Origin of the sequence: Cupriavidus phytorum (genome assembly GCF_003254285.1) — a bacterium.
GTDB lineage: Bacteria > Pseudomonadota > Gammaproteobacteria > Burkholderiales > Burkholderiaceae > Cupriavidus > Cupriavidus phytorum.
This window is the reverse complement of record NZ_QKZN01000014.1, coordinates 1-55,309: the sequence shown is the minus strand read 5'-3', so window position 1 is coordinate 55,309 and position 55,309 is coordinate 1. Positions and strand designations below refer to the sequence as shown.

Here is a 55,309-nt window from a genome sequence, read left to right as displayed (position 1 = left end):
AACCTCAAGGATAGGCCGATCCGGCGGATCGCGCAGCCCCAGGGCGGGCCCGATACAAAATCGCCGCCCACGCGCCGGCGCCCCGGCACGGCCGCATGGCGCGCCGGGGCGAGACGATTACGGCACCCGTGCGAACTTGAGTCAGTATCTTTCCTAATTCGGCATGTCGCTTGCAGTTCGTTTATAATCCCGCCCAGCGCGGCCCCTGAACGGGTCGTGTCCCTCAAAGGGGAGTAGCTCCGGGGCTTTGCCCTTAGCACAATCGTCATTCCGGGACCGCAGTCCCCGGTTGTGCTGACAACCGGCGCGCATACCGCGCCAGTGGTCGAGCAAGACCTTTGCAACCTGGACTTCATGGTTTGCAAAGGCGCCCCCACGCTCCCGTGCACGTGAATCCAGGCGAACCCAATGCGCGCGCTTGCGCTGATTCGTACCTGAGGAGAGTTCATGGAGTGGTTTACCGATCTGTTCACGATGCAGTTCCTGACAGCGCTGCTGTCCATCGTCGTCATTGACCTGGTGCTGGCCGGGGACAATGCCATCGTGATCGCGCTGGCGGCACGGAACCTGCCGCCCCACCTGCAGAAGAAGGCCATTATCTGGGGTACCGTGGGTGCCGTGGTGGTCCGCTCGGCCATGACGATCGGCGTGGTCTGGCTGCTGAAGATTCCGGGGCTGATGCTGGTGGGCGGCCTGGCGCTGGTGTGGATTGCCTACAAGCTGCTGTCCGACGACAGCGGCGAAGAAGGGCACGGCGCAGGCGCCGCGACCCTGTGGGGCGCAATGAAGACCATCATCATCGCCGACGCGGTGATGGGCGTCGACAACGTGCTGGCCGTGGCCGGCGCCGCGCACGGCAGCTTCCTGCTGGTGGTGCTGGGCCTGCTGATCAGCATCCCCATCGTGGTGTGGGGCTCGAGCCTGGTGCTCAAGCTGATGGCCCGCTTCCCGGTCATCATCTACCTGGGCGCCGGCGTGCTGGCCTTCACCGCGGTCAAGATGATCGTGCACGAGCCGCTGATCAAGGCGTTCTTCGAAGCCAACCCGGTGGTCAACTGGGGCCTGTACGTGCTGATCGTCGGCGGCGTGCTGGGCGCCGGCTACCTGGTGCAGAAGCGCCGCGAGCAGCAGCAGCAGGAGCCGGCCGGCAGCCACTAAGCCTGCCCCCGGCGCCAGGGCCACGTGCCCTGGCCTGCCGCAAAGGACGGGCCGCCCGGAGGGGCGGCCCGTCTTGCTTTAAAATGCCAGCTTTGCGGGCCCACGCGCCCGCGCCACCTTCCATCCCGCCCCGCGCCGATGAAACAGTACCTCGACTTCATGCGCCATGTTTACGAGCATGGCACCGACAAGGCCGACCGCACCGGCACCGGCACGCGCTCGGTGTTCGGCTACCAGATGCGCTTCGACCTGCGCGAAGGCTTCCCGGTGGTAACCACCAAGAAGCTGCACCTGAAATCGATCATCTATGAACTGCTGTGGTTCCTGCAGGGCTCGACCAACGTGCGCTGGCTGCAGGAGCACGGCGTCACCATCTGGGACGAGTGGGCCGACGAGCACGGCGAACTTGGCCCGGTCTACGGCTCGCAATGGCGTTCGTGGCCGGCGCCGGACGGCCGCCATATCGACCAGATCTCCGAGCTGGTGGCGCAGATCCGCGCCAACCCGGATTCGCGCCGGCTGATCGTGTCGGCGTGGAACGTGGCCGACATCCCGCGCATGAAGCTGCCGCCCTGCCATGCGTTCTTCCAGTTCTACGTTGCCGACGGCCGGCTCTCGTGCCAGCTGTACCAGCGCAGCGCCGACATCTTCCTGGGGGTACCGTTCAATATTGCCAGCTATGCGCTGCTGACCCACATGATGGCGCAGCAGACCGGGCTGGAAGTGGGCGACTTCATCTGGACCGGCGGCGACTGCCACCTGTACAACAACCATTTCGAACAGGTGCAGACCCAGCTGGCGCGCGAGCCGATGGCGCTGCCGCGGCTGAAGATCCTGCGCCAGCCCGACAGCATCTTCGACTACCGCTACGAAGATTTCGAGCTGGCCGGCTACCAGTCGCACCCCGCGATCAAGGCACCGGTGGCCGTATGACGCTGCTGACACTGGTTGTAGCGCGCGCCCGCAACGGCACCATCGGCCGCGACAACACGCTGCCGTGGCGCCTGCCGGAAGACCTGGCGCACTTCAAGCGCACCACCATGGGCGCGCCCGTGATCATGGGGCGCAAGACCTGGGATTCGATCGGCCGCCCGCTGCCGGGGCGCCGCAATATCGTGGTCAGCCGCAACCCGGACCTGCGCATCGAGGGGGCCGAGGTGGCGCCATCGCTTGAAGAAGCCCAGCGCCTGTGCGTGGGCGCCGAGCAGATCTTTTTGATCGGCGGCGCGCAGCTGTATGCCGAGGCCATGCCGAGCGCGGACCGGCTGGTGGTGACCGAGATCGATGCGGACGTGGAGGGCGACGCCTTCTTCCCCGAGATCGATCGCACCCAATGGATCGAAACCGCGCGCGAGACCCATCATTCGGCAGCGAACGGCTTCGACTACGCTTTCGTCACGTACGAGCGGCCGCCTTCGGAAGAATCGTGACCGGCGCTTGAAATAAAAAAAGCGGGCCCTGGCCCGCTTTTTTATTGGAGTGGACGATGCCGCTCAGTTGCCTGCGATGGTCATCTGCTCGAGCAGGATCGAGCCGGTTTCCTTGGTGCCGCGCACCAGCGCGTCCGCGCCGATCGCGACGATCTGCTGGAACATCTCGGCCATATTGCCGGCGATGGTGATTTCCTCGACCGGGTACTGGATCACGCCATTCTCGACCCAGTAGCCCGACGCGCCGCGCGAATAGTCGCCGGTGACGTAGTTGACGCCCTGCCCCATCAGCTCGGTCACCAGCAGGCCGGTGTCGAGCTTGCGCAGCATGGCGGGGAAGTCGTCGCCGGGCCGGGTCAGGCTGCTCGACAGCGTCAGGTTGTGCGAGCCGCCGGCATTGCCGGTGGTCTGCATGCCGAGCTTGCGCGCCGAATAGGTCGACAGGAAATAGCCCTGCACCACCCCGTCCTTGACCACGTCGCGCTCGCGCGTGCGCACGCCCTCTTCGTCGAACGGGGCGCTGCCCATGGCGCCGGGGGTATGCGGCTGCTCATGGATCTGGATATGCGGGGCGAACACAGCCTGGCCCAGCGAATCGCACAGGAAAGTGGACTTGCGGTACAGCGCGCCGCCCGACACCGCCTGCACGAAGGCGCCCAGCAGGCCCGCGGCCAGCGGCGCCTCGAACAGCACCGGGCAGCGGCGCGTCGACAGCTTGCGCGCCTGCAGCCGCGCCAGCGCGCGTTCGGCGGCGTAGCGGCCGATGTCCTCGGGCGCGGCCAGCGCCAGCGGCGAACGCTTGGACGAATACCAGTCGTCGCGCTGCATGCCGCTGCCGCTGCCGGCGATCGGCGCGCACGAGATGAAATGGCGCGAATACGGATAGCCGCCGGTGAAGCCGCGCGTGGTCGCCAGCACGAACTGCGAATGCTGGGCCGAGACGCTGGCGCCGTCGCTGTTGCGGATGCGCGGCGATACCGCAAAGGCCGCGGCCTCGGCGCGGGTGGCGATGTCGATGGCGGCTTCGGCGTCGAGGGCCCACGGGTGGAACAGGTCCAGGTCCTGCGGCGCGCGCTCCAGCAATTCCTCTTCGGCGAGGCCGGCGCAGTCGTCCTCGGCGGTGAAGCGGGCGATGTTGTAGGCGGCCTCGGCGGTGGCGCGCAGCGCGGCCGGCGAGAAGTCCGAGGTGCTGGCGTTGCCGCGGCGCTTGCCGATCATCACCGTGACCCCGACCACCTTGTCGCGGTTCTGCTCGATGGTCTCGACCTGCCCCTTGCGCACCGACACCGACAGGCCGCTGCCTTCGGAGATCTCGGTGGCGGCGTCGGTCGCCCCCAGTTCGCGTGCCACCCGCAGCACATCGGCGGCCATCTCGCTGAGCTGGGCCTGGGTGTAGGTGAAATGCGCGGTCTGTTCGGCGATCTGGTCCATGCTGGGCGGGTGTCATCAAAAGTCCAAGCGGCAATCATAGCAAGATAAAATGCCGGGCATGACGCGAAATTCCCGTAACTCCCAAGGCGCGCGCTTTCCCGGGGGCTTTGCCCCCGAGCCGGAAGACGACGAGCCGAAAAGCAAGTCGCAGCGCAAGCGCGACATGACCGCCCTGCAGGACCTCGGCGCCGAGCTCGAGGCGCTGCCCAAGGACCGCCTGGCGCGCGTGCCGATGCCCGAGGCGCTCGCCGATGCCATCCATCAGGCGCGCCGCATCAGCAGCCACGAAGGCAAGCGCCGTCAGATGCAGTACGTCGGCAAGATCATGCGCGGCCTCGAGGACGAAGAGGTCGAGGTGATCCGGCAAGCGCTGGAGGGCTTCAAGGGCACCAGCAAGGCCGAAACCGCGCGCATGCATCTGATCGAGCGCTGGCGCGAGCTGCTGCTGGCCGACGACGCGGCGCTGACGCGCTTCCTCGGCGAGCATCCCGGCATCGACGTGCAGGCCCTGCGCAACACCATCCGCAACGCACGCAAGGAAAAGGAACTGGGCAAGCCGCCGCGCTATTTCCGCGAGCTGTTCCAGGCAATCAAGACGGCGCTGGACCTGAAGGACGGCAAGGGCCGCGCCGCCGAGGAACCCACCCCCGACCATCCGGAGCCCGAGGCATGACCCAGACCACCCAGCCGGTTGTCCGCCACCATCCCGACGAACTCGTCGTCGGCTTCGTTTCGATCTCGGACCGCGCCTCGGCCGGCACCTACCAGGACGAGGGCATCCCGGCGCTGCGCGACTGGTTCGGGCGCACGCTGACCTCGCCCTGGCAGGCGGTGGAGCGGCTGATCCCCGACGAGCAGGCGCAGATCTCGCGCACGCTGATCGAGCTGGTCGACGTGGCCGGCTGCGACCTGGTGCTGACCACCGGCGGCACCGGCCCGGCACGCCGCGACGTGACCCCCGAGGCCACGCTGGCAGTGGGCACCAAGGAAATGCCGGGATTCGGCGAGCAGATGCGCCAGGTCAGCCTGCATTTCGTGCCGACCGCGATCCTGTCGCGCCAGGTCGCGGTGATCCGCGAGACCGCCAGCCGCGCCGCGCTGATCATCAACCTGCCAGGCCAGCCGCGCGCCATCCGCGAAACGCTGGAAGGCCTGCGCGACGCCGACGGCAAGCCGGTGGTGCAAGGCATCTTTGCCGCGGTGCCGTATTGCATCGACCTGATCGGCGGGCCCTACATGGAAACCGACGAGACCATCGTCAAGGCCTGGCGCCCGAAGAACGCCGTGCGGGCCAAGCCCGCGGCCTGATTCGAACTGCCCGGCCCGCCGGCACGCGCCGCGCGGGCGCGTGCCCTCAGCGCAGGCCCAGGTACAGCCCCACCGGCACGAACACCACCGCGGCGATATTGCCGAGCAGCACGATCGACGCCACCTGGTCCGGCTCCTGCCGGAAGTGGTCCGCCACCAGGAAATTCAGCACCGCCGGCGGCAACGCCGCAAACACGAACAGCAGGCCGCGCTGCAGTTCGGTCAGCGGCACCCACTGCGCCAGCGCCAGCGCCACCGCGATGCCGGTCAGCGGACACACCGCCGCGCCGACCAGCCCCATGCCCCAGTTGCGCAGGCTCACATCCTTCATGCGCACGCCCAGCGCAAACAGCATCAGCGGCACGGTGGCATCGCCCAGCAGCTTGACCGACTGGTAGACCGGGTCCGGCAGCGTGAACCACGGCCGCGCCAGCGCCAGCGCCACGCCCGCCACGGTCGCCAGCACCATCGGGTTGCGCGCGATCTGCGCCAGCGACGCATGCCGGTTGACGATCTTCATGCCGATGGTGAAGTGCATCAGGTTCGACGCCGCGAACAGCGCCACCGCCGGCGCCAGCCCGGCCGGGCCGAAGGCGAACACGGACAGCGGCAAACCCATGTTGCCGGAGTTGTTGAACATCATCGGCGGCACGAAGGTGCGCGGATCGACCTTCATCCACCGCGCCAGCCCCCACGCCAGCACGCCCGAACCCAGCACCACCGCCACCGCGCAGCCCAGCAGCACCAGCTGGTCGGCCAGCACGAAGTCCTTGCTGACGAAGGCCGACACCACCAGCAGCGGCGCGATCACGTCCAGCGTGGCGCGGTTGATGCCCGCCATGTCCGGATGGGCCTTGCGCCCGTACAGCCACCCGACCAGGATGATCAGGATGACCGGCGTGATGATGGAGACGATGCGCTCGAACATGGGCGGGCGGACGGGCAACGCGCCGCCTGTACGGCTCGGCGCGCCGGGAATGGTGGGATGCTTGCGGGAGCCGCGCTGCGCTTACTGCGCCGGCGCGCCGGCGGCGGGGGCCTCGCCGGAGGGCGCCGTGCCAGGTGCGGCGTGGCGGATAAAGTGGGTGCGGTAGTAGCGCAGCTCTTCCACCGACTCCAGGATGTCGGCCAGCGCCGTATGCAGCTGGCGCTTGACGAAGCCCTTGTGGATGGCCGGCTCCCAGCGCTTGCACAGCTCCTTTAGCGTCGACACGTCGAGGTTGCGGTAGTGGAAGAACGCTTCCAGCTTGGGCATGTAGCGCGCCATGAAGCGACGGTCCTGGCAGATCGAGTTGCCGCACATCGGCGACTTGCCCGCCGGCACCCAGCGCTTGAGGAAGGCCAGCAGCTCGGCTTCGGCCTGCTCTTCGGTCAGGGTCGAGGCCTTGACCTTGTCGATCAGGCCCGAGCGGCCGTGGGTGCCCTTGTTCCAGTTGTCCATGCCGTCGAGCACGGCATCGCTCTGGTGGATCACCAGCACCGGGCCTTCGGCCAGGATATTCAGCTCGGAGTCGGTAATCACCACCGCCACTTCGATGATGCGGTCGGTATCCGGCTGCAGGCCGGTCATTTCCATGTCCAGCCAGATCAGGTTGTTTTCGCTTTTGACGGATTTGGCGGCGGCTTGGCTTGTCATCGGGACTGCGGGAGATAGGGATTTGGGGAAAGCGGCCGCGGCGGCGCCGGGCGCGAACAATTTATAATTCTCGCATATCCGTCCGGGATGGCTGATCGCGCACCAGTGCGGCGCCGTTTCCGGAATTCCCGGACCGCCGCCTGCCCCACCCCGCGGCGCGGTCCCCACGGGCACCCGTCGCCTGCAACGCCGGGCGCCCGCACCCACAAGGCGCTTGCCGATGTTCACGATTGTCTTTCTCGCCGCCCTGGTGCTGATGGTGCTGACCAAGCTGTGGCTGGCGGCGCGCCAGGTGCGCCATGTCGCGCAGCACCGCGCTGCCGTGCCGGCGCGCTTTGCCGACACCATCAGCCTGGCCTCGCACCAGAAGGCCGCTGACTACACCATCGCCCGCACGCGGCTGTCGATGCTGGAGGTTCTGGCCGGCGCCGCGGTGCTGATCGCCTTCACCATGCTGGGCGGGCTGCAGTGGCTCAACCAGTTCTGGCTGCAGGCCCTCGGCCCGGGCTATGCCTATGGCGTGGCGCTGGTCGCCAGCGTGGCGCTGATCGGCGGGCTGGTCGACCTGCCGTTCTCGCTGTATGGCCAGTTCGGCATCGAGCAGCGCTTCGGCTTCAACAAGATGACCTTCGGCCTGTGGCTGGCCGACCTGGTCAAGATGCTGCTGGTGGCCAGCGCGCTGGGCCTGCCGCTGCTGCTGGCGGTGCTGTGGCTGATGGATCGCGCCGGCTCGCTGTGGTGGGTGTGGACCTGGCTGGTGTGGATGGCGTTCAACCTGTTCCTGCTGGTGGTGTTCCCGACCTTTATCGCGCCGCTGTTCAACAAGTTCGAGCCGCTCGACGACGCCTCGCTGCGCCAGCGCATCGAGAGCCTGATGCAGCGCTGCGGCTTTGCCAGCAAGGGGCTGTTCGTGATGGACGGCAGCAAGCGCAGCGCGCACGGCAATGCCTACTTCACCGGCTTCGGCGCGGCCAAGCGCATCGTTTTCTTCGACACGCTGCTGTCGCGCCTGTCGGGCGACGAGATCGAGGCGGTGCTGGCGCACGAGCTGGGCCACTTCAAGCGCCGGCACGTGGCCAAGCGCATCGCCGTGACCTTCGCGCTGAGCCTGGTGTTCCTGGCGCTGCTGGGCTGGCTGGCGACGCGCAGCTGGTTCTACACCGGGCTGGGGGTGGCACCCAACCTGGGCGTTTCCAACAGCGCGCTGGCGCTGGTGCTGTTCTTCCTGACGCTGCCGGTCTTCACCTTCCTGCTGGGACCGCTGTCGAGCCAGTCGTCGCGCCGCCATGAATTCGAGGCCGATGCCTTTGCCGCCGACCAGACCGATGCCAGCCACCTGGTGTCGGCGCTGGTGAAGCTGTACAAGGACAACGCCTCGACGCTGACGCCCGACCCGCTCTACAGCGCCTTCTACTACTCGCATCCGCCCGCGGCACAGCGGATCGACCGCCTGCTGGCGCACGCATGAGCCGCGCCACGCGTCACCGCAACGCTGGCGGCGGCACCGATGCCGGCACCCGCGCCGGCAACCCGACCGAATCCGCGCTGATCATCGCCGCCCATGGCCGTCACTACGTGGTCGAGCTGGCGGACGGCGCGCGCATGCACGCCTTCCCGCGCGGCAAGAAGAGCGACTGCGCGGTGGGCGACCACGTCAGCGTCGAGCGCGCCGCCGCCGACCAGTGCGTGATCACCGGGGTTTCGCCGCGCAAGAACCTGCTGCACCGCTCCGACCAGTTCAAGTCCAAGCTGCTGGCGGCGAATATCGACCAGGTCATCATCGTGCTGGCCACCGAGCCGGGTTTCTCCGAAGACCTGCTCGGGCGCGCGCTGGTCTCGGCCGAGGCGCTCGGGATCCGGCCACTGGTGGTGCTCAACAAGACCGACCTGCCCGAACGCCTGGAAGAGGCGCGCGGCCGCCTGGCGCTGTACCGCGGGCTGGGCTATGACACGCTGGAGCTGTCGGTGCGCGCCGATCCGGCGCAGGCGCTGGCCGCACTGCGGCCGCGCGTGGCGGGGCTGGCCAGCATCCTGATCGGGCAATCGGGCATGGGCAAGTCCTCGCTGCTGAACCTGCTGATCCCGGGCGTCGACGCGCAGACGCGCGAGATCTCGGCCAAGCTGGATTCTGGCAAGCACACCACCACCTTCACCCGGCTCTACCACCTGCCGCAGGACTGGGGTACGGTCGATGGCCGCCAGGGGGCGCTGATCGATTCGCCGGGCTTCCAGGAATTCGGGCTCTACCACCTCAGCGAGGGCATGCTGGAACGCGCCTTTCCGGAATTCCGCCCGCTGCTGACCGAGTGCCGCTTCTACAACTGCCATCACGTCAACGAGCCCGGCTGCGGCGTGCTGGCCGCGGTGGCCTCGGGCGATATCTCGGAGCGCCGGCACCAGCTCTACACGCAGCTGCTGCACGAATCCAGCCAGCAGAAGCCGTGGTAAAGGCGCGAGGTGAAGACGCGTGGTGAAGGCGCGTGGTGAAGCCGTGGTAAGGTAAGCGCACCTGGGTTCACGGTGCGCTGTCATGAAACTGCTGTTGTCCGCCACGTCCCTCGTCCACGCGGCCCATTGCCAGAACGTCCTGCGCGCGGCCGGCATCCGGGCGGAGCTGCGCAATACCTGGCTGGCCGGCGCGACCGGCGAGATCCCGTTCCGCGAGAGCGCGCCGCAGGTGTGGCTGGTCGATGACGAGATGGAGGCGCAGGCGTGGGCGGTGCTCAATGCCGCGGCCAACCCGGTGCCGGGGCCCAGCTGGCAATGCGACCGTTGCGGCGAATGGCACGAGGCGCAGTTCGGCGCATGCTGGCGCTGCGGCGCGGCGCGCGGCTAACCTGACTTGCTCAACTGGCCACACTCGCTGGCCGCTTGCCGGTCAGGCGCTGCTCAACCGACCCACAGCGCCAGCGACAGCATCGCCAGCAACAGCATCCACAACACCACCGCGCGCCAGACCAGGCCCACCGCCGACTGCAGCGTGCGCACGCCGGGCTCGGTGCCGAACTCGGGCGGCGCCGGCTCCGGGCCGCCGTTGGCGCCGTCGGCGTCTTCCATGCCGGGCGCATAGTCCACCGCCGGGCCGGCCACGCTGGTGCGCAGCACCACCGTGGAATCGTCCTCGGCCAGCGGCGTGCCCAGGCGCACGCCCAGCGCGCCGCCGCCGCTCGCCAGCAGGATGCCGTTGACGGCATCGTTCCACTTGCGCGCATGGTTGCGCCAGGCGTAGACCGCGTCCTCGAAGTTGCCGACGATGGCAAAGCCGATCGAGGTCAGCCGCGACGGGATCCAGTCCAGCAGGTAGAAGGCGCGCGCGGCGAAGCGGCCCAGCGCCGGGCTGCGCTCGGTCGACGGCAGGTTCCAGTGGCGGCCCAGGTATTCGGCGGTGCGGTACAGCACCACGCCGCCGGGACCGACCGGCACCAGGAACCAGAAGAACACGCCGAACACGTGCCGGTGCACGGCGATGATCGCCGCTTCCAGCGTATGCCGCACGATTTCGGACACCGGCATCTCGACCGTGTCGAGCCCGGTCCACTCGTGCAGCAGCGTGCGCGCGGTATGGAGGTCGTCGCGGTTGAGCGCCTCGTGGATATCGGTGAAGTAGTGGCTGAACTGGCGGAAGCCCAGCGTCATGTACAGCACCAGCACATTCCACGCGAGCGTCAGCGCCACGCTGATCGACGCCAGCAGGTAGTGCACCACGATCACCGCCAGCGTCAGCGGCAGCACCACGGTCAGCCATGCCAGCGCGGCGTCGCGCGGGCGGCCGGTGTCGAAGGCGTGCTCGGCGCGGTCGCCGAGCGCGCGCACGATCTCGTAGATCGGGTTGTTGCGGCCCAGGGCGCGGAACTGCTCGGCAATCAGCGCCAGGAGAATGGAAACAAAGGTCATCTTGGTACGGGGTGCTCCAAGGGCACGCCGGCCCGTTCGGGCCGGCCGGCGCGACTGGCCAGCGATGTGCCGGCGCAGGCGCAATGCATAGCGAGAAGATAGCACAGCGCTACGCGCGGGCACCCCGGCGCGCCGCGCAAAAGCAAAAGCCCGCCATGGGGCGGGCTCTCGCATCAGGCCGCGAACGGTGTCAGGGCAAGTCGAACACCAGCACCTCGGCGCCATCGCCGGCGGACAGCGCAACCTCGGCCACGTCTTCCAGCCTGGCCGCGTCGCCGGCCTCGAGCGCCTTGCCGTTGACCGTGACGCGGCCGCGCGCCACGTGCACATAGGCGCGGCGGCCCGGCGCCAGCGCCAGCGTGGCGGCCTCGTCGCCGTCGAACAGGCCGGCGTAGAGCCGGATGTCCTGGTGCACCAGCACCGAGCCGTCGGCGCCGTCGGCACTCGCCACCAGGCGCAGCTTGCCGCGCTTGTCGGCCGCGTCGAAATGCTTTTCCTCGTAGCCGGGGTCGATGCCGTTCTCGGCCGGCACGATCCAGATCTGCAGGAAGTGGGTGGTGTCGTGCGCGGCGTGGTTGTATTCCGAATGGCGCACGCCGGTGCCGGCGCTCATGCGCTGCACGTCGCCCGGGCGGATCACGCTGCCGTTGCCCATGCTGTCCTTGTGCGCCAGCTCGCCTTCCAGCACGTAGCTGATGATTTCCATGTCGCGGTGGCCATGGGTGCCAAAGCCCATGCCCGGCGCGACGCGGTCTTCATTGATCACGCGCAGCGGCCCGAACTGCACATGCTGCGGGTCGTAGTAGTCGGCGAACGAGAACGAATGATAGGACTTCAGCCAGCCGTGATCGGCGTACCCACGCTCTGCGGACTTTCTGATTTCAATCATTTTGATGGCCCTCCTTGAGCCTTTTCGCCGACAGCACCGTCTGGAGAACCGTGCTGCGGCATGTGTTTTCGCTTTGGATGCTAGGCAGTTTAGGCCTTCAGGCGTATATTGACGGGGATCGACTTAGAAGCAGTCATTCAGAATTTCTGAACATGGCCCTCTCGCTAGAATCCCTCGAAGTCCTCGACGCCATCGAACGCAAGGGCAGCTTTGCCGCCGCCGCCCACGAGATGGGCAAGGTCCCCTCCGCGCTGACCTATGTGGTGCGCAAGCTGGAAGAAGACCTGGACGTGCTGCTGTTCGACCGGCGCCGCCATCGCGCCGAACTGACGCCCGCCGGCCGTGCCCTGCTCGACGAGGGCCGCCACCTGCTGCACGCCGCGGACGACCTTGCGCGGCGCGTCAAGCGCCTGGCCACGGGCTGGGAGGCCACCCTCACCATCGTGGTCGACGACCTGATCAACTTCCGCGCCTTGCTGCCGGTGATCCACGATTTCTATGCCGAGAACACCGCGACCCGGCTGCGCTTTTCCAAGGAAGTGCTGGGCGGCGCGTGGGACGCGCTGGTCAGCAACCGCGCCGACCTGGTGATCGGCGGCGCCTACGACGCCCCCAGCACGCAGGGCTTCCAGATCCGGCCGCTGGGATCGGTGCCCTTTGTCTTCGCCGTGGCCGCGCACCACCCGCTCGCCACCGAGGAAGGTCCGCTCACCACGATCCAGATCGCCAAGCACCGCATCGTCGCCGTGGGCGACACCTCGCGCAACCTGCCGGCCCGCACCCATGGCGTGCTGGCCGGGCAGGACGTGCTGGTGGTGCCAACCATGCGCGACAAGCTCGAAGCGCAGATCCGCGGCCTCGGCTGCGGCTGGCTGCCGGCGCCGATGGCGCAGCCGCATATCGAAAGCGGCGTGCTGCAGGCGCGCGAGACTGTCGAGGTGCGCGCACCGGGCAACTTCAAGGTGGCATGGCGCACCAGCAACCGCGGCAAGGCGCTGCAGTGGTGGGCCGGCAAGCTGGAAGACCCGCGCCTGGCGCAGGCGCTGCTGCAGCAACCCGATTTCGCCGGCTGAGGACAGGCTGATGCCAGAGACGGCTGCAACGGCAGTGCGCAAGAGCGCCGCGGGCGGCTATCGCGGCCGCTTCGCGCCGTCGCCCACCGGGCCGCTGCACATGGGCTCGCTGGTCACCGCGCTCGCCAGCTGGCTCGATGCGCGCGCGCATGGCGGGCAATGGCTGGTGCGCATCGAAGACATCGACACGCCGCGTTGCGTGCGCGACGCGGACCACGACATCCTGCGCACGCTGGAGCGCGTCGGCATGACGCCCGACGAGCCACCGGTGTGGCAAAGCCGGCGCGAGCCGCACTATGCCGAGGCGCTGCGCCGGCTCGATGCCGCGGGGCAGCTCTACCCGTGCGGCTGCTCACGCAAGGAGATCGCCGATTCGCTGGTGCACGTGCGCGAGCGCCACCAGACCCTGGGCTATCCCGGCACCTGCCGCCACGGGCTGAACGGCAAGCTGCCGCGCGCGTGGCGCGTGCGCGTACCCGACGGCCCTGCCGCCGTGGTGTGCTTCGACGACCGCTGGCAGGGACGCCAGTGCCAGAACCTGGAAACGGAGCTGGGCGACTTCGTGCTGCGCCGCGCCGACGGTCTGTGGGCCTACCAGCTGGCGGTGGTGGTCGACGACGGCCTGCAGGGCATCACGCATATCGTGCGCGGCGCCGACCTGCTCGACTCCACGCCGCGGCAGATCCACCTGCAGCACCTGCTGGGGCTGCCCACGCCGGCCTACCTGCATGTGCCGGTGGTGGTAAACCAGGCCGGCGAAAAGCTCAGCAAGCAGAGCGGCGCGCAGGCGATCGACACCGGCGCCCCGCTGGACGCGCTGCGCGAGGCCGGCGCGCACCTGGGTCTGTCGAATCCTGCCAGCACGGTCCAGGACTGGCTGGCGCGAGCCACCGACGGCTGGCGCGAGCGGCTGGCCACGCTGCCGCTGCCGGCATCGGTCTAGCCGCCGTAAAAACAAATGGCCCGCGCAGGCGGGCCATTCTCGGCAAAACGTCGATCCGTTCAGGACTTGCGCGGCGCACCGCCGAGCAAGGCCGCCACCGGCCGCTTGGGCGCCTGGCGGCCACGCGTGAGCGCGGCGGCGACTTCGTCGGCGGCCTTGGCCTGCGCCGTGCTGGCGGGGCTGGGCTCATACGGGCGCGAGAAGAACGGGTCGTCCGAGGCGCGGAAGGCCTGGCGGCTGGCGCCGTGATCGTGGCGGCGCGGACGCTCTTCGCTGTCGGCGCTGCCGCGCGCGCGGCGCACTTCGCCGCGCTCGCGGCGGCGCTCGCTGTCGGCCTGGCGGGCACGCTCGCCGGTGGGATCGAAGCCCTCCAGCTTGGCGCGTGGGATGCTGCGCTTGATCAGCTTCTCGATATCGGACAGCAGGCGCTCGTCATTGCCCGGCACGTAGATCGACAGCGCATCGCCGCTGGCGCCGGCGCGGCCGGTCCGGCCGATGCGATGCACGTAATCCTCGGCGCTGTACGGCACGTCGAAGTTGATCACGCACGGCATGTCCGGGATGTCGAGCCCGCGCGCGGCGACGTCGGTGGCGACCAGCGCATCGATGGTGCCGCTCTTGAAGCCGTCGAGCGTCTGCATGCGCTCGGTCTGGGTCTTGTCGCCATGGATCGCGGCGGCGTTGATGCCCTCGCGTTCCAGGTGGCGCGCCAGCCGCGAGCAGCCGATCTTGCTGTTGACGAAGACGATGCACTGGCGCGACATGCCCTGCGCCGCGCGCTGCTTGAGCAGGTGCACCACCGCGGCCTGCTTGTGGCCGTCCTCGACCTGGTACACCGCCTGGCGCACGTTCTCGTTGGTCGAGTTGCTGCGTGCCACTTCGATGGTGACCGGCTGCTTCAGGTAGCTGGAGGCCAGCCGCTTGATTTCCGGCGAGAACGTCGCCGAGAACAGCAGCGTCTGGCGCTGCGCCGGCAGCAGGTTGATGATGCGCTGCAGGTCCGGCAGGAAGCCCATGTCGAGCATGCGGTCGGCTTCGTCCAGCACCAGCATCTGCACCTGCGACAGGTTCACCGACTTCTGCTGCACGTGGTCGAGCAGGCGGCCGGGCGTGGCCACCAGGATCTCGACGCCGCGGCGCAGCGCGTCGGTCTGCGGGTTCATGTCGACGCCGCCGAACACCACCGTGCTGCGCAGGTCGGTGTGCTTGGCATAGCGGGCGACGTTGTCGTAGACCTGATCGGCCAGCTCGCGCGTGGGGGTCAGCATCAGCGCGCGCACCGGGTGGCGCGCCGGCGAGGCGCTGGCATTGGCCAGCGGCAGCAGGCGCTGGATGATCGGCAGCGCGAAGCCGGCGGTCTTGCCGGTGCCGGTCTGCGCGGCGCCCATCACGTCCTTGCCGAGCAGCACCACCGGAATGGCCTGCGCCTGGATCGGCGTGGGAGAGCTGTAGCCCTGCTCGGACAAAGCACGCAGGATGCGCGCGTCGAGGCCGAAGCTGTCGAAGGTCTGCACGGCGGTCGGAGCCGCGGTGGTAGGTTCTGGTGGGTTCGTAGTGGTCATGGGTATCGGTATTGGCGGGAGGCGAACCCGGCACAAACGGATACGCGTCTGGAACTCATCTCGCCCTGATCTCGCCCTGAACATTCGCCCGGCGGCAAGGTTCCGGCGCGGCCCTGCTGCCTGCAGCATTTGGCCAAGAGAATCAAAGACTTAGATTTTAGCATCTCTGCCCGCGCAGTGGGCGCTCCGGCGCCGCCGTGCGGCGGGCGCGACAAGCCGCCGCCAGCGGCGGGCCGGCGCGCGCATTGTCAAGACATTGTCATATCGGCCAAGCAAGATGCCGGCGGCGCGGCGGCCCTGCCGGACCGCGCAACTTCTTCACATCGAGACCGACATGGACTTCGAGCTGTTTCGCCAGACCTGCCAGCAATTCCTGCGCACCTCCAGCCAGTTCCTGGGACTGACCGCGGCCGGCCGCCAGCCGGCGCTGCCGCTGCCGTCGCTGCCGGCAAGCCAGCACCAGGGCCGGCAGCCCGCCTGAACCGCAGCGGGACCGCCGGCTCGTCATCCGCACGCTCAGTCGCCGCGGATGCCGTTGTCCTGGATCACCTTGCCCCACTTGCTGTAGTCGGCCTTCATGCGCGCGGCCAGCTGCTCCGGCGGCATATAGGCGGCCACGGTGCCGGCGCCCAGCATCTTCTGCTGCACGGTCGGATCGGCCAGCGCCTTCTTCAGCTCGGCCGACAACGTCGCCACCACCTCCTTGGGCGTGCCGGCCGGCGCCAGCAGGCCGCCCCATGCGGTGGCATCGAAGCCCGGGAAGCCCTGTTCCGCCACGGTCTTGACCTCCGGCGTAAAGCTGACCCGCTTGTTCGAGCCGACCGCGATCGGGCGCAGCTTGCCGGCCTTGATATGCGGCAGCGCCGCGATCATGTCCGAGAACATCATCGGCACCTGGCCGGCCAGCAGGTCGGAGATCGCCGGCGCGCTGCCCTTGTAGGGCACGTGCTGCACGTCGAAGTTGCCCAGGTTCTTCAGCAGCTCGGTCGACAGGTGGCCGAAGCTGCCGTTGCCGGCGCTGGTGTAGTTGAGCGCGCCCGGCCTGGCCTTGGCCTTGGCGATGTACTGCTGCAGGCTGGTCACGTCCGGCATCGCCTGGGGATTGACCACCATCACGATCGGCAGGTCATAGGCGGCGCCGATCGGCGCGAAATCCTTGAACAGGTCATAGCCCTTGCGGTTGATCAGGTGCGGCGCCAGCAGCGTGGGCGTGGCCAGCACCAGCAGCGTGTAGCCGTCGGCGGGGCTCTTGGCGACGTTTTCGGCGCCGATGGTGCCGGAGGCGCCGGGGCGGTTGTCCACCACCACCGGCTGCTTCAGCGTCTCGCTCATCTTCTGGCCGATGATGCGCGCGGCGGTGTCGGTCGGGCCGCCCGGCGGGAATGGCACCACCAGCCGGATCGGCTTGCTGGGGTAGGTCTCGGCGAAAGCCGGTGCGGCGGCGAGCGGCAGCGTGGCGCTCAGGAGCACGGCGCCCAGGCGGCGCTGGAAGGTACGGCGGCTGGTGTTCTGCATGGTGTGACTGTGTCCTGCGGTGAATCGCGATAAATCAGAATCGATGCGCGGCCCAGGCCGCGCCGGGATGAAGCGACTGCGGTTGCGTAACGTCATGACAGATCTGGCGTGCCTCCTTGCGAACCGGTCATGGCCGGCTCGTCCGATGGAATGGTTTTCTGGTGCGGCGGCCGTTACAGGCGCATGGTGCCGGCCTGGAACAGCCGTGCATCCATCTGGCGCAGGTCGGGCGCCACCGCCAGCGGCGTGGCGCACTGGTCGAGCACGTCGCGCTGCAGGTCGACCCCGGGGGCGATCTCGACCAGCGTGAGGCGCGCTTCGCCGCCCTCACTGCCCTCGCTGTCCTCACTGGGGCGCATCTCGAACACCGCCCGTTCGGTGATGTACACCACTGGGATGCCCAGCGACGCCACGTAGGGGCCGTTGAAGCTCAGGTGCGATACCTCCGGCACGATCTTCTTCACGCGGCCTTCGCGCACGATCCGCAGGCCGCCGTCACCGGCGCTCACTTCCAGCCCGCCCGCCGTCAGCGTGCCCATGAACACCACCGCGCGCGCGCTCTGGGTGATGTTGATGAAGCCGCCGACGCCCGCAATCAGCGCGCCCTCGCCTTCACCGAACTTGCTGACGTTGACGTTGCCCTGGCCATCGAGTTCGGCCAGGCCGAGGATCGCCAGGTCGATGCCGCCGCCTTCGTAAAAGTCGAACTGCGCGGGCTGGTCCACCACCGCCTCCGGGTAGGCCGAGGCACCGAAGCTGAGGCCATCCGCGGGCGTGCCGCCGATGGGGCCGGCCTCGACCGTCAGCGTGAAGCCGTCCAGCCCGGCCTGGTGCGCGAGCATGCCCACCGCGGCCGGCATGCCGACCCCCAGGTTGACCACGCGCGGCGCGCGCCGCGCCAGTTCCATCACCGCGCGGCGCTGCACGATGGTGCGCGCATCCAGCGGCCCGGCCTCGGGCGACGGAGCGGCGGCATCATCGGCATCGTCGGCAGCACGCTCGCCCTGCCACGGCGTGACGTAGGCCGGGTTGAAGGCCTCCGCGAACGTCATCTGGTGGTTGGCGGGGTTGTCGCAGACCACCACGTAGTCGACCAGGATGCCGGGCACGTGGATGGCCTGCAGGATCTCGTGGTGATCGACCAGGCTTTCGACCTGCGCGATGACGATGCCGCCCGAGTTGTGCGCGGCCTGCGCCAGCGCCAGCAGTTCGTGGTGGAAGGCCTCGCGATGGGTGCTGAGGTTGCCGCGCGCATCGGCGGCGGTGCAGCGGATCAGCGCGCAGTCGATCGGGAAGCTGGGGTAGAACAGGTATTCGTCGCCGCGGAACTCGACCGCATCGACCCAGCACGCCTTGCCTTCGGCGATGGCGCGGCGCGCGCGCTGGTTGACGGCGCCGCCGTGGTAGCGCGCGTCCTGCGCGGTGCGCGGGTCGACAAAGGTGTGCAGGCCGATTTTCGTCATCACGCCGGGCTTGCCGCCGGCAATGGCGCGGTAAAGGTGCGTCAGCACGCCCTGTGGCAGGTTGTAGCCCTCGCACTGCTCGGCCATCGCCAGCGTCGCCAGCCGCGTGGCCGAGCGCCAGTGGCCGCCGACCACGGTGGCAGTCATGCCGGCATTGCCGAAATGGTTCACGCCGCGCGCGCCGCGGTCGCCCTGCCCGGCCGAATACACCAGCGTCAGGTCGCGCGGCAGGCCGTGCTGCAGGAAGCGCTGCTCCAGCGCCTCGGTCACGGCTTCGGCGTGGCCGGCGCCGACAAAGCCCGCGCTGGCCACGGTCCAGCCATCCTGCACGAGCGCCGCCGCTTCACGCGCGGTGATTACCTTCATTGCTGTCTCCGGTTCTGGTCGTACCGTCCTGCATCGCTGGCGGCACGCTTTCCGTGAATTCGTTTTGCGAACATTTGTTCGGAAAACGCTATCATACGGAGATGCTGCCGATCGGCGCAAGCCCTGCGCGACAGCACCGACCCGCACGTGCCTGATCGTTCATCTCACGACCGTTCCCTGCCAGACGCCCCATGCCGCAAGCCGAAACCGCCAAGAAAGACGAACTGCTGGAATCGCTGAGCAAGGGCCTGGCGCTGCTGCGCCTATTGGGCGCGGGCGCGGAGCGCCTGACCATGCAGGAGGTCGCCGACCAGCTCGACGTGACCCGCGCCGCCGCGCGCCGGCTGCTGCTGACGCTGGAGCACAACGGCTACGTGGCCCAGGACGGCCGCCACTTTGCACTGACGCCGCGGGTGATGGAGCTGGGCTACGCCTACTTTGCCTCGATGAGCCTGCCGCAGATGGCGCGGCCCTACCTGCAGCAGCTGTGCGAGACCCTGGGCGAAAGCTGCTCGCTGGGCGTGCTCGATGCCGAATCGGTGGTGCTGGTGGCGCGCGAGGAGCCGCGCCAGCTGCTGCGCGTGGACATGGCGCTGGGGCGGCGGATGCCGGCCTATGCGCATTCGCTGGGCCGGGTACTGCTGGCGGGCCTGGACGACAATGCGCTGGAGGCCTACCTGGCAGGCGCGACGCTGCGCAAGCTGACGCCGTTCACGGTCAGCTCGCGCACCACGCTGGCGCGCACGCTGCGCCAGGTGCGCGCCGATGGCTACTGCGTGCTGGTCAGCGAACTGGTCGACGGCTACGCCGGGATCTCGGTGCCGCTGCGCGACCAGGCCGGCAAGGTGGTGGCCGGGCTGGGCTTCAGCATGGTGCTGGGCAGCCGCGACCGGGCCCACCTGGAAGCGCGCTTCCTGGCGCCGCTGCGCGAGGCCGCCGCCCGCATCGAGGCCATCCTGCAGGCGCGCTGAACCGCGGCCCGGCCCCAAGTAGAAAAGCCCCGCGTGCCGGGGAGGCAGCGGGGCTCAAGCGGTAGCGGGGCAATCTGTTCGACCACCCACGCCGTCGATCTTGGCGCATCGCGCCGACTCGGGCATCCCCCAAATGTGGGCCAATGCAAGCGCCGTGGCTGGCAGGCTGCAACCGCGCCCTGCAAAGCCAGTCAATCATGGCCCTGTCACACGCTGGTAGGAATCCGGGTTTTCTCCGAGCGGGTTTTCGCCAGCTTCCGGCCGGCGGCCAGATGCGGTCTACTGGTCTCACATCGACGCCCCTGGCACCGCCCCACGCCGGATTGCCACCGCCGATGGTGCTGTAAAACTAGTCCAATGACCGGGAGACAGACCATGGTGACGAAGAAAGAAGAGGCTTTCGTACTGAAGAACCTCCTCGCCCTTGCCGCAGTGGAAACCCTGGGCGGCGCGATCGCCCTGGGAATGGTCTTCCACCTGATCTGAACCGCCGGGCCGGGCGCGGCGGCAGCGGCGCCCGGCCCGATCAAGCCTCGACAATCACCTCGAAGCCGCCAAAGATCATCCGCTGCCCGTCGAACGGCATCGGGTCCATGCCTTCCTTCAGCCGCGGGTCTGCCATCGCCGCCTTCATGCCGGTGTCGCGCTGTTCGCGCGACGGCCACAGGATCCACGAAAACACCACCGCTTCATCGTCCTTGCGTTGCACCGCCATCGAAAAGGACGTGACCTTGCCTTCCGGCACATCGTCGCCCCAGCATTCCACCACCTGCAGCGCGCCATGTTCCTTGAACACGGCGGCGGCCTTTTGCGCCACCTCGCGATAGCGGTCGCGGTTGGCCTGGGAAACTGCGAGCACAAATCCATCGATATAGGACATGGGCATCCCTCCTGGTCAAGGTGATCGGTCGCGCCCGCCCGGACGCGAACACGTCTGACTACCATAGGCGATCCCCGCGGCCTCGGCGCGCGGTGTGCTGCGCGCGCTCCGCCTCGCATACCATGGAGTCGCGCAAGCGCCGCGCTGCCACTGCCCGGGGCGGCTCTGCGCCGTAACCTTGGAGACCCCGCATGACCCGAATCACCGATCCGTCCGGCGCCGCACTGTCGCCGCTCGACCTCGCGCTGCTGCGCCGGTCGATTGCGCTGTCCGATGAATCCAGGGCCCGCGGCCGCCACCCGTTCGCGGCGCTGGTGGCCGACGCGGCCGGCAATATCGTCGCCAGCGCCGGCAACAATTCGATGCCGCCCGAAGGCGATCCGACCCAGCATGCCGAACTGGCCGCCGCCGCGCAGGCCGCGCGCGTGCTGCCGCCCGAACAGCTTGCCGGTTGCACGCTCTACACCAGCGCGGAGCCGTGCTGCATGTGCGCGGGCGCGGTCTACTGGACCGGCATCGGGCGCGTGGTCTACGCGCTGTCGGAACACAAGCTGCTGGGCCTGACCGGCGACCACCCGGAGAACCCGACCTTCTCGCTGCCGTGCCGCGAAGTGTTTGCGCGCGGCCAGCGCAGGGTCGAGGTGGTCGGGCCGGTGCTGGAAGACGAAGCCTTGGCACCGCACGCCGGCTTCTGGCAGTAGCGCGGTATCTGCCGTCCGCCGTCCGCCGTCCGCCTCTCCGGCGGACGGGATCGGGAAGGCATCGGAGCCTGTCATCGCCACTACACGCAGCGACGCCGACCAGCTGCGTCGCGTGGGTCAACCGTCCTGCGCCGCGCGCTGCGCCGCCGTCCCCGCGACGGCACGCGACGCGCCAGGCTCGGCCAGCGCCGACTGCAGCCACTGCGTCCACGCCGGCATCATCGCGGCACTCATTGCCGCGACTTGCGCCGCGCAGGTCTTGCCGGCCTCCTGGCAGTCGGTCAGCGCACGCAGCAGCGCCAGGCCGATGTCGTTGCCGTCGCGCGCCTCGCCCACGTCTTCGAGGCAGCGCGCCAGCGCTTCGCGCACGGCATCGCTGTAGCCGGCCCTGGCCTGCGACGCGCGCGCGGCCAGGTCGGCCTCGATGGCATCGAGGCCGCGCCACGCATGCGCGACGCCGGCGAGGTCGAGGCGGTCGCGCTGCCCGCGCCACCATTGCGCTTGCTGCGCGGCGCGTTCTTCGGCATATCGGTTCAGCACGGCCAGCGCCTGGCGCGCCGGCGCGCGGGCCGCGGCAGGATCGGCGGCGCTGAAGGGTGACTGCGCCAGCACGGTGGCGGCTTCCAACTGGCACAGGGTCAAGTCCAGCGCCGCGCGGCTGGCGCTTGCCCATTGGGATTGCAGGATCGAAAGCATGGCGGATCTCCTTGCGGATCGGAGCAGTGGATCGGACGGGACGGAAGCGGCAGCGCTCACTGCGGCGCGGCGCCGAGACGACGGATCATGCGCATGACCGCGGCCATCTGCGGCGCCTCGCGCGAGAAGAAGTCCGGCTGGGCCGGGTCGTCGCTGGTATAGCCCCAGAAGTCCCAGCACCCGAGCGGGTTATGGCGCGACGCGACGACCTGCGGGAACAGCACCACGATGCGGTTGGCCTCGGCACTCTCCAGGTAGCCGGCGCCGCGTACGAAGCGCTCTCCGATGGTGCCCGCGCCCTGCAGGCAGCCATGGAAGGCCACGTGCACGCGGCAAGCCGCGGCATTGCCCTCGGCGCCCGCGCCGCACTCGCGCGGCACGTAGGCATAGCCGCTGTCGGCCAGCAGCGCCTTGCCGCCCGCATCGAACGCGCGCTGGTCAAAGCGCAGCAGTTCGCCCGACGGCCGCGCCGCCGGCTTGAGCGCGCCATAGATCCACTGCAGGATCTGCCGCGCCTGCTCGAGCCCGCAGTTGTTGATGTAGGGCGATGCGCTGACCGCACACGCGGCGTCGCCTGCCTGGCTGGTGATGAAGGCATGTCCGGCCGCGACATCGGCCACGTATTGCAGCTGCGACGCCGGCATACCGGCCAGCGTATAGAACCGCCCCACCTGCGCGGCGACGCGCGGCAGCACGGTCTGGTCGCGCGTGCCGGAAAACACGTAGACGCGCTGCCGCGCGAGGTTCTGCACCGGGTCGATGCGGCCGTCGCGGGCAAAGGTGCGTGCCGCGTCCAGCGCCGCCTGCGCATCGGGGCCGGTATCGCCGACCGGCTGCATGCACTGGGTCGCGGCGGCGGTCGCGGGCGGCGTGGGCGCGAACAGGCCGGCGCAGTAGAACGGTCCGCCCGCGACCACGCCGGCGCCGACCATGGTGCCGGAATACGCAACGTGGAACTGCGTGGCCATGAACGCACCGGACGACAGCCCCGACACCGAGGTCTGCGCCAGGTCCGCGCCGAGCGCGGGCAGCGCCTGCGCGGCGACGCCCCCGCTGGCGCCGAGCGCGCACGCCGCGGCAAGTGCCCGGTAGCGGGCGGTTGGCTTGCATCGAATCATGATGGCTCCAGCACGGCGACAGGAATCGGAGCGCCGCACGGATCGCGGCCGGCAGCGCGCTGGTCGCCATGCGGCGGCTGCATGGGCCATTGTCGGGAGCCACCGCCACGCCGGGCCATTGGGCAAATGCGGTAGCGCGCCACAGTCGTCCGCACCGTCTAGGCATCGCAGGCCTGGTGCTGCGGCAGCTCCAGCCATCCCTGCTGCGCGCACACGAACAGCAAGGCGCAGACATTGCCTGCGCCCGCCTTCTGCAGCAGCCGGGCCCGATGCGTGCGCGCGGTCTGGTCGCTGATGCCGAGCACGCGCGCGATTTCCTTGTCGCTCAGGCCGCGCCCGAGCCATTCCAGATATTCGCGCTCGCGTTGCGAGAATGGATTATCCGCGGCCGGCGGCCCGCTTTTTTAAACAGCTCATGCTGGCGCGCGAGATAGTACATGGTCAATTGCGATGATTTTCGCAATTGCATTTTCGCGAGCAGATGCTCACGGTGCTTGCGCGCCGTGGATACGGAAAATGCGAGACGTGCGGCGATCTCGCGATCGCTCATGCCGCGGGCAATAAAGGCGAGCACCGTCTCTTCCCGAGTGGTGAGGTTCATGCGGAGGACTCCATGCGATGGAACGAGTGGTTCCGTCGCAGGAGCGGCAGCCGCGCGTCAATCTGTGCATCAGTGCATCACAGGACCCTTCGTGCAAGGCTAGTGCGGACCTACGAGCGGAACCGGGGACAGCCCGGCCGGGCTCCAGATCACTGCTTTTGTTTTCGATCTCTTGCGCTGTTGCGCCGGCATGGGATTGCGCACTACCCGACGGTGCGGTCCGGAATTTCCGGATGCCGGCAGCAGAGGCGAATTCTAGGTGCTGGTTTTTATATTTAAAAGCCAATTCATGCTGCGCGATATTTAATTCTGATTGTTGCCAGGCATTATCCACTGCCTATACCGCATTTGCCCAATGGCGGCGGTGCGGGGCGAAATCCAAGAATGATTCCACCTGTCCCGGTGCCGCACGATGCGCGGCGCCGCGGCAGGCGCGGACACCGGGCCAGCATGCGCGGCCCGCCGCCCTAGCTTCCTCAATCCACGCAGTCTTTCAAAAGGAGTCGTCATGACCTACCCCATCCACGCCGCCGTCCTGGCGCCGCAAGGTGTGCTCGGCAATCTCGTCAGCGGTATCGGCAGCCTGCTGCCGTTCGCCGCGCAGCCGATGCTGGTGCCCCAGAGCGCGATGACCGACGCGGTCGCTCCGGCGGTGCGAGACGGCGTGCAGGCCGTGCTCACGCACTATGTGCACCCGGTGGTCGGCCATGTTGCCGGCGCCGCCGCCGGCGCCCTGGCCCAGCATCTGCCGTTCCCCGAGCCCGGGCATACCGGCCCGATCGGCAACGCGATCTCCACGCATGCACCGGGATTCATCCAGGCGGCCGGCACCGCCGCGGGCTATCCGACCGTCGCCATCCATGGCGCCAACATCGTTCGCGAAGGCGCGCGCTACCTGCCGTTCTCGGCCATGCCCGCGGTCACGCTGGCACCGCAGGGCGTGTTCGGCTCGCTGATCGGCGCCGTGGCGCCGACCCTGGGCCATGCCGTCGGCGGCCTGCTGGGCAATGCCAGCGTGGGCCAGCAGATCGGCACCGTGGCAGGCCACCTCGGCGGCCTGCTGCCGTTCTCGGCGCAACCCCAGGCTACGCTGGCCCCGCAGGGCGTGTTCGGCTCGCTGATCGGCGCGGTGGCGCCGACCCTGGGCCATGCCGTCGGCGGCCTGCTGGGCAATGCCAGCGTGGGCCAGCAGATCGGCACCGTGGCCGGCCACCTCGGCGGCCTGCTGCCGTTCTCGGCGCAGCCGCAAGTGGTCTATGCCTGAAGTCGCATGACGTCCCGGGCATGACCGTGGCGCCAGACGGCGCCGCCGCGGGCCGGCGTACGCGCCGGCCCGCCCGAATCGATGCGCGCGCCGCCTGGCGCCGCGGTGGAGATAGCAAATGGAACGAGACAAGAAAGGCGAGGCCACGCGCGCCGGCGCGGACCGTGCCACCACTACCGGTGCGGGCAACCGCGAGGCCGTGGCGCTGGACGCCGGCCGCAAGCAATACCTGATCGCGCCGCGGCGCCACGCACTGGCCCGGCAGGCGGGCGTGGCGCCGATGTCGGCCAGCGAACTGCACAGCACGGTGACGCAGCTGCCCGGCGTTGAAGTGGTGCATGTGGTCGAGGGCCACAAGAACACGCACCTGCATTCGGTACGGCCCGACGAGGCCGCCCACACCTATGTGGTCAAGCTCGATGCCGCGCACGCGCAGATGCTGCAGGCCACCGCGCCGCCGCACATGATCGTCGAGGAAGACCATCCGCTCGGCTATGGCCGCAAGGCCGAACTCGAGACCTCCGACCGGCTGCATCCGCAGTCGGCGTTCGACGGCCCGGTGTCGCGCGAAGTGCTGGTGCGGGTGCTGGGCACCGGCGACACGCCGCTGCCGGGCGTGGCGATCACGCTGGCGGGCGATGGCTTTCCGGCAACCGCCACCACCGACGCCAGCGGCGAAGCGACGCTGACGCTGGTGCAGCAGCAGCCCGGGCCGGCGCGCTCGCTGTTCGTGCGGCCGCTGAGCGGCTACTGGAACAAGTATTTGCTGTCGCCCAATGTGGTGTCGGGCCAGCCCAACGTGATACGCGTGACGCCGTTGTCGCAGCCGAATCCGGACGTGCCGCCGCACGGCCGCTTCGGCTGGGGCCAGCGGCTGATGGGGCTGGACCGGCTCACGCGCAGCTTCGGCGGCCGCGGTGTGCGCGTCGCGGTGGTCGATTCAGGCGCCGATGCCGCGCACCCGCTGCTGGCGCATATCCGCCATGGCATGGACCTGACCGGCACTGGCGACGATGCCGGCGACACCTGGCGCCTCGATACCATCGGCCACGGCTCGCACTGCGCCGGCGTGATCGGCGCGCGGCCGCAGCCGGGCGCGCCGGCATCCGCCAGTGCCGAGGCCCAGGCCACCATGCTCGGCTTCGCGCCAGAGGCGGAAATCCATGCGCTCAAGATCTTTCCGGGCGGGCAGTTCAGCACGCTGCTGCGCGCGCTCGACTACTGCATCGACCACGATGTCGACGTGGTCAACCTGAGCCTCGGCGCACCCCAGCCGTCGCAGGCGGTCGAGCAGAAGCTGATCGAGGCCGTGCACAGCGGCGTGGCCTGCATCGTCGCGGCCGGCAACTCGGGCGGGCCGGTGCAGTACCCGGCGGCGTCCGCGTCGGTGCTGGCGGTCTCGGCACTGGGCCTGCAGTGCGAACTGCCGCACGACGTGTGGGAACGTACCCAGGTGGTGCAGCATGCGGCCACGCGCGCCGGGCTGTTCGCGCCGACGTTCTCGTGTTTCGGCCCGCAGATAGCGGTGTGCGGCCCCGGCGTGGGCATCATCTCGACGGTGCCAGGCGCCGCCTTCATGCCTGACTCCGGCACTTCGATGGCCGCGCCGCATATCGCAGGGCTGGCCGCGCTGCTGTTGTCCGATCCGCAACTGGCGGCGTGGATGGGGCCGCGCGGACCGCGCCGTGTCGCGGCGCTGTTCCAGCTGATCCGCGCCATCAGTTCGCCGATCGTCGCGCACGACCCGGAGAACCGCTTCGGCGGCGGCCTGCCGCAGCTGCAGAACCTGCAGCGCCTGCTGGGCCGGTCGCAGTAAGACGCGCCTCCCGCCGCGCGGGCAACAACGCGGCCCGGGCCACCGGGCCGCCCTCTTCTTTCCATAGATCATGCGCACGCTCGATTTCACCGCCGCGCCGTTGCGGCGCGCCGCTGCCGCGGCCGTCGATACCGTCGCCGCACCGCCCCGGCTTGCCGCGGCGACGGCAGCGCCGTTGCCGCTCGATGGCCAGCTGCGCCGCGAATGCGAGGCCATGGCCAGCCATGCGCTGCGGCTCGGCATCGCGATGCCGGCCGGCTGGACCATGCTGATCGGCAGCGCTCACGAAGCGGCCGCGGCACCGTCGGCTTCGTCGCAGCCGCAAGCCGGGACGGGCCTTGCCGCGCAGCAGCTCGCGCAACTCCACCAGGAGCTGGCCCGCGCCATCACGCCCGCGACGCCGCAATGCATCACGCTGCTCGACGACGAACGCCGCCGCGCGCATCCGCTCGCCTGCCTGGGACCGGTGCCGCTGGTGCGCGCCTTGACCGGCACCGCGGTGTGCTGCCTGCTGGCGGTGGTGCTGACCGGCTTGCCGGCGGAGGTGTCGATGGACAACATGCGCGCCGGCATCCTGGCTTCGTCGGGCCGCACGCTGCTGTTCAACATGCTGTTCCTGCTGTTCTGCGCCGGGCTGGGGGCTTCGTTTGCCTCGCTGTTCCAGGTGCACGGCTACATCGCCAAGGGCACCTACGACCCCAAGTACGACGCCGCCTACGCCGCGCAACTGATCCTCGGCGTGATGTCGGGGCTGATCCTGGTCGAGATGCTGCCGCCGCAACTGTTCGACTCGGCCGGCATGCGCAGCTTCGGCAAGCCGGCCTTGTCGATGCTGGGCGGCTTCTCGGCGACCGCGGTGCACCGCCTGCTCCAGCGCATCGTCGAGATCGTCGAGACCGCGGTGCGCGGCAGCGCCCCGCGCGAGCCGCGCAAGGAGTAGCGCCATGCTGTTCCTCTACAGCCTGCCCAGCACCGGCATGGCCGCCATCGTGGTCTCGGCCATCGTCGCGGTGGTGCTGGCCGGCTATGCGGTGGCGCGCCGCTTCGCGCTGATCGAGCTCGATGCCGAGCAGCGCGCGATGGCGGTGTCGATGGTCTCGATCATCACCACCATCAACTCGCTGCTGGTCGCCTTTGCCGCGATCAACGTCTGGGACACCTACAACGCCGCCGACCGCACCGTCGCCGCCGAAGCCACCGCCGCGGGCGAACTCGCGCGCGACCTGGCCGCGTTCGACAGCAGCGCCGCCGATGCCGCCGCGGCGGCATTGCGCACCTACCTGGTGATGGTGGTCCATGAGGAATGGCCGCGCATGCAACGCTTGGGCAGGCCCGATGCGCACACCGAACAGCGCTTCGACCAGATGTTCGACCTGGCCAACCGGATCCGTCCGCTCGACAGCCGCCAGACCGTGCTGCTGGGGGAGGTGCTGATGCGCGTCAACGAGATGGTCAAGTACCGCCAGCAACGGATCCTGACGCTGCACGCGGCAATGCCGAACACCTTGTGGGGCGTGATCCTGATTGTCAGCGCCCTGTCGTTCGCGTTGCTGTACGTGCTGCCGGCAACGCCCTTCAACCTGGCGCTGATCACCGCGTGGGCCATCACCATCGGCCTGGCGTTCTTCTTCCTGCTCGCGGTCGACCGGCCCTTTGCCGGCGAGTTCAGCGTCAGCGCCGACCCGCTGCAGCACACCATCGACACCCTGGTGGCCAACGGCACGTGGCGGGAGTCGCAACCGGCGTCACAGCCGATGCCATATGCAGCGCCATAACGGCACGCCGCAACGGCCGCCATCACAACAAGGAGACACAAGATGCAGATGACCCCGGAACAATTCCGCGCAGCCACCGGACTGAGCGAGCCGCAATGCGAGCGCTGGTTCGCGCGCCTGTGCGAAGCGATGCAGGCGTACGACATCACCGGCGCGGCGCGCATGGCCGCGTTCCTGGCGCAGACCGGGCACGAGTCGCTCGGCTACCAGTTCACGCATGAGCTGTGGGGACCGACGCCGGCGCAGGCGCTGTACGAGCCGCCGTCGCGCAAGGCCATGGCGCTCGGCAACGTGCGGGCCGGCGACGGCAAGCGCTTCCGCGGCCGGGGGCTGATCCAGATCACCGGCCGCGCCAACTACGCGGCATGCGGGGCCGCGCTCGGCGCCGACCTGACCGCCACGCCCGAACTGCTGGAACAGGACATCTGGGCCGCGCGCTCGGCGGCATGGTGGTGGCGCACGCACGGCTGCAACGCACTCGCCGACAGCGGCGACTTCATCGCGCTGACGCGGCGCATCAACGGCGGCACCAACGGACTGGAAGACCGTCTGCGCCGCTGGAAGGTCGCCACCGCGGCGCTGGCTTGAAGCGGCACGGCACCATGAAAAAAAGGGGCTACGGCATTCACCGTAACCCCTTTTCACTGCATTGGTGGGCCTCCCGTGAGTCGAACACGGCACCAACGGATTATGAGTCCGCTGCTCTAACCAGGCATGAGCTAGAGGCCCTTGGAAGCGTTTAGTTGCCTTCCAGGAAACTCTTCAGCTTGTCCGAGCGGCTCGGGTGGCGCAGCTTGCGCAGCGCCTTGGCCTCGATCTGGCGGATCCGTTCACGCGTGACGTCGAACTGCTTGCCGACCTCTTCCAGCGTGTGGTCGGTGCTCATTTCGATGCCGAAGCGCATGCGCAGCACCTTGGCTTCGCGCGGCGTGAGCGAGTCCAGCACGTCCTTGACGACGTCGCGCATGGAGCCGTGCAGCGCCGCTTCGGCCGGGGCCAGCGTGTTGGTGTCCTCGATGAAGTCGCCCAGATGGGAGTCGTCGTCGTCACCGATCGGCGTTTCCATGGAGATCGGTTCCTTGGCGATCTTCATGATCTTGCGGATCTTGTCTTCCGGCATCTCCATCTTCTCGGCCAGCGTTGCCGGATCCGGCTCGTTGCCGGTTTCCTGCAGGATCTGGCGCGAGATGCGGTTCATCTTGTTGATGGTCTCGATCATGTGCACCGGGATGCGGATGGTGCGCGCCTGGTCGGCGATCGAGCGCGTGATGGCCTGGCGGATCCACCACGTGGCGTAGGTCGAGAACTTGTAGCCGCGACGGTATTCGAACTTGTCCACCGCCTTCATCAGGCCGATGTTGCCTTCCTGGATCAGGTCGAGGAACTGCAGGCCGCGGTTGGTGTACTTCTTGGCGATCGAGATCACCAGGCGCAGGTTGGCCTCGGTCATCTCGCGCTTGGCTTCGCGCGCGCGGCGCTCGCCTTCCGACATCTTGCGGTTGACGTCCTTCAGTTCCTTCAACGGCAGCACCACGCGCGCCTGCAGGTCGATCAGCTTCTGCTGCAGCTCGTGCACGGCCGGCACGTTGCGCTCGACGATGGTGCTGTAGCCCTTGCCGTCGGCGACCACGGTGTGGATCCACTCGAGGTTGGTCTCGTTGCCCGGGAAACGGGCGACGAAGTCCGAGCGCGGCATGCCGCACTTGTCGACCACGATGTTCAGGATGGCACGCTCGAGCTTGCGCACTTCGTCGACCTGGCCGCGCAGCGTGTCGCACAGGCGCTCGACGTTGCGGGCGGTGAAGCGGATGCCCATCAGCTCGGCCTGGATCGCTTCCTGCGCCTTGACGTAGGGCTTGGACTTGTAGCCTTCCTTCTCGAACGCGCGGCGCATCTTGTCGAACTGCTCGGCGATCACGCGGAATTTCTCCAGCGCGTTCTGCTTCAGCTCTTCCAGCTGGCGCGCGGACGCGCCGGCGCCGGCACCGCCTTCGTCGTCTTCGTCCTCGTCGCCTTCCTCGTCGTCGTCGGACTCGAGGTCCTCGTCATCGGCGGCGGCGGCCGGGGCCGACGGCGCTTCAGGGGTTTCGTCGGCGTTCGGGTCGATCAGGCCGTCGACGAACTCGTCGATCTTGATCTCGTCGTTGGCGACGCGCTCGGCATGGGCCAGGATCTCGGAGATGGTGACCGGGCACGCCGAGATCGCCATCACCATGTCCTTCAGGCCGGCCTCGATGCGCTTGGCGATCTCGATTTCGCCTTCACGCGTCAGCAGCTCGACCGTGCCCATCTCGCGCATGTACATGCGCACCGGGTCGGTGGTGCGGCCGAACTCGGAGTCGACCGTGGACAGGGCCGCCTCGGCCTCTTCCTCGGCTTCTTCCTCGCTGGTGGCGGACGGGGCGTTGTCGTTGAGCAGCAGCGTCTCGGCATCCGGCGCCTGTTCGTAGACGGCGATGCCGATGTCGTTCAGCGTGGCGACCAGCGTGTCGATCGTTTCCGAATCGACCATGTCGTCCGGCAGGTGATCGTTGATTTCCGCGTAGGTCAGGTAGCCGCGCGACTTGCCCAGCTTGATCAGCGCCTTGAGCTTCTGGCGACGCAGCTCGAGCTCTTCCTCGGTGCCTTGCTGGGTCGAGGCGAACTCCTTGAGCAGGGCCTTTTCCTTGGCCTTGCGGTCCTTGGCTTTCTGCTTTTCGGTCTTCGGCGCCGCCGGGGTTGCCGGCGCGCGCGTATCGTTCTCGTAAAACTCTTCAGTCACGTCGTCTGTTGTGCTGTCGTCGTGCTGCATCTCGGCCTTGGGCTTGCGGCCACGCTTTTTCGGCTCCGGCTTGATTGCCGGCGCAGCGGGACGCTCGGATGCAACGGATGCAGGTGTCGCGGCACGCGCCTTGGCGGCCGTCGCGGCCGCGCCTTGCTTGGCGCCTCCGCTCTTGGCGCCGGCGGCTGCCGCTCGCTTGCTCTCGACTTCGGTATTCTGCTGTTTCGCCACGGTGATACTCTTGCCTTTCACTGGTGCAGATGCTGCTGCAGATGCGGCGACCTTGCCGCTCGTACTGGCGCTCTTGCCGCTCTCGCGTGCCGAAGTCGAGGCCTTTGTCTTTTCGGATGTGCGGGTTCTGGTGGGAGTCGTCACGGCGGGCGCTTGCGCGCGGCGCACGGACTTTGATGGCGCAGACCGGGCTGGCGTCTTGACTGTCGCGGTCGATGTCTTCGCCGCCGTGGTTTTCACAGACGCCTTGCCGCTCCCTGATTGGGGAGCTTTAGAGGTAACCCTTTCGGTTGCTTTGGCCTTTGCCATTGGCACGCTCACTTTCACCAGAACTGGAGAGAAAGATTTCGCAATCCAAACCGGCTATTGTAGCACGCCACGCATAGCCGGCTCCCTGTCAGGTGAGGTTTTCACCTGAAAAATCAAGGCTTAAGCTCGGCGCGGCCGGGCCCGGTCCCTGATCCACTGCTTGTCCAACGCTTGTTGCCGCCTCCCGGTTGAAGGCCAGGGCGCCCGCCGGCGCCTCAGCCCAGTTGGCGCCGCCGGTGGATTTCGCCCACCAGCCAGCGCATGCGCTGCTTGGCCGCCTCGTCGGCCGTGCCGGCGACCACCTCCGCCTGCAGGCTGTCGAGTTCGCGCCGCAGCGGCTCGGCCAGCAGCTTGGTGATGGCCGCATCGAATTCCTGTGTTGCAGGTGCCTCTTCAATCTCTTCGCGCAATACAGCCGTGCGCGCCGCGGCATAGACCTCGGCATACGGGCTCTGGGCAAGGTGCTCGCTGAAGGCCGCGAAATTCACTTCGCCCTGGACGCCGTCGCATGCGCTGACCAGGTGCGCCAGCACTTCGCTGTCGCCGCCCTCGCCTTCCAGCAGCAACGCGCGGGCATCCTCGTCCAGCCGTGCCGACAGCGCCGGATAGCACATCAGCAACTGGATCACGCGCTGCTCCAGCCCGGTCGGGGCCTGGCGGCGCGCGCGCGGGCGCGGCTGGGCGAAGCGCCCGACCCGGGCCGGGTCGCTGCGCAGGCCGCAGATCGCCTCGATCTCTGCGGGTGTCGTACCAGTGGCATCGGCAAGTTCGCGCACGATCTGTAGCCGCAGCCCGCCGGCCGGCATCGCCTGCAGCAGCGGCTTGGCCTCGTACTGGGCGCGGGCGCGGCCCTCGGGCTGGCGCAGGTCCAGTTCCTCGGTGACCGATTGCAGCAGGAAGCGCGACAGCGGCATCGCATTGCGCACCTGCGCGGCGAAGGCCTCGGTGCCCTCTTCGCGCACATAGCTGTCGGGGTCGTGCTCGGCCGGCAGGAACAGGAAGCGGATGGTCTTGTTGTCGGCCACATGCGGCAGGCAGGCTTCGAGCGCCCGCCTGGCGGCGCGCCGGCCCGCCGAATCGCCGTCGAACGAGAACACCACCGCGTCGGTCTGGCGCAGCAGCTTCTGCACATGCACGGGTGTGCACGCCGTGCCCAGGGTGGCGACGGCGTTGGCAAAACCGAGCTGGGCCAGTGCCACGACGTCCATATACCCTTCGACCACCAGCACATAGCCGGTTTCCCGGATCGCATGGCGGGCCTCGAACAAGCCATACAGCTCGGTGCCCTTGCTGAACAGCGGGGTCTCGGGCGAGTTCAGGTACTTGGGCTCGCCCTGCCCCATGACACGGCCGCCGAAGCCGATCACCGCACCCTTGGTGTTGCGGATCGGGAACATGATGCGGTCGCGGAAGCGGTCGTAGCGCCGCGGCTTGCCGTCCGCATCGCGCTTGTCGCTTTCGATCAGCAGGCCGGCCTCGACCAGCGGCGCCGCCACGTTGTCGTCGCGATAGCTGCCGAACACCGCCTCCAGGCCCTGCCAGTCATCGGGCGCATAGCCAAGGCCGAACTGGCCGGCGATCTCGCCGGTCAGCCCCCGCCCCTTCAGGTACTGGATCGCCTGCGGGGCGCCGCGCAGCTGGCGGCGGTAGAAGTCGGTGGCGCGGGTCATGGCGTCGGACAGTGCCACCGAGCGCGCCTGCTGCTCGGCGCGCTGGCCGGGGGGCAGGCGGTCGCGCTCTTCGGGCACGGTCATGCCGACCGACTGGGCCAGCTCGCGCACCGCCTCGGGATAGGACTGGCCGGAAAACTCCATCAGGAACCCGATGGCCGAGCCATGCGCGCCGCAGCCGAAGCAGTGGTAGAACTGCTTGGTCGGCGACACCGTGAACGACGGGGATTTCTCGTTATGGAACGGGCACAGGCCCATGAAATTGGCGCCGCCCTTCTTCAGCTGCACATACTTGCCCACCACATCGACAATGTCGACACGGTTGAGCAGGTCCTGAATAAAGGATTGCGGAATCACCCGACTGACCGTCCTGAGGCTTGGCCGTCCCACGGCGGGCGGCCCTTTTTGGAATGCGTGACCGGTGCGGCGCCCGGCTGCTATCGGAATATTGTAGTGCAGCGCGGAACGGCTGCCCGGATTGCTTCACATCTGCGCGCAACGCCTGTTATTCAACAAGATCTTGCGCGCATCGCGCTTACAACCAATTAAATCAGTATTTACTTTGGTGCAAGCGCCGCCTTGACCAGGGCCGATACGGCGGTCATGTCGGCACGGCCGGCCAGCTTGCCCTTGAGCACGCCCATGACCTTGCCCATATCCTGCGGACCGGCGGCGCCGGTGGCGGCTACGGCCTGCTGCACCTCGGCGGCCACTTCCGCATCCGACAGAGCGGCGGGCATATAGACCTTCAGCACGTCGACCTCGGCCAGTTCCTTGTCGGCGAGGTCATTGCGGCCGGCCTGCTGGAACTGCGCGATCGAGTCCTTGCGCTGCTTGATCAGCTTTTCGACCACGGCCAGCACGGCGCTGTCGTCCAGTTCCACGCGCTCGTCGACTTCGCGCTGCTTGATCGCCGCCAGCAGCAGGCGGATGGTGCCAAGGCGCTCGGTCTCGCGGGCGCGCATGGCGGTCTTCATGTCTTCGCTGATACGGGCTTTGAGGGACATCGTGATCTTCCAGAAAGTGGGCGGGCACTTACACATGACGGCGGATGCCGCTGCTGCAAGGCCCATAACGCAAAAACCCGCCGAGCATACGCCACAGCGGGTCAGGGGCAAGCGCGAAGCCGGTGTCAGTACAGCTTCTTCGGCAGCATCTGGCTGCGGATGCGCTTGTAATGGCGCTTCTCTGCGGCAGCCTTCTTGCGCTTGCGCGCGGCGGTGGGTTTTTCGTAAAACTCTTGGGCCCGCAGTTCCGGCAGCAGGCCGTTCTTCTCGATGGTGCGCTTGAAACGGCGCAGGGCAACTTCAAAAGGCTCGTTTTCCTTGAGGCGGATCGTAGTCATTTGGCCGGAAAATGAAAGTATTTTCGGGATGGCGGCGTTACGAAGTTCTGGATTGTAGCACCAACAATCCGGCGCGGAAGTGGCGTGCTACGGACATGCTGGATGTGATTCCGGCGCCCTAAAGACAGACTGGCTCAGGCTGCCGATTGCCCCGCCCGGGCCTGCCGTGCCGCCTCGGCCGCGGCCTGCCCCGCCGCCACTGCGGAGGCCCAGGCCCACTGGAAGTTGTAGCCTCCGAGCCAGCCGGTCACGTCGACCACTTCGCCGATGAAATACAGGCCCGGCACGTCGCGCGCCATCATGGTGGACGACGACAGTCCCCGGGTGTCGACCCCGCCCAGCGTAACCTCGGCCTTGCGATAGCCCTCGGTACCGGACGGCACGATGCGCCAGTCGTTGAGCGCCGCGCCGAGCTTGCGCAGCGCCTTGTCGGTCACGTCGTGCAGCGGCATCGTCGCCGCAACGCCCGCGGCCGCGCACCATGCGTCGGCCAGCCGCGACGGCAGCCGTTGCGCCAGCAGGTTGCCCAGGTGCTTGCGGCTGCCGGCCTTCTGCTCCAGCAGCCACTCGGCGGCGTCCTCGCCATCGAACAGGTCGATCGCGACCGGCGTGCCGGGATGCCAGTAGCTGGAGATCTGCAGCACCGCCGGGCCCGACAGGCCGCGGTGCGTCCACAGCAGGTCCTCGCGGAACGCACCCGCGGCCTTGCCATTGCCGGTGGCGATATCGACTTCCAGCGACACTCCCGCCAGCGGCACGAACGGCGCCCAGTCCTTGCCGTCGAAGGTCAAGGGCACCAGCGCCGGCCGGGTCTCGACGATGCCCAGCCCGAACTGCCGGGCAATGCGATAGCCGAAGTCGGTGGCGCCGATCTTGGGGATCGACAGGCCGCCGGTGGCCACTACCAGCGCCCCGGCGCGCACCGTGCCCGCGGCGGTGAGCAGCAGGAAATCGTCGCCCTCGCGCCGGATTTCCGCGACCGCGCAGCCGGTCTGCCAGCGCACCTGTCCCGCGTCGCATTCGGCGCGCAGCATCGCGATCACGTCTTCGGCGCTGTCGTTGCAGAACAGCTGGCCGCGGTGCTTCTCGTGCCAGGCGATGCCATGGCGGCGCATCAGCGCCAGGAAATCCTGCGGCGTGTAGCGGGCCAGAGCCGAGCGGCAGAAGTGCGGATTGGACGACAGGTAATTGGCGGGCCCGGCCTGCAGGTTGGTGAAATTGCAGCGGCCGCCGCCCGAGATGCGGATCTTCTCGGCGAGCCGGGTGGCATGGTCGATCAGCACCACGCGCGCGCCGTTCTGCCCCGCCACCGCGGCGCACATCATGCCCGCGGCGCCGGCGCCCAGTACGGCCACGTCATACCGGCCGGTCCGGGCCTGGGCTGCCCCGCTCATTGCACGCCTCGCGAATCCATGTGTCTTGCCACCGCCTGAGAAAGGGCAGATTGTAGCGAAAAGCGCGCCGCGCGCTGCTGTGCTACCCTGCGCGCTTCCCGCAAACCCTTGTTCCGACGGCTGTTTCCCTGACCGGAGACGGCGTCATGCTCCCATGCTTGTCCTTGGCATCGAATCTTCCTGCGACGAAACCGGCCTCGCCCTCTATGACACCGGCGCCGGCCTGCTCGCGCATGCGCTGCACTCGCAGATCGCCATGCACCGCGACTACGGCGGCGTGGTTCCCGAGCTGGCCTCACGCGACCATATCCGCCGCGTGCTGCCGCTGCTGGAGCAGGTGCTGGCCGACGCCGGCCGCACTCGCCAGGACATCGACGCCATTGCCTTCACCCAGGGCCCGGGGCTGGCCGGCGCGCTGCTGGTCGGTGCCTCGGTGGCCAATGCGCTGGGCTTCGCGCTGAACGTGCCGATGGTGGGCGTGCACCACCTGGAAGGCCACCTGCTGTCGCCGCTGCTGACGCGCGAGCCGCCGCCGTTCCCGTTCGTGGCGCTGCTGGTGTCGGGCGGGCATACGCAGCTGATGGAAGTGCGCGGCATCGGCGACTACGCGCTGCTCGGCGAAACCCTCGACGATGCCGCCGGCGAAGCCTTCGACAAGACCGCCAAGCTGCTCGGCCTGGGCTATCCGGGCGGGCCGGAAGTGTCGCGCCTGGCCGAGTTCGGCGTACCCGGCGCGTTCGAGCTGCCGCGGCCGATGCTGCATTCGGGCAACCTGGATTTTTCCTTCGCCGGCCTGAAGACCGCGGTGCTGACGCAAACCCGCAAGCTGGCCAATACCTGCGAGCAGGACCGCGCCAATCTTGCGCGCGCCTTTGTCGATGCGATCGTCGACGTGCTGGCGGCCAAGTCGATGGCTGCGCTCAAGCAGACCGGCCACAAGCGGCTGGTGGTGGCCGGCGGCGTCGGCGCCAACCGGCAGCTGCGCGAGCGGCTGGACCAGCTCGGCAGGCAGCGCAAGCTGGAAGTCTATTACCCCGACCTGGCGTTCTGCACCGACAACGGCGCGATGATCGCGTTTGCGGGCGCGATGCGGCTGCAGGCCGCTCCCGAACTGGCGCGGCGTGAATACGGTTATGGCGTGACGCCGCGCTGGGACCTGGCGGATATCCGGTTGCCATCGGCGGCCTGACCGTCGACATACCCAAACGCATCCAAGAAAAAAAGCCACCGAACTCTGGTGGCTTTTTTTCATGACAGCGACGGACCCAATCACCCGACGCGCTTGTCCCGCTCGATCACCGCATACGCGCTGTGGTTGTGGATCGACTCGAAGTTCTCCGCCTCCAGCACATAGGCCACGATGCGCTCATCCGCATTCAGCCGCATGGCGATGTCGCGCACCAGGTCCTCGACGAACTTGGGGTTCTCGTAGGCACGCTCGGTGACGAACTTTTCGTCGGGCCGCTTGAGCAGCCCCCACAGTTCGCACGACGCCTCTTCCTCGGCCATGCGCACCAGCGCTTCGACCGGCAGCTCGCCGGCCAGCTCGACGTTCATGGTGATATGCGAGCGCTGGTTGTGCGCGCCGTACTGCGAGATCTTCTTCGAGCACGGGCACAGGCTGGTCACCGGCACCAGCGCCTTCAGGAACACCCGCGTGGCGCCGTTGCGCACCTCGCCGGTCAGCGTGACCTCGTAGTCCAGCAGCGACTCCACGCCGGACACCGGCGCGATCTTGCTGATGAAGTACGGGAACGTGACCTCGATGCGGCCGGCCTCGGCTTCGAGCTTCTCCAGCATCTTGTCCAGCATCAGCCGGAAGCTGGCCAGCTCCAGCGGCGCGCGCTCTTCCTCCAGCAGCGCGACGAAGCGCGACATATGCGTGCCCTTCTGCTCGGCGGGCAGGTGCACGTCGAGGTTGAAAGTGCCGACGGTCGGCACGATGCCGGCCGGGGTCTTCAGGGTCACGGGATAGCGCACGCCCTTCACGCCGACACGCTGGATCGGGATCTGGCGGGTGTCGGGGCTCGACTGGACGTCGGGCATCACGAAGGCGGGGTTGATGTCATTCATCTACGGTTTCCTCCAGGGTTGCGCCAGGCAAGCGCAAGCCCTTACGGTCGCGGCATTTTCGCAGTCCCTCCATGCCGCGCAACGAGTGTGAAACCACGGGACCCGGCACTGGCGTGCCGACCCGCAGCTGCGAACACAAAAAACGGAGTGTAAGGGAATTCGGACGCACCCGTGGTGCGGCGGCCCGAATCCCCTTGGGGATGGCAGGTGATCAGGCCACGCGCGAGGCGACCGTGACCTGGGGCTGGTCGAGCCCGAAACGCTCGCGCACCGAGCGCTCGATGCCGGCCGCGTCGAGGCCGCATTGCTGCAGCAGGAAGGCCGGGTCGCCATGGTCGACGAAGCGGTCGGGCAGGCCCAGCGTCAGCACCGGCTTGTCGATGCCGGCCTCGGCCAGCGCTTCGAGCACGGCGCTGCCGGCACCGCCCATCACGCTGCCCTCTTCCACCGTCATCAGGTAGTCGTGGTCGGCGGCCAGGCGCCTGACCAGCGCCACGTCGAGCGGCTTGACGAAGCGCATGTCCGCCACCGTGGCGTCCAGCGCCTCTGCCGCGCCCAGCGCCGGCTGCACCATCGAGCCGAATGCCAGCAAGCCGACGCGATGTCCGGCGCGCGCGCCGCCCTCGCGGCGCACCACGCCCTTGCCCACCGGCACCGGCGCCAGGTCGGCGGCGATCGCCGCGCCCGGGCCGGAGCCGCGCGGATAGCGCACCGCGCTCGGGCAGTCCTGCTGGAACGCCGTGGTCAGCAACTGGCGGCACTCGTTCTCGTCGGACGGCGTCATCACCATCATGTTGGGGATGCAGCGCAGGTAGGCGATATCGTAGGCGCCCGCGTGGGTCGCGCCGTCGGCGCCGACCAGGCCGGCGCGGTCCAGTGCGAACACCACCGGCAGGTTCTGCAGCGCCACGTCGTGGATCAGCTGGTCGTAGCCGCGCTGCAGGAAGGTCGAGTAGATCGCCACCACCGGCTTCAGGCCCTCGCACGCCAGCCCGCCGGCGAAGGTGACCGCATGCTGCTCGGCGATGCCGACGTCGTAGTAGCGCTCGGGGAAGCGCTTCTCGAACTCGACCATGCCCGAGCCCTCGCGCATCGCGGGGGTGATGCCGACGAGGCGCTTGTCGGCCGCGGCCATGTCGCACAGCCAGTCGCCGAACACCTGGGTGTAGGTCTTGCGCGCGGGCTTGGCGGCCGGGCGGATGCCTTCGGCCGGATTGAACTTGCCGGGGCCGTGGTAGAGGATGGGGTCGGCCTCGGCCAGCTTGTAGCCCTGGCCCTTCTTGGTGACCACGTGCAGGAACTGCGGGCCGCCGCCTTCGAGCGCGCGCTCGCGGATGTTCTGCAGCGTCGGCACCAGCGAATTCAGGTCGTGGCCGTCGATCGGGCCGATGTAGTTGAAGCCGAATTCCTCGAACAGCGTGGCCGGCACCATCATGCCCTTGGCGTGTTCCTCGAAGCGCTTGGCGAACTCCAGCACCGGCGGCGCCACCGACAGCACCTTCTCGATGCCCTTCTTGGTGGCGGCATAGAACTGGCCGCTCAGCAGCCGTGCCAGGTGGCGGTTGAGCGCGCCCACCGGCGGCGAGATCGACATGTCGTTGTCGTTGAGCACCACCACCAGCGGCAGGTCCTTGTAGACGCCGGCGTTGTTGAGCGCCTCGAAGGCCATGCCGGCGGTCATCGCGCCGTCGCCGATCACCGCCACCGAGACGCGCTTCTGGCCCAGCGTGCGAGCGCCCAGCGCCATGCCCAGCGCGGCCGAGATCGAGGTCGACGAATGCGCGGTGCCGAAGGTGTCGTATTCGCTCTCGCTGCGGCGCGGGAAGCCCGAGATGCCGCCCCACTGGCGCAGCGTGCGCATGCGCTCGCGGCGCCCGGTCAGGATCTTGTGCGGATAGCTCTGGTGGCCCACGTCCCACACCAGCCGGTCGTCCGGGGTGTTGAAGACATAGTGCAGGGCGATGGTCAGTTCGACCGTGCCCAGGTTGGACGACAGGTGGCCGCCGGTCTGCGAGACCGACTCCAGCACGTAGGCGCGCAGTTCGTCGGCCAGGGTCTGGAGCTCGCGCCGGTCGAGCTTGCGCAGGTCCGCGGGGGCGTCAATCTTGTTGAGGAGTGCGTAGGTCATGATGTCCGTTCGGCCGGCTCTAGTTTAATGCGTGCGCAGCACGATCAGGTCCGCGAGGTCGCGCAGGCGCGCGGCGCGCTCGCCGAAGCCGGCCAGCGCCTCGTACGCCTCGGCGCGCAGCGATCCGGCCAGTTCGCGGGCCGCGTCCAGCCCCAGCAGCGACACGTAGGTCGGCTTGTCGTGGGCGGCGTCCTTGCCGGCGGTCTTGCCAAGCGTCGCGGTATCCGCGGTGACGTCCAGAATATCGTCTACCACCTGGAACGCCAATCCCACCGCCGCCGCGTAGCGGTCCAGCGCGGCCAGGCCCTGAGCATCGATCTCGCCACACAGCGCGCCCATGCGCACGCTGGCGCGCAGCAGCGCGCCGGTCTTCATGCGGTGCATGGCTTCGAGCGCGTCGCGCGTCATGGCGCGGCCCACGTTCTGCAGGTCGATCGCCTGGCCGCCGGCCATGCCGGCCGAGCCCGACGCCCGCGCCAGCTCCGCCACCAGCTGCAGCCGCACCGCGGGCGCGATCGGCCCGGCCTCCGCCAGCACGATGAAGGCCTGGGTCTGCAGCGCATCGCCGACCAGCAGCGCGGTGGCCTCGTCATAGGCCTTGTGCACGGTCGGGCGGCCGCGGCGCAGGTCGTCGTCGTCCATGCACGGCATGTCGTCGTGGACCAGCGAATAGGCGTGGATCATCTCCACCGCGCAGGCGGCCGCGTCGCAGGCCGCCGGCGCCGCGCCACTGACTTCGCCGGCGGCATGGACCAGCAGCGGGCGCACGCGCTTGCCGCCACCCAGCGCAGCATAGCGCATCGCTTCATGCAGCGTATGCGGCACCGTGCCGGCGTCGGGCAGCGCGGCCTGCAGCGCGGCCTCGGTGCGCACGCCCTGCGCCTGCATCCATTGTGCGAAGTCGCTCATGCCTCGTCCGTCTCCTGTGCGCCATTGGCACCGTTGCCTTCGCCCGCCAGCGGCCTGAGCGCGTCGCCCTCCAGTACCCGCACCTGCTGTTCGACCCGCTCCAGCTTTTGCTGGCAGTAGCGCACCAGCTCGGCACCGCGGCGGTACGCCGCCAGCGAGGCCTCGAGCGGCAGCTCGCCGCTTTCCATGCTGGCCACCAGCGTCTCCAGTTCGGCCATCGCCGCCTCGTAGGAGGCAGGCGGCGCCGAGGCGGCGTCGGCGGTGTTGTCGGTCTGGACCGCAGCGGTCGTGGTTTTTGGCATATCAGGCCCTGGAAGCTGGAACCGGGGAAACCCGGATGGGGAAGCCCGGATTTTACGCCAAAGCGCGGGCCTGCCCCCATCTTGCCGGGGGATACCGTGCCCCGAGCGGGTGCTTCCGAAGCAGAAGTGACTTGTGCGTTCGGGTCGTCTTTCCGAATGCGGCCGCTACGGCACCCCGATGACGACCCGGGTCGACTTTTTCGCTAAAAAGGCAAAAAAATCAGTCCCTTAACTTTTTGGGTCGGGTACAATCTTTCGTTCGCCGCCAGGGGTTGCCAGCGCATCCAACCGGGCGGCAGTCTTTCCCAAATCGATTCCATTTTCGATGGTTGGGTTGTTCACTGCTTTCACCTGTTCATCTGGGAGTGGGGATAATGTCCAATCTCAGCACCGCGCTCAACCTGGCGCCGGCTGATTCGCAACTGCCCGTCGGCGTCTACTTCGACGAAGCGCTGCATCAACAAGAACTCGAACTGCTGTTCAGCAATGGCCCGGGCTATGTCGGCCATGAACTGATGGTCCCGGAAACCGGCGACTACCACACGCTCAAGGCCGAGGACGAAGGCCGCATGCTGGTGCGCAACGCCACCGGCGTCGAGCTGATGTCCAACGTCTGCCGCCATCGCCAGGCCATCATGCTGAACGGCCGCGGCAACAAGCAGAACATCGTCTGCCCCCTGCACCGCTGGACCTACGACCTCAAGGGCGAACTGCTCGGCGCGCCGCATTTCGACAAGCAGCCCTGCCTGCACCTGAAGCGCTCGCCGCTGCAGAACTGGAACGGCCTGCTGTTCGAGGGCCCGCGCGACGTGCGCGCCGACCTGGCGCGGCTGGGCGTGGCGCAGGACCTGAACTTCGACGGCTATATGCTCGACCACGTCGAGGTGCACGAGTGCGACTACAACTGGAAGACCTTCATCGAGGTCTACCTCGAGGACTACCACGTCGTGCCGTTCCACCCGGGGCTGGGCAGCTTCGTCTCGTGCGACGACCTCAAGTGGGAGTTCGGCGAATGGCATAGCGTGCAGACCGTCGGCCTGCACGCCGGCCTGAAGCGCCCCGGCAGCCCGACGTACCAGAAATGGCACGACGCGGTGCTGCGCTTCAACAACGGCGTGCTGCCCAAGCACGGCGCGATCTGGCTGACCTACTACCCCAACATCATGGTGGAGTGGTACCCGAACGTGCTGGTGATCTCGACGCTGCACCCGGTCGGCCCGCGCAAGACCCGCAATGTGGTGGAGTTCTACTACCCCGAGGAAATCGCGCTGTTCGAGCGCGAGTTCGTCGAGGCCGAGCGCGCCGCCTACATGGAAACCTGCATCGAGGACGACGAGATCGCCGAACGCATGGATGCCGGTCGGCTGGCGCTGCTCAAGCGCGGCACCAGCGAGGTCGGCCCGTACCAGTCGCCGATGGAAGACGGCATGCAGCACTTCCACGAGTGGTACCGCCGCGCCATGGCCTACGCCGGCTAGTGCGATCAGCGCACAAGGCAACCTGAAACGGACCGCCACGGCGGTCCGTTTTGCTTTGGCCGGCGATGTGCGCTGCTAGAATCATTGTCCGGCGCGATCGACGCGGGGCCGCAGAGCCCCGCTCTTGCGCCGGCCTTCTCTCCTTCGCTCCTGCCCGCTTCACCGCGCCCTCGCCATGCAATCGCTCTGGATGCTGTTCGCCGCCTTCGCCTTTTCGCTGATGGGGGTTGGCGTCAAGCTGGCGTCCGACCTCTACACCACCGGCGAGATCGTGTTCTACCGCGGCCTGATCAGCGTGGTGATCATGTGGGTGCTGCTGTCCTCGCGCGGGGTCTCGGTGCGCACCCCGTACATGCTGTCGCATATCAAGCGCAGCGTGTTCGGCGTGACCTCGCTGATGCTGTGGTTCACCTCGATCTCGCTGCTGCCGCTGGCCACCGCGATGACGCTGAACTACATGTCGCCGGTGTGGATCGCGCTGATCCTGGGCGCCAGCGCGGCGCTGGCCGGCACCGGCGGCAACGCCGACCGCCGGCTGGTGCTGGCCATCCTGCTGTCGTTTGCCGGGGTGATCTGCCTGCTGCAGCCGTCGGTGGGCAAGGACCAGCTGACCGGCGGCCTGGTCGGGCTGATCTCGGGCATCTTCACCGCGCTGGCCTATGTCGAGGTGCGCCAGCTTGGCCAGCTGGGCGAGCCCGAAGGCCGCATCGTGTTCTATTTCTCGCTGGTCGGCATGATTGCCGGGCTGGTGTGGATGCTGCTCGGCGGCACCAGCCCGCATACCTGGTACGGCGCCGGCCTGCTGCTGGCGATCGGCATCCTGGCCACGCTGGGCCAGACCGCGATGACCCGCGCGTACAAGCGCGGCAACACCCTGCTGACCGCCAACCTGCAATACGCCGGCATCGTCTTCTCCAGCGTGTGGGGCATGCTGATCTGGTCCGACCGCCTGAACTGGCTGTCGTGGCTGGGCATGGGGCTGATCATCGCCAGCGGCATCGCCACCACGCTGATGCGCGCGCGCCAGGGCACCGACGCCAAGCCCACGCCCGCCACCCCGGTCAAGTCGCCGGAGGCGGAAGTGCACCCCGAGGTGTAGCATTCGGTAAGCCCGACCGCCCCGAATTTCTTCTCCGCTCGCTACAGGATTCCCATGCAGAAACCGCTGATTTCCGTCACCGCACTGCAGTCTCTGCTAGCCGGCCCCGGCCGCTGCGTCGTGATCGACTGCAGCTTCGACCTGGCCGACCCGGCCGCCGGCCGCGAGGCCTACCGCACCGGCCACTTGCCCGGCGCCTTCTACCTGCACCTGGACAACGAGCTGTCCGGCCCCAAGACCGGCCGCAACGGCCGCCATCCGCTGCCGGACGCCGACGACCTGGTCGCGCGCCTGCAGGCGCTCGGCATCGACGACGACACCCCGGTGGTCGCCTACGACGCCCAGGGCGGCATGTTCGCCGCGCGGCTGTGGTGGCTGCTGCGCTGGATTGGCCACGACGACGTGGCCGTGCTCGATGGCGGCAAGGACGCCTGGGTCAAGGCCGGCCTGCCGCTGGAGCACGACGCCGCGGCAGAGCCCGAGGTGCCGGGCACGATCCGCCGCAGCAAGTCGCTGGTGCCGACCGTCGATGCGGACACACTCGTGGACAACCTCGACAAGGGCCGGCTGCTGGTGGTCGATGCGCGCGCGCCCGACCGCTTCCGCGGCGAGAACGAGACCCTGGACCCGGTCGGCGGCCATATCCCGGGGGCGGTCAATCGATTCTTCAAGGACAACCTGGACGCGGAAGGCCGCTTCAAGCCGGCCGAAACGCTGCGCGCGGAATTCGGCGCGGTGCTGGGCACGCACGCCGCCGCGCAGGCGGTGATGCAGTGCGGCTCGGGGGTCACGGCCTGCCACAACCTGCTGGCACTGGAAGCGGCCGGCCTGGACGGCGCGGCGCTGTATCCGGGATCGTGGAGCGAGTGGTGCGCCGACCCGGCGCGCCCTGTCGCTACCGGGGCCACCGGGGCGGCCTGAGCCGCTAGCGTGACGACGCCACGGGCGCGGCGTGGGCGTGCCCGTCGTGGCCATGAGCGCCGTGGCTGTGGCTTTCGTGCACGCCGTTGGTAATGAAGACGATGGCCGAGATCCCCGCCGCCACCAGCACCACCTGGATCGCCGACTCGCGCCAGCGCGGCTTGCGCTGCATCTGCGGCATCAGGTCGCTGACAGCGATATAGATAAAGCTGCTGGCCGCGATCACCAGCACGTAGGGAATCCAACCGCTCAGCTGGTCGAGCAGGAAGTACCCGACCACCCCGCCGGCGATCGCCGCCAGGCTCGACAGCAGGTTGAAGGCAAAGGCGCGCGCCTTGGAGAAACCGGCGTTGAGCAGCACGATAAAGTCGCCCACCTCCTGCGGGATCTCGTGCGCCGCGATCGCCAGCGCGGTGACCACGCCGATATGCGGATCGGCCAGGAACGCCGCCGCGATCACGATGCCGTCGGCGAAGTTGTGGAAGGTGTCGCCGACCAGGATGGTCAGGCCGCTGCGGCCCGCTTCCTCGCGGTCATGGCCGTGGTGGTGGTGGTGCCCGTCGCCCTCGTGATGGTGCGAATGGCGCAGCAGCGACAGCTTTTCCAGCAGGAAGAAACCCAGCAGCCCGGCCAGCAAGGTGCCGAACAGCGCGCGCGGATCGGCGCCGGACTCGAACGCCTCGGGCAGCGAATGCAGCAGCGCGGTGGCCAGCAGCACGCCCACCGAGAAGCTCACCATGCGCTCGACCACGCGGGACGCCACCGTCAGCGACAGCAGCGCCGCCCCGAAGATGCTGCCCACCCCCGAGATCGTGGCGGCGAGCAGGATATACAAAAGCGTCGAATGGATGATGGGCTCCCGGGGTGGCGGTGCCGGGCGGCCCCGCCGTTCCGCCCGCATCGCGCCGGGCGGCAAACGCAACAATGTTGCAATAACTCAAAGGCCGCATTGTACGTATCCGCCGGGACTTTGCAATCCTGCCGTCGGCCGGCAGGCAACGCTCGGGGCGGGGACCGCTTGCCAGGTCAGGCGACGCCGTACTGCCGGAACCAGTCCAGGCACTTCTGCCAGCCGTCCCTGGCATCGGCCTCGCGGTAGCTGGGCCGGTAATCCGCATGGAAGGCATGGCCGGACTCGGGATAGACGATAAAGCGCGAGCGCTTGGCGTCCGGGTCGGACGACGATGCCAGCGCGGCCTTCATGCGGTCCACCTGCTCCAGCGGGATGCCGGTGTCCTTGCCGCCGTACAGGCCGAGCACCGGCGCATGGAGCTGGCCGACCAGGTCGATGGGATTCTTCGGCTTGATCGGCGTCGGCTCGGGCGCCAGCTGGCCGTACCAGGCCACGCCGGCCTTCAGGCGCTGGCTGTGCGCGGCGTAGAGCCAGGTTATGCGGCCGCCCCAGCAGAAACCGGTGATGGCCAGGCGCGAGACGTCGCCGCCGTTGGCGCCGGCCCAGGCCACGGCGGCATCCAGGTCGCCCATCACCTGCGCGTCGGGCACCTTGGCGATCACCTCGCGCTGCAGTTCCTGGATCGTGCCGAAGCTCTGCGGATCGCCCTGGCGCGCGAACAGCTCGGGCGCGATCGCCAGGTAGCCCTGCTTGGCAAAGCGCCGGCACACATCGGCAATATGCTCGTGCACGCCGAAGATCTCGCTGATCACCAGCACCACCGGCAGGTTTTTCTTGCCTTCCGGCTGGGCCCGGTAGGCCGGCATGCTGAAGCCGCCCGACGCAATCGTGACCTCGCCCGCGTTCAGGCCGGAAAAATCGGTCTTGATCGCCTGCTGGGCCATCACCGGCAGGGCGGCGGCCGCAAAGGCGGAACCCAGCGCGGTCTTGACGAAGCCGCGGCGGTCGAAGGTCTGGCCGGGGACCAGGCTGTCCACTTCTGGTTTGAGCATGCTTGTCTCCAGGATCGTTGGTGGCTGGGCCGCCACGCGGCGCCCGCGCCCGATTTTAAGCAGACATGGAGAAAACATGGCGGCGCAGGCCCGCCGGCGCCCCCACCCACAAGCGGGGGTCCGGGCCGGCCATGCGTCAGTGCAGCTTGACGCGCGGACTGGTCTTGCTGCGCAGCCAGTGCGAGACGGTGTCCAGCGCCATCCCGACCGCGCCGTGCAGCGCCATCACATGCATCCGGTACAGCGAGGTGTACATGAAGCGCGCCATCAGCCCTTCGATAAACATCGAGCCGCCGATCAGCCCGCCCATCAGGCTGCCCACCGCGCTGAAGTGCCCCAGCGACACCAGCGAGCCGAAGTCCTTGAAGGCAAACTGCGGCAGCGGCCGCCCCGCCAGCCGCGCGCACAGCGCCTCGTAGAGGAAGGTGGCCTGCTGGTGCGCGGCCTGCGCGCGGGGCGGCACCGAGGTCTGCTTCTCCGGCCACGGACAGCTGGCGCAATCGCCAAAGGCGAAGATGTCCGGGTCGCCCTCGCTCTGCAGCGTCGGGCCGACCACGATCTGGCCCTGGCGGCTGACCGGCAGGCCCAGGCTGGCCAGCACCGCGGGCGCGGTGATACCGGCGGCCCACACCGTCAGGTCCGCATCGATGGTCTTGCCGCTGGCGGTCAGCACGGCCTGCGGCGTGACTTCGGTCACGCGCTCGCTGGTGAAGACGTCGACATCGAGCTTCCTGAGCAGCTTGGCGGTCTCGGCCGAGACCCGCTCGGACAGCGCCGGCAGGATGCGCGGGCCGGCCTCGATCACATGGATGCGCACGTCGCGGCGCGGGTCGAGCCGGTGCAGGCCGTAGGCGCTGAGCACATGCGCGGTGTTGCGCAGCTCCGCCGACAGCTCGACGCCGGTGGCGCCGGCGCCGATGATGGCCACGTCGACGCGCGGCCGGCCGTCGCCATCCACGCGGCCGCGGCCGTTCTGGGCGCGCACGCAGGCCGCGATCAGCCGCTTGCGGAAGCGCTCGGCCTGGGCCACGGTGTCGAGCGCAATGGCGTGCTCGGCGGCGCCCGGCACGCCGAAGAAATGCGTGACGCAGCCGATCGCCAGCACCAGCGTGTCGTACGGCAGTTCCCGCGCGGGCAGCAGCTCGGCGCCGTCCTGGTCGACGCAGGCCGACACCGAGATGGTCTTGCGGGTGCGGTCGATGCCGGTCAGCTCGCCCTGCTGGAACTCGAAATGATGCCAGCGCGCCTGCGCCGCGTATTCGAGCTGGTGGGTGTTGGGATCCATGCTGCCGGCGGCGACTTCATGCAGCAGCGGTTTCCAGATATGGGTGGGCAGGCGGTCCACCAGCACCACGTGCGCCGCGCCCTTGCGGCCGAGCTTGTCGCCCAGCTTCGTTACCAGTTCCAGCCCCCCTGCTCCGCCGCCGACGACGACGATGCGGTGCGTCCTTGTTTCTGTCATGGTCTACCTGCTGCGTTTTTGTAAATTCTTTGCCTGAGGCGCTTACCGAGGCGTTACCGAGGCGTTTGCCACAGTCTGCTGCATTGCAGCATTGCTGGCAAGCGCGGCACGCTGACTCAGCAGTCGCTTCATTCGATACCACCAAGCAGGGGCAGCGAGCCGGCCGGACCGCCGGCTCGCCAGGGGAGGCCCGGGGCAGCCTCAGTGCGCTTCTTCCCAGTTGGCGCCGCTGCCGACTTCGGCCACCAGCGGCACGCGCAGCTCGGCCACCGTGCACATCAGCTCGGGCAGGCGCGCCTTGACCAGTTCCAGCTCGTGCTCGGGTACTTCCAGCACCAGTTCATCGTGCACCTGCATGATCTGGCGCGTCTGCAGGCCGTCGCGCTCCAGCCAGTCCTGCACCGCGATCATCGACAGCTTGATCAGGTCGGCCGCGGTGCCCTGCATCGGCGCGTTGATGGCGGCGCGTTCGGCGGCCTGGCGGCGCGGGCCGCTGCCGCCGTTGATATCGGGCAGCCACAGCCGGCGGCCGAACACGGTCTCGACATAGCCCTGCTCGCGCGCGGTCTGCCGGGTCTCTTCCATGTAGTGGGCCACGCCCGGATAGCGCATGAAGTAGCGGTCGATATAGTGCTTGGCGGCCTCGCGCTCGATGCCGAGGTTGCTGGCCAGGCCGAACGCGCTCATGCCGTAGATCAGGCCGAAGTTGATCACCTTGGCGTAGCGGCGCTGCTCGCTGCTGACGGCGTCGCGCTCGACGCCGAAGATCTCGGCGGCGGTGGCGCGGTGGATGTCCTCGCCGTTGGCAAAGGCGCGCAGCAGGTTCTCGTCGCCCGAGATATGGGCCATGATGCGCAGCTCGATCTGCGAATAGTCGGCCGACACGATCACGCTGCCCGGCTCGGCGATAAAGGCTTCGCGGATGCGGCGGCCCTCCTCGGTGCGCACCGGGATGTTCTGCAGGTTGGGCTCGGTCGACGCCAGCCGCCCGGTCACCGCGGTGGCCTGGCCGTAGCTGGTGTGCACACGCCCGGTCTGCGGGTTGACCATCTTCGGCAGCTTGTCGGTGTAGGTGGACTTGAGCTTGGACAGGCCGCGGTAGTCCAGCAGCAGCTTGGGCAGCGGGTAGTCCTCGGCCAGCTTTTGCAACACCTCTTCGTCGGTCGAGGGCGCGCCGCTGGCGGTCTTCTTCACCACCGGCAGCTTCATCTGGTTGAACAGGATCTCGCCGATCTGCTTGGGCGAACCCAGGTTGAACGACTGGCCCGCGGCCTCGTAGGCCGACTGCTCCAGCGCCAGCATGCGCTGGCCCAGCTCGGCGCTCTGCGCGGCCAGGCGTTCGGCGTCGATCAGCACGCCGTTGCGCTCGACCTTCTGCAGCACCACCGAGACCGGCATCTCGATCTCTTCATAGACCCGCCGCAGCCCGGCCGCGGCCTCGACCTGCGGGAACATCCTGCGATGCAGGCGCAGCGTCACGTCGGCATCCTCGGCGGCGTACTCGGTGGCGCGGGCCAGGTCGATCTGGTCGAAGCCGATCTGGCTCGCACCCTTGCCGCACACCTCTTCGTAGGTGATGGTCTTCAGGCTCAGCAGGCGCTCGGCCAGGCTGTCCATGCCGTGGTTGCGGTGCGACGCCAGCACGTAGCTCTGCAGCATGGTGTCGTGTGCAATGCCGCGCAGCCTGATGCCGTGGTTGGCGAACACATGGACGTCGTACTTCAGGTTCTGGCCGAGCTTGGGGCGGCCGGCATCTTCCAGCCAGGCGCGCATGCGTTCCAGCACGAACTCGCGCGCAAGCTGGCCGTGCTCGGGCAGGCCGGCCACGTCCGGGCCGCGGTGCGCCACCGGGATATAGCAGGCCTCGCCCGGCGCCGCCGACAGCGAGATGCCGACCAGCTGCGCCTGCATCGGATCGAGCGAGGTGGTCTCGGTATCGATCGCCACCAGCGGCGCCGACTCGATGCGCCGCAGCCAGTCTTCCAGCACGCCCGCGCTGGTGACAGTCTCGTAGCGGATCTCGGTGGGCGCCGCGTCCTCGGCCGGCGCCGCGATGGCATCGGCCGACGGCGCCGGCGCATCGAACAGGCCACCCTGCGCGGGCGCGCTGGCCGCGGCGCGGGCGCGGGCCTGGGCGCGCGCATCGGGCAGGCTTTCGCCGGTGGCCTCGCGCAGCCAGGTCTTGAAGCCATAGCGCTGGAAGAACGCCACCAGCTGTTCCTTGTCCTCGCCGGTCTCGCGCAGCGCGTGGAAATCCGCAACCGACTTGCTCAGGTCGCAGTCGGTCTTGACCGTCACCAGGCGGCGCGCCATCGGCAGCCATTCCAGCGTGTTGCGCAGGTTCTCTCCGACCACGCCCTTGATGCCGGGCGCGGCCGCGATCACGCCGTCGAGCGAGCCATGCTCGGCCAGCCATTTGACCGCGGTCTTGGGGCCGACCTTGGGCACGCCCGGCACGTTGTCGACGGCATCGCCGATCAGCGACAGATAGTCGATGATGCGCTCGGGCGGCACGCCGAACTTGGCCACCACGCCGGCAGGATCGAGCACCTCGCCGCTCATGGTGTTGACCAGCGTGACGTGCTCGTTGACCAGCTGCGCCAGGTCCTTGTCGCCGGTCGACACCACCGTGCGCACGCCCTGGTCCATGGCCTGGCGCGACAATGTGCCAATCACGTCGTCGGCCTCGACGCCGTCGACCACCACGATCGGCCAGCCCAGCGCGCGCACGGCCTCGTGGATCGGCTCGATCTGGCGCGCCAGGTCCTCGGGCATCGACGGGCGGTGCTCCTTGTAGGCCGGATACATGTCGTCGCGGAACGTCTTGCCCTTCGCGTCGAACACGCAGGCGCTATACTCTGCCGGGTAGTCGTTGCGCAACTTGCGCAGCATGTTGATCATGCCGTAGATTGCCCCTGTGGGCAGACCCTCCCCATTCCTCAGGTCCGGCAAAGCGTGATAAGCGCGATACAGATAGCTCGATCCATCGACGAGCAAGAGTGTTTTTGGACTATCCGACATTCCCATGGACTCAAAATTGACTGGTGCCGCTGCAGGCGGTGCCTCGACCGCCCCCCTTGCTGACCCGGATGTTGCTGATATCTCCGGCGATACCGTACAACCGCCGCCGGAGGCTGCCTCCGAGCACGCCGCGGCCATTGCCGCTGCGGCCGATGCCGCCGCCGCCGCCGGCAATCCGCCAGAAGTTGCTGCTGAAAAGGCTGCTGCTGCGGCGGCGCGCGCCAATCCGCGCAAGATGATCCCCAGCCTGCGTGCGCTGGCCGACGAAGACCGCGCGACCGCAAAGAAGGCGCGCGCCTCGTGGCAAATGTTCACGATTATGGCAGAGTTCATCGAGGCCACCGAGTACCTGTCAGAGATCCGCCCGGCGGTGTCGATCTACGGCAGCGCGCGCCTGCGTGAGGACTCCCCCTACTACCAGCGCACCATCGAGATCGCGCGGCTGTTCTCGGACGCCGGCTTTGCCGTGATCTCCGGCGGCGGCCCCGGCATCATGGAAGCGGCCAACAAGGGCGCGCACGCGGGCAAGTCGGCCAGCGTCGGCCTGAACATCGAACTGCCGCACGAGCAGCAGGGCAATCCGTACCAGGACATTGCCATGCGCTTCCGCCACTTCTTCACCCGCAAGGTCACCTTCGTCAAGAATTCCGATGCCTTTATCGTGATGCCGGGCGGCTTCGGCACGCTCGACGAGCTGGCCGAGGTGCTGACGCTGGTGCAGACCGGCAAGTCGCGCTCGGTGCCGGTGATCATGTTCGGCAGCCGCTTCTGGAAGGGCCTGCTGGACTGGTTCCGCTTCACGCTGCTGCCGATGGGCCTGATCGCCGAGCACGACCTGGACCTGATGAAGATCGTCGACGAGCCGCACGAAGTGCTGGAAGCGGTCTACGACTATTACGAGCAGCGCGGCGGCGACAAGCCGATCCCGCCGAAGGAAGAGATGTTCTACCTGTAAGGCCGGTCTCCGTGGTCCGGGGGTCGCCAGGACGCCACGGCCACGCATGCGCCACCCGGCACCGTGGCGCAGGTGCCCCCCGGGGCACGGCGGCGGCCTGTGCGGGACAGGAATTGCTAGAATGGAACCTGTCCGTCTGCCAAGCCCGGCGTCGCCGGGTTGCAGTCCAACCGCCGCATGCCGCGGCGCTGCGTGCCGCTTGCGCCGCAGCCCGCACAGGAGCACCTGATGACCTCCCCTTCCCCCGTCCGCCCGGTCCGGTCCACGCGCGCCGCCGCCGTGGCCGGCGAGCCTGAATCGCCTGCCAGGCGGCCCGTGTCCGGCCTGGCCGCGGCAGTGGCCGCCGCACTGGCGCTGGCGTCCGGCTGGGCCGTCGCGCAGGAAAGCAATGCGCTGACCCAGCAGGAACTGAACCAGATCAACAACCAGCCGATTGCCCCGGCCGCCAGGTCGCAGCTGAACCAGCCGCGCCAGCCGAGCTTCCAGCTGAACGAACGCGATGGCACCCAGGTGCGCGAGTACCGCGACAAGGGACGCGCCACCGACATCCAGGTCAGGTCGGGCTTCGGCACCAGGTACGAGATGAGCAAGCCGGAAGACAGCTCGCCCAAGATCCGCGAGCACGACGTCAACCGCGTGCCTTCGGTCAACCTGAAGTTCTGAACCCGCTTGCCCACGGCCTGGCCTGAACGCCAGGCCGCGCCGGCCCTCCGGCAGTCATGCCGCGGCGGCGGCCCGGATTTTGTCCGGAACTGGCGCCCGCCGCTTTCCGATTCGCATCACACAACGAGTATGGCCGTATTCACCACGGTCTCGCAGGACGAGATCGCACGCTGGCTGCTGGATTTCGACCTTGGCGAAGTGCGCGACCTGCGCGGCATCGCCTCGGGCATCGAGAACAGCAATTTCTTCCTCACCATGGAGCACGAGGGCCAGACGCGCCAGTACGTGCTGACTATCTTCGAGCGGCTGTCGTTCGCGCAGCTGCCCTATTACCTGCACCTGATGGCGCACCTGGCCGAGCGCGGCATCCGCGTGCCCGCGCCGATCCCGGCGCGCGACGGCGAGATCCTGCGCCCGCTCAAGGGCAAGCCCGCCACCATCGTCACGCGCCTGCCCGGCGCGTCGCAGCTGGCGCCCGACGCGCAGCACTGCGCCGAGGTCGGCGACATGCTGGCGCGCATGCACCTGGCCGGCGCCGACTACCCGCGCCGCCAGCCCAACCTGCGCAGCCTGCCCTGGTGGCAGCAGACCGAGCGCGAGATCCTGCCCTTCCTCGATGCCGGCCAGCGCACGCTGCTGCAGCGGGAAATCGCCCACCAGGCGGCGTTCTTCGCCAGCGCGGCGTATGCCAGCCTGGGCGAAGGCCCGTGCCACTGCGACCTGTTCCGCGACAACGCGCTGTTCGAGGAAGACGCCAGCGGCCGCCACCGGCTGGGCGGCTTCTTCGATTTCTACTTCGCCGGCAACGACAAGTGGCTGTTCGACGTGGCGGTCACCGTCAACGACTGGTGCATCGACCTGGCCACCGGCGAACTCGACCCCGCGCGGGCGCAGGCGCTGCTGCGGGCTTATCATGCGGTCAGGCCGCTGACCGAGACCGAGGCCGCGCACTGGCAGGACATGCTGCGCGCGGGCGCGCTGCGCTTCTGGGTGTCGCGACTGTGGGACTTCTACCTGCCGCGCGAGGCCGACATGCTGCAGCCCCACGATCCGACCCATTTCGAACGCATCCTCCGCCGGCGCCTGGACGCACAACCCGCGAACCCCGAGAGCGCCCCGCTCCCCTGGATCTGACCCGTATGCAACTACTGGAAGTCCCTGCCAAGGAAGGCTACACCTGGTTCCGCCAGGGCATCTGGCTGTTCCGCAAGAACCCGCTGACCTTCCTGATGCTGCTGTTCGTCTACCTGATCGCCGCGCAGCTGGCCATCGTGGTGCCGCTGATCGGCATCATCGCGCTGCTGGTGGTCACGCCCGGCCTGTCGGTCGGCGTGATGACCGCGTGCCGCGACGTGATCCAGAACAAGCGGGTGCTGCCCACCGTGCTGCTGGCGGGCTTCCGCGCCAACGGCAAGGAAGCCACGCGCAACCTGCTGGTGCTGGGCGGCATCTACGCCGGGCTGGTGTTCATTCTCGGGCTGATCGCCGGCGCGGTGGTCGACATGAGCGCGCTGGTGCCGATCGTGCTGAAGGAAGAAGCGCCGACCGCCGAGGCGGTGCGCCAGCTGTACTACGCCATGCTGATCGGCGCGCTGTTGTACACGCCGATCGCAATGATGTTCTGGTTCGCGCCGCTGCTGGCGGCGTGGCACGGCGTGCCGCCGGTCAAGGCGCTGTTCTTCAGCTGGACCGCATGCTGGCGCAACCGCGGCGCGTTCTTCACCTACGCGGTGCTGTTCGCGATGCTGCTGGTGGCGATCCCGTTCTTCCTGGAGGCGGTGTTCAGCGCCTTTGGCGCCGAGACGGTGCTGTCGTTCCTGGTCACGCCGTATTCGCTGCTGATGCTGGCGATCTTGTACTGCTCGTTCTATGCGACGTACCGCGGCTGCTTCAACGTGACCCCGCCGGGGGTAGAGCCGGCGGCGCCGGCTACGCCGGGCGTCTGAAAAAACGCTCGCTACGCGATGGGGTACTCCCTCTCCCGCTTGCGGGAGAGGGTTGGGGAGAGGGCGGGAGCGCCCACGCAGTAAAGCGCGTCGCTATTGCCAGCGCCTGCCCTCTCCCCCGGCCCCTCTCCCGCTGTATGGACCGGGGACAAAGGTGACAGGTGTGCGAGGACATGGTTGACACTCCCGGGCAGATATCTGCCCGGGAGAACGAACCATGCCGTGGAGCGCCCGAGACACCATGAGT

General features: G+C 68.4%; 53 protein-coding genes and 1 tRNA gene. 27 read left to right on the top strand and 27 right to left on the bottom strand.

Annotated features, from left to right (window positions below; translation table 11 throughout):
* Nucleotides 1-447: 447 nt before the first annotated feature.
* The 3 genes from C7416_RS25220 to C7416_RS25210 all read left to right on the top strand — a co-directional run bounded on the left by C7416_RS25220 (nt 448) and on the right by C7416_RS25210 (nt 2,588).
* Nucleotides 448-1,158, top strand: a complete 711-nt coding sequence (locus tag C7416_RS25220) for a TerC family protein (protein WP_111521414.1) — start codon at nt 448-450, stop codon at nt 1,156-1,158.
* A gap of 138 nt (nt 1,159-1,296) precedes the next feature.
* Nucleotides 1,297-2,091: a thymidylate synthase gene (locus tag C7416_RS25215; RefSeq protein WP_111521413.1), complete on the top strand. Its 795-nt coding sequence runs from the start codon at nt 1,297-1,299 to the stop codon at nt 2,089-2,091.
* A complete protein-coding gene (locus C7416_RS25210) occupies nt 2,088-2,588 on the top strand; it encodes a dihydrofolate reductase (RefSeq protein WP_111521412.1) in 501 nt (166 codons plus the stop codon). Before C7416_RS25215 ends, C7416_RS25210 begins: the two co-directional genes overlap by 4 nt.
* Before the next feature lie 63 nt (nt 2,589-2,651).
* On the opposite strand, the gene pmbA is transcribed toward C7416_RS25210, so the two are convergent.
* On the bottom strand, nt 2,652-4,019 hold the full coding sequence (gene pmbA, locus C7416_RS25205) for a metalloprotease PmbA (protein ID WP_111521411.1): 1,368 nt from the start codon (nt 4,017-4,019) through the stop codon (nt 2,652-2,654).
* A gap of 58 nt (nt 4,020-4,077) precedes the next feature.
* On the opposite strand from pmbA, the gene yjgA reads away from it, so the two are divergent.
* Together yjgA and mog are read left to right on the top strand one after the other, a co-directional pair.
* Nucleotides 4,078-4,692 (top strand): ribosome biogenesis factor YjgA, encoded by a 615-nt coding sequence (yjgA, locus tag C7416_RS25200; RefSeq protein ID WP_373424966.1) that lies wholly within the window; start codon nt 4,078-4,080, stop codon nt 4,690-4,692.
* The gene (gene mog / locus C7416_RS25195) at nt 4,689-5,327 is read left to right on the top strand and encodes a molybdopterin adenylyltransferase (RefSeq protein WP_111521409.1); all 639 of its coding nucleotides are present in this window, start codon (nt 4,689-4,691) and stop codon (nt 5,325-5,327) included. Before yjgA ends, mog begins: the two co-directional genes overlap by 4 nt.
* 46 nt (nt 5,328-5,373) lie before the next feature.
* Here the strand turns inward: mog and C7416_RS25190 are convergent, their stop codons facing one another.
* Together C7416_RS25190 and orn are read right to left on the bottom strand one after the other, a co-directional pair.
* Entirely contained in the window at nt 5,374-6,255 is an 882-nt protein-coding gene (locus C7416_RS25190; protein ID WP_111521408.1) for an AEC family transporter, read from the bottom strand.
* An 81-nt stretch (nt 6,256-6,336) separates the two neighbouring features.
* A complete protein-coding gene (orn, locus tag C7416_RS25185; protein WP_111521407.1) occupies nt 6,337-6,963 on the bottom strand; it encodes an oligoribonuclease in 627 nt (208 codons plus the stop codon).
* 220 nt (nt 6,964-7,183) lie between these two features.
* Between orn and C7416_RS25180 the strand changes: the two genes are divergently transcribed.
* From C7416_RS25180 to C7416_RS25170, 3 genes are all read left to right on the top strand, one after another.
* On the top strand, nt 7,184-8,431 hold the full coding sequence (locus C7416_RS25180) for a M48 family metallopeptidase (RefSeq protein ID WP_111521406.1): 1,248 nt from the start codon (nt 7,184-7,186) through the stop codon (nt 8,429-8,431).
* Nucleotides 8,428-9,411: a ribosome small subunit-dependent GTPase A gene (rsgA, locus tag C7416_RS25175; protein WP_111521405.1), complete on the top strand. Its 984-nt coding sequence runs from the start codon at nt 8,428-8,430 to the stop codon at nt 9,409-9,411. The genes C7416_RS25180 and rsgA overlap by 4 nt, the downstream gene beginning before the upstream one ends.
* 82 nt (nt 9,412-9,493) lie before the next feature.
* Nucleotides 9,494-9,799 (top strand): putative signal transducing protein, encoded by a 306-nt coding sequence (locus C7416_RS25170; protein ID WP_062801252.1) that lies wholly within the window; start codon nt 9,494-9,496, stop codon nt 9,797-9,799.
* A 53-nt stretch (nt 9,800-9,852) separates the two neighbouring features.
* Here the strand turns inward: C7416_RS25170 and C7416_RS25165 are convergent, their stop codons facing one another.
* On the bottom strand, nt 9,853-10,857 hold the full coding sequence (locus C7416_RS25165; RefSeq protein ID WP_062801254.1) for a CobD/CbiB family protein: 1,005 nt from the start codon (nt 10,855-10,857) through the stop codon (nt 9,853-9,855).
* A gap of 190 nt (nt 10,858-11,047) precedes the next feature.
* Nucleotides 11,048-11,746, bottom strand: coding sequence for a pirin family protein (locus tag C7416_RS25160; RefSeq protein ID WP_111521404.1), 699 nt, complete (start codon nt 11,744-11,746; stop codon nt 11,048-11,050).
* Between the two features lie 152 nt (nt 11,747-11,898).
* Here C7416_RS25160 and C7416_RS25155 point away from each other — a divergent pair, with 152 nt between their 5' ends.
* On the top strand, nt 11,899-12,819 hold the full coding sequence (locus tag C7416_RS25155) for a LysR family transcriptional regulator (protein WP_111521403.1): 921 nt from the start codon (nt 11,899-11,901) through the stop codon (nt 12,817-12,819).
* A gap of 10 nt (nt 12,820-12,829) precedes the next feature.
* Nucleotides 12,830-13,762 carry a tRNA glutamyl-Q(34) synthetase GluQRS gene (gluQRS, locus tag C7416_RS25150; RefSeq protein WP_111521402.1) on the top strand — a complete coding sequence of 311 codons (933 nt, stop codon included), beginning with the start codon at nt 12,830-12,832 and terminating at the stop codon, nt 13,760-13,762.
* A 59-nt stretch (nt 13,763-13,821) separates the two neighbouring features.
* Here the strand turns inward: gluQRS and C7416_RS25145 are convergent, their stop codons facing one another.
* Nucleotides 13,822-15,324: a DEAD/DEAH box helicase gene (locus tag C7416_RS25145; RefSeq protein ID WP_111521401.1), complete on the bottom strand. Its 1,503-nt coding sequence runs from the start codon at nt 15,322-15,324 to the stop codon at nt 13,822-13,824.
* A 334-nt stretch (nt 15,325-15,658) separates the two neighbouring features.
* On the opposite strand from C7416_RS25145, the gene C7416_RS29215 reads away from it, so the two are divergent.
* On the top strand, nt 15,659-15,805 hold the full coding sequence (locus C7416_RS29215) for a hypothetical protein (RefSeq protein WP_181461315.1): 147 nt from the start codon (nt 15,659-15,661) through the stop codon (nt 15,803-15,805).
* Between the two features lie 35 nt (nt 15,806-15,840).
* Here the strand turns inward: C7416_RS29215 and C7416_RS25140 are convergent, their stop codons facing one another.
* Together C7416_RS25140 and C7416_RS25135 are read right to left on the bottom strand one after the other, a co-directional pair.
* Nucleotides 15,841-16,839, bottom strand: coding sequence for a Bug family tripartite tricarboxylate transporter substrate binding protein (locus tag C7416_RS25140; RefSeq protein ID WP_111521400.1), 999 nt, complete (start codon nt 16,837-16,839; stop codon nt 15,841-15,843).
* A gap of 173 nt (nt 16,840-17,012) precedes the next feature.
* Nucleotides 17,013-18,668: an acyl CoA:acetate/3-ketoacid CoA transferase gene (locus C7416_RS25135; RefSeq protein ID WP_111521399.1), complete on the bottom strand. Its 1,656-nt coding sequence runs from the start codon at nt 18,666-18,668 to the stop codon at nt 17,013-17,015.
* Nucleotides 18,669-18,859: 191 nt separating this feature from the next.
* Between C7416_RS25135 and C7416_RS25130 the strand changes: the two genes are divergently transcribed.
* Nucleotides 18,860-19,639 carry an IclR family transcriptional regulator domain-containing protein gene (locus tag C7416_RS25130; protein ID WP_111521398.1) on the top strand — a complete coding sequence of 260 codons (780 nt, stop codon included), beginning with the start codon at nt 18,860-18,862 and terminating at the stop codon, nt 19,637-19,639.
* A gap of 526 nt (nt 19,640-20,165) precedes the next feature.
* Here C7416_RS25130 and C7416_RS25125 read toward each other — a convergent pair.
* Nucleotides 20,166-20,519, bottom strand: coding sequence for a DUF1428 domain-containing protein (locus tag C7416_RS25125; RefSeq protein ID WP_111521397.1), 354 nt, complete (start codon nt 20,517-20,519; stop codon nt 20,166-20,168).
* Between the two features lie 191 nt (nt 20,520-20,710).
* Between C7416_RS25125 and C7416_RS25120 the strand changes: the two genes are divergently transcribed.
* Complete coding sequence (locus C7416_RS25120) at nt 20,711-21,220, top strand: nucleoside deaminase (protein WP_111521396.1); 510 nt, start codon at nt 20,711-20,713, stop codon at nt 21,218-21,220.
* A 117-nt stretch (nt 21,221-21,337) separates the two neighbouring features.
* On the opposite strand, the gene C7416_RS25115 is transcribed toward C7416_RS25120, so the two are convergent.
* The 4 genes from C7416_RS25115 to C7416_RS25100 all read right to left on the bottom strand — a co-directional run bounded on the left by C7416_RS25115 (nt 21,338) and on the right by C7416_RS25100 (nt 23,635).
* Nucleotides 21,338-21,916 carry a hypothetical protein gene (locus C7416_RS25115; RefSeq protein WP_111521395.1) on the bottom strand — a complete coding sequence of 193 codons (579 nt, stop codon included), beginning with the start codon at nt 21,914-21,916 and terminating at the stop codon, nt 21,338-21,340.
* A 56-nt stretch (nt 21,917-21,972) separates the two neighbouring features.
* Complete coding sequence (locus C7416_RS25110; RefSeq protein WP_111521394.1) at nt 21,973-23,034, bottom strand: extracellular catalytic domain type 2 short-chain-length polyhydroxyalkanoate depolymerase; 1,062 nt, start codon at nt 23,032-23,034, stop codon at nt 21,973-21,975.
* 158 nt (nt 23,035-23,192) lie between these two features.
* The gene (locus C7416_RS25105; protein WP_240988212.1) at nt 23,193-23,363 is read right to left on the bottom strand and encodes a LuxR C-terminal-related transcriptional regulator; all 171 of its coding nucleotides are present in this window, start codon (nt 23,361-23,363) and stop codon (nt 23,193-23,195) included.
* On the bottom strand, nt 23,360-23,635 hold the full coding sequence (locus C7416_RS25100; protein ID WP_111521392.1) for a response regulator transcription factor: 276 nt from the start codon (nt 23,633-23,635) through the stop codon (nt 23,360-23,362). Before C7416_RS25100 ends, C7416_RS25105 begins: the two co-directional genes overlap by 4 nt.
* Before the next feature lie 508 nt (nt 23,636-24,143).
* Here C7416_RS25100 and C7416_RS25095 point away from each other — a divergent pair.
* The 5 genes from C7416_RS25095 (at nt 24,144) to C7416_RS25075 (ending at nt 29,078) form a co-directional block, all read left to right on the top strand.
* Complete coding sequence (locus C7416_RS25095; RefSeq protein WP_111521391.1) at nt 24,144-24,899, top strand: hypothetical protein; 756 nt, start codon at nt 24,144-24,146, stop codon at nt 24,897-24,899.
* Between the two features lie 118 nt (nt 24,900-25,017).
* Nucleotides 25,018-26,715, top strand: coding sequence for a S8 family serine peptidase (locus C7416_RS25090; RefSeq protein WP_111521390.1), 1,698 nt, complete (start codon nt 25,018-25,020; stop codon nt 26,713-26,715).
* A gap of 70 nt (nt 26,716-26,785) precedes the next feature.
* On the top strand, nt 26,786-27,655 hold the full coding sequence (locus C7416_RS25085; protein ID WP_240988179.1) for a hypothetical protein: 870 nt from the start codon (nt 26,786-26,788) through the stop codon (nt 27,653-27,655).
* A 4-nt stretch (nt 27,656-27,659) separates the two neighbouring features.
* Nucleotides 27,660-28,490: a bestrophin-like domain gene (locus C7416_RS25080; protein ID WP_111521389.1), complete on the top strand. Its 831-nt coding sequence runs from the start codon at nt 27,660-27,662 to the stop codon at nt 28,488-28,490.
* Between the two features lie 48 nt (nt 28,491-28,538).
* Entirely contained in the window at nt 28,539-29,078 is a 540-nt protein-coding gene (locus tag C7416_RS25075) for a glycoside hydrolase family 19 protein (protein WP_111521457.1), read from the top strand.
* A 62-nt stretch (nt 29,079-29,140) separates the two neighbouring features.
* Here the strand turns inward: C7416_RS25075 and C7416_RS25070 are convergent.
* Nucleotides 29,141-29,219: transfer RNA gene (locus C7416_RS25070), tRNA-Ile, on the bottom strand.
* Nucleotides 29,220-29,229: 10 nt separating this feature from the next.
* Entirely contained in the window at nt 29,230-31,503 is a 2,274-nt protein-coding gene (gene rpoD, locus C7416_RS25065; protein WP_181461314.1) for an RNA polymerase sigma factor RpoD, read from the bottom strand.
* Between rpoD and C7416_RS29210 the strand changes: the two genes are divergently transcribed.
* Complete coding sequence (locus C7416_RS29210) at nt 31,493-31,900, top strand: hypothetical protein (protein ID WP_231909593.1); 408 nt, start codon at nt 31,493-31,495, stop codon at nt 31,898-31,900. The genes rpoD and C7416_RS29210 overlap by 11 nt on opposite strands.
* A gap of 106 nt (nt 31,901-32,006) precedes the next feature.
* On the opposite strand, the gene dnaG is transcribed toward C7416_RS29210, so the two are convergent.
* The 4 genes from dnaG to C7416_RS25045 form a co-directional block, all read right to left on the bottom strand.
* Entirely contained in the window at nt 32,007-33,818 is a 1,812-nt protein-coding gene (gene dnaG, locus C7416_RS25060) for a DNA primase (protein ID WP_062801286.1), read from the bottom strand.
* 200 nt (nt 33,819-34,018) lie between these two features.
* A complete protein-coding gene (locus C7416_RS25055; protein WP_111521387.1) occupies nt 34,019-34,468 on the bottom strand; it encodes a GatB/YqeY domain-containing protein in 450 nt (149 codons plus the stop codon).
* A gap of 125 nt (nt 34,469-34,593) precedes the next feature.
* Entirely contained in the window at nt 34,594-34,806 is a 213-nt protein-coding gene (gene rpsU, locus C7416_RS25050; RefSeq protein WP_111521386.1) for a 30S ribosomal protein S21, read from the bottom strand.
* A gap of 134 nt (nt 34,807-34,940) precedes the next feature.
* Nucleotides 34,941-36,200, bottom strand: a complete 1,260-nt coding sequence (locus C7416_RS25045) for a BaiN/RdsA family NAD(P)/FAD-dependent oxidoreductase (RefSeq protein WP_111521385.1) — start codon at nt 36,198-36,200, stop codon at nt 34,941-34,943.
* Between the two features lie 154 nt (nt 36,201-36,354).
* On the opposite strand from C7416_RS25045, the gene tsaD reads away from it, so the two are divergent.
* Nucleotides 36,355-37,389 (top strand): tRNA (adenosine(37)-N6)-threonylcarbamoyltransferase complex transferase subunit TsaD, encoded by a 1,035-nt coding sequence (gene tsaD, locus C7416_RS25040; protein WP_111521384.1) that lies wholly within the window; start codon nt 36,355-36,357, stop codon nt 37,387-37,389.
* Nucleotides 37,390-37,469: 80 nt separating this feature from the next.
* On the opposite strand, the gene folE2 is transcribed toward tsaD, so the two are convergent.
* The 4 genes from folE2 to C7416_RS25020 form a co-directional block, all read right to left on the bottom strand.
* Nucleotides 37,470-38,273, bottom strand: coding sequence for a GTP cyclohydrolase FolE2 (folE2, locus tag C7416_RS25035; protein ID WP_111521383.1), 804 nt, complete (start codon nt 38,271-38,273; stop codon nt 37,470-37,472).
* A 211-nt stretch (nt 38,274-38,484) separates the two neighbouring features.
* Complete coding sequence (dxs, locus tag C7416_RS25030; RefSeq protein WP_111521382.1) at nt 38,485-40,401, bottom strand: 1-deoxy-D-xylulose-5-phosphate synthase; 1,917 nt, start codon at nt 40,399-40,401, stop codon at nt 38,485-38,487.
* A gap of 24 nt (nt 40,402-40,425) precedes the next feature.
* Nucleotides 40,426-41,310, bottom strand: a complete 885-nt coding sequence (locus C7416_RS25025) for a polyprenyl synthetase family protein (protein ID WP_092307059.1) — start codon at nt 41,308-41,310, stop codon at nt 40,426-40,428.
* On the bottom strand, nt 41,307-41,612 hold the full coding sequence (locus C7416_RS25020) for an exodeoxyribonuclease VII small subunit (protein WP_111521381.1): 306 nt from the start codon (nt 41,610-41,612) through the stop codon (nt 41,307-41,309). Before C7416_RS25020 ends, C7416_RS25025 begins: the two co-directional genes overlap by 4 nt.
* 374 nt (nt 41,613-41,986) lie before the next feature.
* Here C7416_RS25020 and C7416_RS25015 point away from each other — a divergent pair, with 374 nt between their 5' ends.
* The 3 genes from C7416_RS25015 to C7416_RS25005 all read left to right on the top strand — a co-directional run bounded on the left by C7416_RS25015 (nt 41,987) and on the right by C7416_RS25005 (nt 45,110).
* The gene (locus C7416_RS25015) at nt 41,987-43,090 is read left to right on the top strand and encodes an aromatic ring-hydroxylating oxygenase subunit alpha (protein ID WP_111521380.1); all 1,104 of its coding nucleotides are present in this window, start codon (nt 41,987-41,989) and stop codon (nt 43,088-43,090) included.
* Between the two features lie 175 nt (nt 43,091-43,265).
* Nucleotides 43,266-44,189, top strand: a complete 924-nt coding sequence (locus C7416_RS25010) for a DMT family transporter (protein ID WP_062801305.1) — start codon at nt 43,266-43,268, stop codon at nt 44,187-44,189.
* A 54-nt stretch (nt 44,190-44,243) separates the two neighbouring features.
* On the top strand, nt 44,244-45,110 hold the full coding sequence (locus tag C7416_RS25005; protein WP_111521379.1) for a sulfurtransferase: 867 nt from the start codon (nt 44,244-44,246) through the stop codon (nt 45,108-45,110).
* Nucleotides 45,111-45,114: 4 nt separating this feature from the next.
* On the opposite strand, the gene C7416_RS25000 is transcribed toward C7416_RS25005, so the two are convergent.
* From C7416_RS25000 to polA, 4 genes are all read right to left on the bottom strand, one after another.
* Complete coding sequence (locus C7416_RS25000; RefSeq protein WP_111521378.1) at nt 45,115-46,011, bottom strand: ZIP family metal transporter; 897 nt, start codon at nt 46,009-46,011, stop codon at nt 45,115-45,117.
* 125 nt (nt 46,012-46,136) lie between these two features.
* A complete protein-coding gene (locus C7416_RS24995; RefSeq protein WP_111521377.1) occupies nt 46,137-47,015 on the bottom strand; it encodes a dienelactone hydrolase family protein in 879 nt (292 codons plus the stop codon).
* A 136-nt stretch (nt 47,016-47,151) separates the two neighbouring features.
* Complete coding sequence (locus C7416_RS24990; protein ID WP_111521376.1) at nt 47,152-48,477, bottom strand: NAD(P)/FAD-dependent oxidoreductase; 1,326 nt, start codon at nt 48,475-48,477, stop codon at nt 47,152-47,154.
* Between the two features lie 201 nt (nt 48,478-48,678).
* On the bottom strand, nt 48,679-51,498 hold the full coding sequence (polA, locus tag C7416_RS24985; protein ID WP_111521375.1) for a DNA polymerase I: 2,820 nt from the start codon (nt 51,496-51,498) through the stop codon (nt 48,679-48,681).
* Between the two features lie 4 nt (nt 51,499-51,502).
* Here polA and C7416_RS24980 point away from each other — a divergent pair, with 4 nt between their 5' ends.
* The 4 genes from C7416_RS24980 (at nt 51,503) to C7416_RS24965 (ending at nt 55,062) form a co-directional block, all read left to right on the top strand.
* On the top strand, nt 51,503-52,453 hold the full coding sequence (locus tag C7416_RS24980) for an LOG family protein (RefSeq protein ID WP_240988180.1): 951 nt from the start codon (nt 51,503-51,505) through the stop codon (nt 52,451-52,453).
* Nucleotides 52,454-52,681: 228 nt separating this feature from the next.
* Complete coding sequence (locus tag C7416_RS24975) at nt 52,682-53,116, top strand: membrane protein (RefSeq protein ID WP_026163868.1); 435 nt, start codon at nt 52,682-52,684, stop codon at nt 53,114-53,116.
* A 129-nt stretch (nt 53,117-53,245) separates the two neighbouring features.
* Nucleotides 53,246-54,250, top strand: a complete 1,005-nt coding sequence (locus C7416_RS24970) for a homoserine kinase (protein WP_111521374.1) — start codon at nt 53,246-53,248, stop codon at nt 54,248-54,250.
* 5 nt (nt 54,251-54,255) lie between these two features.
* Nucleotides 54,256-55,062, top strand: coding sequence for a BPSS1780 family membrane protein (locus C7416_RS24965; protein ID WP_111521373.1), 807 nt, complete (start codon nt 54,256-54,258; stop codon nt 55,060-55,062).
* Nucleotides 55,063-55,309: the final 247 nt, after the last annotated feature.

Bases quoted from the DNA above. Each gene is read 5' to 3' on its own strand.
- gluQRS (WP_111521402.1), top strand. From the start codon at position 12,830: ATGCCAGAGACGGCTGCAACGGCAGTGCGCAAGAGCGCCGCGGGCGGC.
- C7416_RS25145 (WP_111521401.1), bottom strand. From the start codon at position 15,324: ATGACCACTACGAACCCACCAGAACCTACCACCGCGGCTCCGACCGCC.
- yjgA (WP_373424966.1), top strand. From the start codon at position 4,078: ATGACGCGAAATTCCCGTAACTCCCAAGGCGCGCGCTTTCCCGGGGGC.
- C7416_RS25020 (WP_111521381.1), bottom strand. From the start codon at position 41,612: ATGCCAAAAACCACGACCGCTGCGGTCCAGACCGACAACACCGCCGAC.
- C7416_RS25210 (WP_111521412.1), top strand. From the start codon at position 2,088: ATGACGCTGCTGACACTGGTTGTAGCGCGCGCCCGCAACGGCACCATC.
- C7416_RS24965 (WP_111521373.1), top strand. From the start codon at position 54,256: ATGCAACTACTGGAAGTCCCTGCCAAGGAAGGCTACACCTGGTTCCGC.
- C7416_RS25025 (WP_092307059.1), bottom strand. From the start codon at position 41,310: ATGAGCGACTTCGCACAATGGATGCAGGCGCAGGGCGTGCGCACCGAG.
- C7416_RS24980 (WP_240988180.1), top strand. From the start codon at position 51,503: ATGGACTCAAAATTGACTGGTGCCGCTGCAGGCGGTGCCTCGACCGCC.
- C7416_RS25015 (WP_111521380.1), top strand. From the start codon at position 41,987: ATGTCCAATCTCAGCACCGCGCTCAACCTGGCGCCGGCTGATTCGCAA.
- C7416_RS24990 (WP_111521376.1), bottom strand. From the start codon at position 48,477: ATGACAGAAACAAGGACGCACCGCATCGTCGTCGTCGGCGGCGGAGCA.
- C7416_RS25005 (WP_111521379.1), top strand. From the start codon at position 44,244: ATGCAGAAACCGCTGATTTCCGTCACCGCACTGCAGTCTCTGCTAGCC.
- orn (WP_111521407.1), bottom strand. From the start codon at position 6,963: ATGACAAGCCAAGCCGCCGCCAAATCCGTCAAAAGCGAAAACAACCTG.
- C7416_RS25170 (WP_062801252.1), top strand. From the start codon at position 9,494: ATGAAACTGCTGTTGTCCGCCACGTCCCTCGTCCACGCGGCCCATTGC.
- C7416_RS25080 (WP_111521389.1), top strand. From the start codon at position 27,660: ATGCTGTTCCTCTACAGCCTGCCCAGCACCGGCATGGCCGCCATCGTG.
- C7416_RS25000 (WP_111521378.1), bottom strand. From the start codon at position 46,011: ATGCGGGCGGAACGGCGGGGCCGCCCGGCACCGCCACCCCGGGAGCCC.
- C7416_RS25180 (WP_111521406.1), top strand. From the start codon at position 7,184: ATGTTCACGATTGTCTTTCTCGCCGCCCTGGTGCTGATGGTGCTGACC.
- C7416_RS25155 (WP_111521403.1), top strand. From the start codon at position 11,899: ATGGCCCTCTCGCTAGAATCCCTCGAAGTCCTCGACGCCATCGAACGC.
- C7416_RS25120 (WP_111521396.1), top strand. From the start codon at position 20,711: ATGACCCGAATCACCGATCCGTCCGGCGCCGCACTGTCGCCGCTCGAC.
- C7416_RS25135 (WP_111521399.1), bottom strand. From the start codon at position 18,668: ATGAAGGTAATCACCGCGCGTGAAGCGGCGGCGCTCGTGCAGGATGGC.
- C7416_RS25010 (WP_062801305.1), top strand. From the start codon at position 43,266: ATGCAATCGCTCTGGATGCTGTTCGCCGCCTTCGCCTTTTCGCTGATG.
- C7416_RS25090 (WP_111521390.1), top strand. From the start codon at position 25,018: ATGGAACGAGACAAGAAAGGCGAGGCCACGCGCGCCGGCGCGGACCGT.
- dxs (WP_111521382.1), bottom strand. From the start codon at position 40,401: ATGACCTACGCACTCCTCAACAAGATTGACGCCCCCGCGGACCTGCGC.
- C7416_RS25160 (WP_111521404.1), bottom strand. From the start codon at position 11,746: ATGATTGAAATCAGAAAGTCCGCAGAGCGTGGGTACGCCGATCACGGC.
- C7416_RS25095 (WP_111521391.1), top strand. From the start codon at position 24,144: ATGACCTACCCCATCCACGCCGCCGTCCTGGCGCCGCAAGGTGTGCTC.
- C7416_RS24975 (WP_026163868.1), top strand. From the start codon at position 52,682: ATGACCTCCCCTTCCCCCGTCCGCCCGGTCCGGTCCACGCGCGCCGCC.
- C7416_RS25110 (WP_111521394.1), bottom strand. From the start codon at position 23,034: ATGATTCGATGCAAGCCAACCGCCCGCTACCGGGCACTTGCCGCGGCG.
- C7416_RS25115 (WP_111521395.1), bottom strand. From the start codon at position 21,916: ATGCTTTCGATCCTGCAATCCCAATGGGCAAGCGCCAGCCGCGCGGCG.
- polA (WP_111521375.1), bottom strand. From the start codon at position 51,498: ATGTCGGATAGTCCAAAAACACTCTTGCTCGTCGATGGATCGAGCTAT.
- pmbA (WP_111521411.1), bottom strand. From the start codon at position 4,019: ATGGACCAGATCGCCGAACAGACCGCGCATTTCACCTACACCCAGGCC.
- C7416_RS25165 (WP_062801254.1), bottom strand. From the start codon at position 10,857: ATGACCTTTGTTTCCATTCTCCTGGCGCTGATTGCCGAGCAGTTCCGC.
- tsaD (WP_111521384.1), top strand. From the start codon at position 36,355: ATGCTTGTCCTTGGCATCGAATCTTCCTGCGACGAAACCGGCCTCGCC.
- C7416_RS25125 (WP_111521397.1), bottom strand. From the start codon at position 20,519: ATGTCCTATATCGATGGATTTGTGCTCGCAGTTTCCCAGGCCAACCGC.
- C7416_RS25100 (WP_111521392.1), bottom strand. From the start codon at position 23,635: ATGAACCTCACCACTCGGGAAGAGACGGTGCTCGCCTTTATTGCCCGC.
- C7416_RS29215 (WP_181461315.1), top strand. From the start codon at position 15,659: ATGGACTTCGAGCTGTTTCGCCAGACCTGCCAGCAATTCCTGCGCACC.
- C7416_RS25055 (WP_111521387.1), bottom strand. From the start codon at position 34,468: ATGTCCCTCAAAGCCCGTATCAGCGAAGACATGAAGACCGCCATGCGC.
- C7416_RS25075 (WP_111521457.1), top strand. From the start codon at position 28,539: ATGACCCCGGAACAATTCCGCGCAGCCACCGGACTGAGCGAGCCGCAA.
- C7416_RS25045 (WP_111521385.1), bottom strand. From the start codon at position 36,200: ATGAGCGGGGCAGCCCAGGCCCGGACCGGCCGGTATGACGTGGCCGTA.
- rsgA (WP_111521405.1), top strand. From the start codon at position 8,428: ATGAGCCGCGCCACGCGTCACCGCAACGCTGGCGGCGGCACCGATGCC.
- C7416_RS25130 (WP_111521398.1), top strand. From the start codon at position 18,860: ATGCCGCAAGCCGAAACCGCCAAGAAAGACGAACTGCTGGAATCGCTG.
- C7416_RS25215 (WP_111521413.1), top strand. From the start codon at position 1,297: ATGAAACAGTACCTCGACTTCATGCGCCATGTTTACGAGCATGGCACC.
- C7416_RS24995 (WP_111521377.1), bottom strand. From the start codon at position 47,015: ATGCTCAAACCAGAAGTGGACAGCCTGGTCCCCGGCCAGACCTTCGAC.
- C7416_RS25085 (WP_240988179.1), top strand. From the start codon at position 26,786: ATGCGCACGCTCGATTTCACCGCCGCGCCGTTGCGGCGCGCCGCTGCC.
- C7416_RS25140 (WP_111521400.1), bottom strand. From the start codon at position 16,839: ATGCAGAACACCAGCCGCCGTACCTTCCAGCGCCGCCTGGGCGCCGTG.
- folE2 (WP_111521383.1), bottom strand. From the start codon at position 38,273: ATGAATGACATCAACCCCGCCTTCGTGATGCCCGACGTCCAGTCGAGC.
- C7416_RS25220 (WP_111521414.1), top strand. From the start codon at position 448: ATGGAGTGGTTTACCGATCTGTTCACGATGCAGTTCCTGACAGCGCTG.
- mog (WP_111521409.1), top strand. From the start codon at position 4,689: ATGACCCAGACCACCCAGCCGGTTGTCCGCCACCATCCCGACGAACTC.
- C7416_RS25190 (WP_111521408.1), bottom strand. From the start codon at position 6,255: ATGTTCGAGCGCATCGTCTCCATCATCACGCCGGTCATCCTGATCATC.
- rpsU (WP_111521386.1), bottom strand. From the start codon at position 34,806: ATGACTACGATCCGCCTCAAGGAAAACGAGCCTTTTGAAGTTGCCCTG.
- C7416_RS24970 (WP_111521374.1), top strand. From the start codon at position 53,246: ATGGCCGTATTCACCACGGTCTCGCAGGACGAGATCGCACGCTGGCTG.